Consider the following 57,671-nt stretch of genomic DNA (forward strand, 5'->3'; position numbering starts at 1 on the left):
TGTTTGGTGTTACCCGTCGACACGCCGGAGCCACGGCGCGACGAACTGCTTGCGTTGCTGCGCGAGCGCGCCCGTGGACTGTCTCTGGCGGGAGGCTGACGATCAGCCGTCGTGCCCTCAGGTTGAAGCCTCTTAAAGGCACATGGATTCCGCTCTTCCCCATGGGTTCCATTTAGGTTCCGGACCTTAGTCCCACAGTCGGTGGATAAGGTCCGAACCAGGGAACACGCAACCGGAAGCCACATTAGGAGAAGACCGTCGATCAAAGTCCCTTCATCGCCGGTTGAGGATCCCGCCGCTCTTACTGTCGAGAGCGCGGCGGGATCCTTACGCGCGGAGCGAGCACATGAGATTTGTCGAAATTTTCACAGATGTGCTTACTGCCCTGCTTCTCGCTTTATTCGTGTGCGGGATATTCGCTGTTTTCGGAGGCCATCTGGTTCCTCCACGCTACGCAAAGATGGTGTTGCTGCCGGACCTCGATAAGATGACGACTGCATCATCTACACCCAGCTTGCCTGATTCCATCGACTTGCAAGTTCAAAAGCGCCCAGAGGTGCAAAGGTCTGCCGGCGTGACACAGCGCGCAGTCGGTCTGGAGCCGCCAGTGCCATCCAGCAAGCGGTAAGAATCAGCGGAGGTTTTGTGGCTCCCCAGCTATCAGAGAGCGCCGGCGATTATTGACAGACCCGGCTCTTGAAATTGGCTGAAATCGCCGCTCCACATTTCCGCATCTGTTTGAATTGTGTTTATCAACTGGCGCGAACGCTATGGCGAAGCAGGTTGAGTTGGCGGCGTTCCTGGCTGATCCCCGCCAGTGCTTGATCGCGGCGTGGGATCCTTGTCGAGCTTGGGATTTCGGTCCACCGGTTCGCCATTCACATCATCGGCCTTGGAGTTTGCAGGGTCCGTTTGGCCAGGATTTGGGCTGTAAGTATCTGGCGATGGAACCCGGCTGTTTTGTTGTGTCGCCGGTGTCTTAGCCTGCTCGCCATAGATTTCAGCGATCCCCCAGGCAACGAGCGCCAAGACAAGGCCTGCCAAGAGCACGCCAAGGACCGGTCGCCCCAAGCCACCCTGCCTGGCCCGCTTTTCCGGAATGTTTCTGCTCATGATCGCAACCTTGGGCTAAGAGGAGTGGCCCGCGCTCCAGGAGCGAAGACGCGGGCAGTCAAGAGCTCCGGATGTTGGCCATGCGGCGAACAGGGAACTCGCACATACCGAACTCGCTGGCGCTGTTGATGTTCCCACGGAATACAAACAGCGCGCCGCCGCGATCCGGACGGGCAATTTGGTTTGGAGTGGCTGGAACGAGCCAGTTCAAGGTCAACCAGCGGCGGTGTGCGTAAGCGAGCATTGCGAGCCAGACTGGAACTTTGCCGAATTTGCCGCGTCGCCGACCATGGCCGGCTACAACGAGACCACCAATCCGGTGCTGACCGGTTGCAAGGCCCGCGTTGCCACCAGGGACATCTGTTTGAAGGCTATCTGAATTTGCTCCTCGTTGTCGGCGATTCCGCCCGATGGAACATCCTGATCCGCTCGCGGTTGGGGAAGCCCGGGCCAGCGGCAGGAGCATCATCATGAACGTCGAACGTAACCCGGCCGAAGACAGAGGCGATATCCAGTCTGGGGTGACAGAGGACAAGACGCCGGGATTCGACCCGGCGGCGGCGCCTATGGAAACCGATGCCGAAGCAGCAGACACCTGCGCCGTGCCGGTTCCCGCAGCGACGGGCACGCCGGCTTTCGCTAATCAAGCAAGCTTCGCCAATGCGATGCGGCGGCCGGACGACGAGCGAGCCCCGGCCCCGAGTAAAAACGGCCCGGTGCTGGCCATTGTCGCGCTTGTCGTCGTTGCCGCCGTCGTGTTCGTTGTCGCCGCGATGCTGGCGCGATAGCAGATCCTGCGCTTGCGCCAAACCTCTGCCCTGCGAAGCGATCAGGGATGCGGTCGTGGCAGCAGGCGATCAGCGGCTGGAAAAACAAGCTGCAGGTTGCAGCGGCGCATGGCACGCCGGCCGGCACCCTGGCCGAGCAGCATTGCGGCATGGCCGAACCCGGCTCGGCCGCCAAGGGTTGAGGCCGGATGCTCGTTGGAAGCGGGAACATTTCACATCAAGCCAAGTTCGGGCTCGCAGGGCTTGTCGTCAAGGAACAGCACATGAAGGCCCTCACATGGCACGGCAAAGGCGACATACGTTGCGAACAGGTGGCCGATCCGACGATCCAGGATGAACGCGACATCGCTGCAGAAAGTTCAGAACGGCGATATCGACCCGTCATTCCATCGCGCTGGCCTCAAGGCCGGGCCCGAACTTACAAAACCTTCCGCGACAAGGAGGACGGCTGCATCAAAGTCGTGATGCGCCCGCACGGCTGACCGTTCTGTCCAATGGCCCGACTTTGTTGTCCGGCCGTCTGCATGCTGAAAAGGCGAGAGTTGAAAATGGCCAAGGACAAACCCGTATCGACAAACCCGGCCGCGACACCTCCGGTCAGATCGCCTGAGGCCGCCGGTTTGCCACATCCCCGTCGCGATGCTGAAGACAGCGATTCCGGCGCCAAGCCGACGGCACCCAAGACCGCTGGCGCCCAGCAAGCGTCCAGATCGCCACTCGACAGCCGCATTGCAAATCGCAATGCCGGCCGTCCTCGTCAGGCAGGCACGACGCCTCGGCCGACCGACGAACCGCTGGAGTAAAATGAAACCTAAGCTGCGGCGCGGGTATCCGCACCGCGGTGTGTGTGCGCAGTCAGGGTCTTCCTGCCCTGCCGACAGGGCCATACAGGTCTTGATCTCTCGTGGATCGTCGGGATCGGCAATCAATACTTTAGCGGGAAATTCGATGGTACCGTTGGCTGGGATCGAACCAGCGACCTCCGGATCCACAATCCGGCGCTCTAACCATCTGAGCTACAACGGCACGTTCGCCTGAGCCAGATCGTGGTGAAAATTCATTCTCCGAGATCCGCTCTGTCGTTCGGCGATGCGTCCAATACGGTCTATCAGAGACTAATTCAAGGCCTTTGATAAGGCAAAGCCGGTTCTGCCAACAGGCGCCGGTTTTCTTCGGCAAAAGAAAAAGGCCGGCGGGAGGAGGTGCCGGCCTTTTCCTGTTACGAGCCAGCGGGAGGAGGTGCTGGCTGGTCACCCCGGAGAGCAGAGGGAGGAGGTTCCACTCGCCGGGTATTCATTTGGACAACTCTATCGCACACCTATTTGTCTGACGAAATGCGACGTTTTGATGCATCGCAGAGTTGTGCGCAATTATTAGGCGGCCTTGATGTCCTTCAGGGCCTTCTCGAAAGCGGTCTTGACCGGCTTGGAGACGTCTTCGGCAGCCTTCGAAGCAACAGCCTGGAAGTCCTTGGCCTGCTCGACGGTGGTCTCGACGCGCTTGCGCAGGAAGGCGGTCTGCAGTTCGACCACTTCCGACAGCGACTTGGCGCCGATGAGGGCCTCGAGATGCGAGAAGCCGGCTTCGGCATTGGCGCGCAGAGCGGCGATGGTCTTGAGCGACAGGTCGCTGGAAACGGTCTTGGCAGTCTCGAAGGTCGATTCCAGGACTTTCTGGGTCTCTTCGGCGCCGGTCTTCAGCTTGGAGTAGGCTTCCTTCGACTGCTCGACCCCCTTTTCGGCGAAAGCGCGGATCTGGTCGGTTGCCTTGGAAGCGTCGAAGCTCGGGAATTCGACGTTTTCGATGGTCTCAGCGGTCTTGGCCTTGGTCATTTTCCATCCTTTCGGGGTAGCGGCTTTGACAAAAAGCCGTCTCGTTCATGTATGATGGCAATATAGCGGTTTTTTTGTGCGATGCAATATCTTTGTTGCAGTGCACCATAAATTTCTTCCCATGCGTCACCCAAGAGGTTATCCAGGGACATTCCGAGAGCTGTTAACCAAGTGGCCAGAGATTCCACCTGCTTCCCGCCATGGCTTGTGGACCTTCGCCGCGCGGGCTTTTATTAACAAAGCGTTAACTGCAAATTGCCCGCCTTGTAGGTTCGCCAAGAGGGGTTCGCCAAGAGGTTTCACCGAAAGGGTCCGCCAAGCGCATGCCTTCCGAGAACTACTCTTTCCTCGATGTCGCCGTGCTTGATGCGGTTCGCCAGCGCTTCGCCGCCGGCGACGCGATCGCGATTCTGTCGGCCGACCTCGAACAGGTGATCTGGGCCAACGGCCCGGGCGCTGCGGTGTTCGGCTATCCCGATATCGAGGCCATCATCGGCGCCTCGGCTCAGCTGCCGCTGATCGCCAGGCGCCAGATCATGGCGACCGCGGGCTTCCCGCAGATCGGCAGCGACCGCGCCATTACGGTACGGCTGGCGACCGGCATCACCAGCCGCGCCGTCGGCTTCCTGGCCAGTGCGGTGACTATGCCGGACGGCGAAAGCGCCATCATGCTGGTGGTGCCGGCAGCGCAGGCCGGCTCGCGCAGTGCTGCCGACATTGGGACCCGCGCCATCAGCGGCTTTACCGAAGACGGCCATTTCATCGCCTTTGTCGACGCCGCCGGCACTGTCGAGGCGGCTTCGGATGGCTTTGGCGCGCTCGCCATCCGGCCTGAGACGCTGGCCGCGCTTGTCGCCGACGTGGCCAGCCAGGACGACCGCATCGTCAAGCGGCTGGTCCCCGGCGGCGCCACGTCCTATCCGGCCGGCTTCGCGCGCCTGACCGAGTCCAGGCATCTGCTGGTGGTCATCGACGAGGATCAGCTCGGTGAGGAAAATCCTGTCGGCGAGCTGGATGCCGAACCTGCTGCAGCGCAGGTCGACGATGGCCCGGCGCAAGCCGCCGCGGAGAACGCGGTAACGGTGGATGCGGTGGCTGACCACCCCACCGCAAGCGGGAATCAGGGCGCCCCACTCGCGGCCGCGCCTGATGTCGGGGAGACAGGTCCGGCTGCCACCGAGCATGATGCTTCGGCGTCAACCGATACAAAGGCGGACCATCGCGAGCAGACGACCGGCCGCGAGCAGGCGGCGAATGACAGCGCGCCGGCGCAACATGATCATTGGTACTTCCATGCCGGCGAAGAGCCGCAGGCGGGCGAGCCGGACAGCCCGGCGCAGGCCGAGCCGGACTCTGTTTCCCCGGCCGAGAGTGCGCAGTTGGACAGCAGTGCCGCTGCGCCCGCCCTGCCGTCCGACGCAGCCCCACCGGCTGCGCCTCCCGCCAAACGTGAGGTCGACCGCTCGGCGCCGCCGCTGCGCTTCGTTTGGCGCACCGACGCCGAGGGCAAGTTCAGCGCGCTGTCGCCGGAATTCGGCGACATTGTCGGCAAAGCCGCCGCCGACGTGATCGGCCGCCGCTTCAAGGACGTCGCGACAATTTTCGGCCTCGACGCCTCGGGCGAGATCGCGGGCCTGCTTGAACGGCGCGACACCTGGTCGGGCCGCTCGGTACTGTGGCCGGTTGCCGGCTCCGACCTGAAGATACCGGTCGATCTGGCAGCACTGCCTGTCTATGGCCGCAGCCGCGCCTTCGAAGGTTTTCGTGGTTTCGGCGTCGCCCGCGCCGGCGATGCGGTGGTCGATCCGGAAGCAATCGGCATGGCGCTGGTCCCCAATGGCGCGCCAGCGGCAGCAGCCGAGCCGGCCCCGGAACAGCCCGTGGCGGAAGCTCCCAAGGCGGCCGATCCGTTCGAGGGCGAAGTGCCGGCACTGACCATCGTGCCGAAGCAGGAACGTCGTTTTGCCGACAAGGTCATCCGGCTGGCCGAGCATCGGCAGCCCGCCAACGACAAGCAGCCGACAAGCGAGAGGGGCCTGTCGACGCTGGAGCGCAGCGCTTTCCGCGAAATCGGCGAGCGGCTGAAGAAGGACAATCCCCCGCCGGAGCAGCCGGAGACTGCCAAGCAGGCCGAACCGGCCAATCCGGATCAGGTAACGCCAGACCAGGCCAAGGCAGATGAGCCCAAGCCGGATCATGTCGAGGCGGACCAGCCTGAAACAGCCGCGCCAGCCCGACAACCCGCCGAGGTCTCGAGTCCGGACGAAGCCGGCCCGGCTGCCGTGGCTGAACCATCGGCAGCCGCACCCGAAAGCGAAACGGCTGAGGCCGAACCGCCGGAAAGCGATGCCGAGGACGAAAAGGACCTGACGCGGCTTGACGGCGAGCAGCCGGACGACGGCCTTGCGGACAGCGAAGCAGGCGAGGCGAAGGCGCCGACAGTGTCGCGCTCCCTGCTCGACTATGCCGATCCCGAACCAGGCTCCGTCACCGAAGACAGTACGGAAGCAACGTCGTCCAACGACGAACTTGCGCCGGCTTCCGAACCGGATGATACGCAAGCCCAAGAGATCGTCGAGGCCGCAGAGCCACAGCCGGTTGTTGCCGAGACGCCGGCCAATGCCGGTGAAGACGACAGCATGACGTCGGCCGACTTCCGCGATGCCGAGGACAATGAGGATTGGGCGCCGTCCGACGAGGCGACCGATTCCGCCGTGGAAGACGGGGACAAGGCCGGCGATGCGGACACAGTGCCGGCAGAACCACAGCGCCTGAAAGTGCCGCCGCTCAAGCTTGAGGGGTTCATGCCTTCGGCATTCTCGGCCGGAGATGAACACAAGGCCCCTGACACGTCGATCCTCGGCAAGCTGCCGGTGCCGCTGCTCATCCATTCGGGCGACGAGCTTCATTACGCCAATGAGGAATTCCTCGGCCTGACCGGCTATGACACGCTTGAGGACCTGAGCGACGCCGGCGGGCTCGACGCGCTGTTTGCCGATCCCTATTCAGAAATGGCCGGCGAAAGCGACCACACACTCAAACTGAAGACGCGCAAGGGCCAGGAATTTCCGATCGAAGCCATTTTGCGTTCGGTGCCGTGGCGCGCCGGCAAGGCGCTGATGCTGGTGGTGCGACGTACCGGCGATAACGAGCCGCCGATGGTTGCGCATCTCGCAGCCGAGGAGCAGACGCAGCCCGATGTCTCCGAACTCAAAGCGCGCATTGCCGAGATGCGCACCATCATCGACACCGCGACCGATGGTGTGGTGTTGATCGGCCGCGACGGCGACATCCGCTCGATCAGCCGGCCGGCCGAGGCGCTGTTCGGCTTCGACAGCGACGACGTCACCGGTAAACCGTTCGCCTCGCTGTTTGCCATCGAAAGCCAGCGCGCGGCGCGCGACTATCTGAACGGCCTGTCCGAGCCCGGCGTGGCGAGTGTGATGAACGATGGCCGCGAGGTGATCGGGCGCGAGGCGCAAGGGCGCTTCATCCCGCTGTTCATGACCATCGGCAGGCTGCCCAATGACAGCGGCTTCTGCGCCGTGGTGCGCGACATCACGCAGTGGAAGCGGGCCGAAGAGGATCTGACCCAGGCGCGCGCGGTGGCCGAGCGCGCCTCCTCGCAGAAGACCGATTTCCTCGCCCGCATCAGCCACGAGATCCGCACGCCGCTCAACGCCATTATCGGCTTTTCCGAGCTGATGGTGGACGAGAAGTTCGGCCCGGTAGCCAATGACCGCTACCGCGACTATCTCAGAGACATCAACCGCTCGGGCAACCATGTGCTCGATCTCGTCAATGACCTCCTCGACATTTCGAAGATCGAGGCCGGCCAGCAGGAAATGGACTACGAGGCGGTGTCGCTCAACGATACGCTGGCCGAGACGGTGGCGATGATGCAGCCGCAGGCCAACCGCGAGCGTGTCATCATCCGCTCCAGCTTCGCCTCGCGACTGCCGGAAGTCGTCGCCGACCTCAGAAGCGTGCGCCAGATCGCGCTCAACATCCTGTCCAATGCCATTCGCTATACGCAAGCCGGCGGACAGGTGATCGTGTCGACCGCCTATGAAACCTCCGGCGACGTTGTCATGCGGGTGCGCGATACCGGCATTGGCATGAGCCATGCCGAGATCGAGCAGGCGCTGAAGCCGTTCAAGCAGATCAATGCGCTGAAGCGCGGGCGTGGCGACGGCACCGGTCTCGGCCTGCCGCTGACCAAGGCGATGGTGGAAGCCAACCGCGCCCGCTTCACCATCACCTCGACGCCGGGCGAAGGGACGCTGGTCGAGGTCGCCTTCCCGTCGACGCGGGTGCTGGCCGAATAGGCCGGCGATTTCCGGGCGAGAATCCCGGACAAAGAAAAGGCGTCCAACAGGACGCCTTAAATGGGATTTGCTGTCACAACGGGGGCTTGAGCGAATCTGATCCTCAGGGGACGAGGAACGGGATTTCTCCCTCAAGTTACGTGCGACTATCGACGCCGGGCCTTAACAACTCCTTACCGGCCGTCCAAAAAATTTACGAATGTGTACCACTCATGAAATCTAGGTAAATTCGACCGACATATCTGGTTAACCATCCCGGCCGCGTCACTCAGCCAGCTGCGGCAGGTTCCTGAACAGCTCCAGCGCCTCTGGATTGGCCAACGCTTCCTTGTTCTTGATGGCGCGGCCATGCACCACGTCGCGCACTGCAAGCTCGGTGATCTTGCCCGATTTGGTGCGCGGAATGTCGCTGACGGCGACGATCCTTGCCGGCACGTGGCGCGGGCTGGCGCCGCTGCGGATCTTGGAACGAATGCGCTTTTCCAGATCCTCGTCCAGCGTCACGCCGGCGGCCAGCCGCACGAACAGCACGACGCGGACGTCATTGTCGAAATCCTGACCGATGCACAGCGCCTCAAGGATCTCCGGCATCTGTTCGACCTGATTGTAGATCTCCGCCGTGCCGATGCGCACACCGCCCGGATTGAGCGTCGCGTCGGAACGGCCGTGGATGATCATGCCGCCATGCGCGGTCCATTCGGCGAAGTCGCCGTGGCACCAGACATTGTCGAAGCGCTCGAAATAGGCGGCCTGGTATTTCTTGCCCTCAGGATCGTTCCAGAAGCCGATCGGCATCGACGGGAACGCTTTTGTGCAGACCAGCTCACCCTTTTGCTCGCGGATCGGCTTGCCGTCATCGTCCCATACATCGACGGCAAGGCCGAGGCCGGGACCCTGGATCTCGCCGGTCCAGACCGGTTGCGTCGGTACGCCGAGCACGAAACAGGAGACGATGTCGGTGCCGCCGGAAACCGAGGCGAGATGTACGTCCTTCTTGATGCCGTCATAGACGAAGCGGAAATCCTCCGGCGACAACGGTGAGCCGGTGGAGGAAATAGCCCGCACACTCGACAGATCATGGCTGCGGATCGGCTTGAGCCCGGCCTTGCGCACGGAATCGATGAATTTGGCTGAGGTGCCGAAAAAGGTCATCTTCTCGGCATCGGCGAAGCTGAACAGCACATTGCCGTCGGGGTGGAAGGGTGAGCCGTCATAGAGCAGCAGCGTGGCGCCCGAGGCCAGGCCCGACACCAGCCAGTTCCACATCATCCAGCCGCAGGTGGTGAAGTAGAAGAAGCGGTCGCCTTCGACGAGCCCGGCATGCAGCCGGTGTTCCTTGACGTGCTGGACCAGCGTGCCGCCGGCCGAATGGACGATGCATTTGGGAACGCCGGTGGTACCTGACGAAAACAGGATGTAGAGCGGATGCGCAAACGGCAGCCGCTCGAACGTGACCGCTTTGGCGGCAAAGGGTGACAGCGCCTCTTCGAGCGCCACGGCCTTATCGATGACCGCGGCGATGTCACGCGAGGTACCGAGATAGTCGACGATCAGGACCTTGGCTACTGTTTCGAGCTTCGCTGCAACGGCAGCGATCTTGTCGGCGACCTCGATTGCCTTGCCATTGTACCAATAGCCGTCCGGCGCAATGAATATGACCGGCTCGATCTGGCCGAAACGGTCGAGCACGCCCTGCTCGCCGAAATCGGGGGAACAGGACGACCAGACCGCGCCGATGGAGGCGGCCGCCAGCATGGCGGCGACGGTTTCCGGCATGTTGGGCATCATCGCCGCGATGCGGTCGCCCTTTTTCACCTTGAGCGACAGGAAAAGCTGCTGAAAGCGCGAGGTCAGCTGGTGCAGTTCGCTCCACGACAGCCGCCGCTCGATCTTGTCCTCGCCGCGAAAGACGATCGCGTCACCGGAACCGGTCTTCTTCAGCAGGTTCTCGGCGAAGTTCAGTGTCGCTTCGGGAAAGAACGATGCGCCGGGCATCTTGTCGCCATCGACGAGCACGGGCTCGCCCGCATCGGTCCCTTTGTCGCCGACAATGCCGCAAAAGTCCCACAGCAGGCTCCAGAAGCCCTCGCGATCCTCGACCGACCAGCGGTGCAGTTCGGCGTAGGAGGCGAAGGATGTGCCGCTTTTGGCCGCTGCTGCCTTCATGAACGCGGTCAGTGGTGCTGCGTCGATCTGGTCTTGCGTCGGGGTCCAGAGCGGTGCTTCGGCAGCCATTATCGATCCTCCTTGAAGCCCGTCGCGTCGCAAGATAGATATGCTTTTGTTTTGATGCACGTCGTTGTCCCGGAACCGCTGCACTCTCCGGGCGACATGCACTAGCCTCAGCTTTACAGGCGCGCTGTCCCAAAAACGCCGCGCCTCGTAGCAGGCTGAAGCTGCATCGCTTATGCCTACCACCGTGCGGCAGAGCAAGATTTTGTTCCGCTAAAACTCGGCCATATGTTCGCAATTGCCATCGCCGGGCCATAAAGACTTGAAATGCCTCAGCCCTAAGTCGTAGTGACGACTGGAAGGCGTGGTGACAACTGACGGTTACACCCGTCAGGCGATTTTTATCGGAATGAAAGCAACCGGGGCAATATGCCATCACCTTTGATCCGGCGCGGAATATGGGCGATCGGCGTTGCCGTGCTCGTCATCGCGCTGGTCGTCGCCGCTCTGCCGCTGTTTGCCTCGACCCGGATCGTGCGCGATCGCATCGCCTGGGAAATGAGCGCGTGGAGCGGTTTCAGGGTCACCATCGCCGGTTCGCCGCGCATCGAGGTGTGGCCGAAGTTCCGCGCCATATTGAGCGACGTCACGCTGTCGCAGTGGACCGAGACCGACGCGCCGCCGGTGATCGAGGCCGAACGGGTCGAGGTCGACCTTTCGGCCATGGCGGCGCTGCAGGGCGATGTGGTGTTTTCGACGGCGCGGCTGGTGCGGCCGACGATCCGGGTCCAGCGCGCCGCAAACGGCATATTCCTGCCCGCCATACCAACGGGCGGACGCATCACCCGCTCCATCGACACGGCGCGCGGCGTGGTCAACGCCGATCCGACGAAGCCGGATCTGAGCAAGCTGCCCGCCGATCCGTTCGGCACCGTGGAATTCAGGGACGGCCGCATGGTCGCCTCCGTCGGCGGCAAGGACGTCGAATTGCTGACCAGCCTGTCCGGCCAGGCGAGCTGGGCAGCGATGAACAGCAACGCGACCTTGTCGGCGACCGGAATCTGGCGCGGCGAGAGCGTCACCGTCGATGCCGCCTCGCCCAAGCCGCTGGTGCTGTTTGCCGGCGGCGCCGCACCGGTCACGTTTTCGTTCAAGGCAGCGCCGGCCAGCTTCTCGTTCGACGGCACGGCCAGCATGTCGCAAAACGCCTATTTCGATGGCCAGGCGAAATTCGCCGCGCCCTCGCTGCGGCGCGTGCTGGAATGGTCGCAGGCCGGCATTGCTCCTGGTACGGCGATCGGTTCGGTCTCGATTTCGAGCAAGATCACGGCGACCGCCGGCCGCGTCAAATTCGAAAACACCGCGGTGACGCTCGACAACAACCCGGGAATGGGGGCGCTGGATTTTTCGTTCGGCGACGCCTTGCCGGTGATATCAGGCACACTCGCCTTCGATACGCTCGACCTCAGGTCGCTGTTTTCGGCCTTCACGCCGCTGGCGCCGACCGGCGAGACCGGTCCCGGCGAAATCGACACCAGCTTCGCCGACCGGATCAATCTCGATCTGAGGCTGTCAGCGGCGCATGCCTCGGCCGGCGCAATCCAGCTTGCCGACGTCGCCGCCACGGCGCAGGTGAAGAACGGGCTTGCCGTCTTCGATATCTCCGATGCGTCGGCCTTTGGCGGCAACGTGCAAAGTAGCCTGCGTTTCGACCGCAAACCGGAGGGCTCGCAGGTCGAGATCCGGCTGCTCGCCTCCGACATTGACGGCGCCGCTTTCGGCACCGCGGCCGGAATGACGCGGCTGGTGCCGGCCAGCACCGGCACTGTCTCGGTCATTCTCAAAGGGCCGGGCAAATCCTGGGACTCGATCTTCGAGAACGCGGACGGCTCGGTCTCTGCGACGTTCGGGCCTGGCGCGCTGAGCGGGCTCAATTTGCCGGCATTTCTGAAGCACACGGAACAGGGCGGCTTCTTCGCGCTCGACGACGTCTCGGACGGGACACTGCCGATGGACGGCGCCGAGCTCAAGGCCACCATCTCGAAGGGTGTGGCAAGGCTGGACAAGGCCGAGGCCAATTCGGCGAAATACAAGGTCTGGCTGTCCGGCATCGCCTCTTACGGCGGACGCGGGCTGGCGCTTTCGGGGGGTGTCACCCAGGCCGACCCGGCAGCGGCACCGGTCAATGGCCAGCAGGGATCCAACCAGTCGTCATTCTTCGTCGGCGGCACCTGGAGCACGCCGTTCATCTCGCCGATCAGCCGCGGCGTCTCAGGCGAATAGGCGGTCCCTTACCGGAACCGCCCTATCCCTCGTTTGACGCAATCAACCGCGCTGCGCGGCCTGTTCGTCGAGCTGGCGCTGCACCTCACGCCGCTTGTTGGCGACCGAAGCGATGATGACGCCTACCGCCACGACGGCGATCAGGATGGTGCAGGCGGCGTTGATTTCCGGCGTCACGCCGAGCCGCACCTGGCTGTAGATCTTCATCGGCAGCGTGGTGGCGCCAGGCCCGGAGGTGAAGGAGGCGATGACCAGATCGTCAAGCGACAGGGTGAAGGCCAGCATCCAGCCGGAGACGATGGCCGGCATGATGACCGGCAGCGTGATCTGAAAGAAGGTCTTTACCGGCGTTGCGCCGAGGTCCAAGGCAGCTTCTTCCAGCGAACGATCGAACGACACCAGGCGCGACTGCACGACGACGGCCACGAAGCACATGGTCAAGGTGATGTGAGCAAGCGTCACGGTCAGGAAGCCACGGTCGAGACCGACGGCAACGAACAGCAGCAGCAGCGACAGGCCGGTGATGACTTCCGGCATGACCAGCGGCGCAAACACCATGCCGGAAAACAGGATGCGGCCGCGGAAGCGGGTGTAGCGGGTCAAGGTCAGTGCCGCCAGCGTGCCGAGCACGGTTGCCACAGTGGCGGAGATGACACCCACACGCGCGGTCACCCAGGTGGCGTCCATCAGCCCCTGATTGTGGAACAGCGAGGCATACCATTTGGTCGAGAAGCCGCCCCAGACGGTGACCAGCTTCGACTCGTTGAAGGAGAAGACGATGAGCAGCACGATCGGCAGATAGAGAAAGGCAAAGCCCAGCACGACCGAGGTGACGTTGAAGCGGCTCCAGGTGGCGTTCATTTGTCCTGCTCCTGGGCGCGTGCCTGGGCCTGCTGGAAGAGCATGATCGGCACGATCAGGAGCAGCAGCAGGATGACGGCGACGGCCGACGACACCGGCCAGTCACGGTTGGCGAAGAATTCATTCCACAAGGTCTTGCCGATCATCAGCGTCTGCGAGCCGCCGAGCAGATCGGGAATGACGAACTCGCCAACCGCTGGAATGAACACCAGCAGGCAGCCGGCGATGACCCCGGGCAGCGACAGCGGGAAGGTGATCTTCCAGAAGGCTGATGTCGGCGGGCAGCCGAGATCCTTTGCCGCCTCGATCAGCGAATAATCCATCTTTTCCAGCGAGGAATAGAGCGGCAGCACCATGAATGGCAGGTAGGAATAGACGATGCCGATGAAGATCGCCGTGTAAGTGTTGAGGATGATCAGTGGCTGATTGATGATGTGCAGCGACAACAGCAGCTGATTGAGCAGACCCTCGGGCTTGAGGATGCCGATCCAGGCATAGACGCGGATCAGGAACGACGTCCAGAACGGTAGGATCACCAGCATCAGCAAGGTCGGACGGATCGTCGCCGGCGCGCGGGCCATGCCGTAGGCGATCGGGAAGCCGACGAGCAAGGTCAGGATCGTCGAGACTGCAGCGATGATAACGCTGGTCACGTAGGCTTTGAAGTAGAGCGCGTCCTGCGTTAGCCAGACATAATTGTCGAAGCTGAGTTCGCGGAAGCGGACAAAGAACCCGGACATGCCGTCCCTGAAATCGAGCGCCGGCGTGTAGGGCGGCATGGCGATCGCCGACTGCGACAGCGAAATCTTGAAGACGATGATGAACGGGATGAAGAAGAAGAACAGCAGCCAGAGATAAGGCACGATGATGACGAGCCGGCTGACGAAGCCGGCGCCGAGCCGTGTCAGAAACGGTTTGGCCGCTGTCGATGGGCCGGTGCCGGTGATGGCGATGTTGGACATGGCCGCCCCCTACCGTGTCAGCACGACGCCGGCATCCGGCCGGAAGGAGACCCAGGCGCGGTCGTTCCAGGTCAGCGGGTCCTCGGTGACTCGCGCCGCGTTGAGCGCGCTTGCCCTGATGATCTGGCCGTCATCCAGCCGGATGTGGTAGACGGTCATGTCGCCGAGATAGGCAACGTCGTAGACCTCGCCCTCAAGCGCATTGACTGCGTCGGCCGGTTTCTTCGACGACACCTTGATCTTCTCCGGCCTGATGGCGAAGACGATGTCGGAACCGGCCTTTGTATCGGTGCTGTTTTCGACGACGATCTGGGCCCCTGTCGCGCCGGTAATGCGCGTGGTGTTTGCCGCACGCTCGGCGACCTTGCCTTCGAACATGTTCACATTGCCGACGAAGTGGGCAACGAAGCGTGAGCTCGGCGCCTCATAGACTTCCGCCGGCGTCGCCACCTGCATCACCTCGCCCTTGTCGATGATGGCGATGCGGTCGGCCATGGTCATCGCCTCTTCCTGGTCGTGGGTGACGACGACGAAGGTAAGGCCGAGATTTTGCTGCAGGTCCATCAGCTCGAACTGCGTTTCCTCGCGCAGCTTCTTGTCGAGCGCGCCGAGCGGCTCATCGAGCAGCAAGACTTTTGGCCGCTTGGCAACCGAGCGGGCGAGCGCGACGCGCTGGCGCTGGCCGCCCGACAATTGGTGCGGCTTGCGCTTGGCGAACTGCTCTAGCTTCACCAGCTTCAGCATCTCGGCGACGCGCTTTTCGATATCCGGTCCCGGCATGCCTTCCTGCTTGAGGCCGAAGGCAATGTTCTTTTCCACGCTCATATGCGGGAACAGCGCATAGGACTGGAACATCATGTTGACCGGGCGGCGGTAGGGCGGGATGCCGCGCAAGTCCTGGCCGTCGAGAAGGATACGGCCGGCGGTGGGCTCCTCGAAGCCGGCAAGCATCCGCAGCAACGTCGACTTTCCGCAGCCCGACGCGCCGAGCAGGGCGAAGAACTCGCGCTCGAAAATGGTCAGCGACAGATTGTTGACGGCGGTGAAGTCACCGAACTTCTTGGTGACGTTCTCGAATTGGATATATGGCTTGGCGTTCGGGTCGTTCCATGGCGCGAAATCCCTGCGGATGCTGCCAAGCGATTTCATGTCCCACTCCGTCCTATTTTTTTGCTTCTTGCCCCAGAGAAGAATGGTCCCGGCAGGTGGCTGCCGGGACCATGTCGCATTGCTTACTGGCCGGTGACGATCTTGGTCCAGCTGCGCGTGATCAGGCGCTGGGTCTTGGGATCGTAGGGCTGGACCGTATAGAGCTTTTTCAAGGTCTCGGCGTCCGGATAGACCGCCGGATCATCCAGCAGCGCCTTGTCGACGAACTGCTGCGAAGCCTTGTTGCCGTTGGCATACAGCACATAGTTGGACGACTTGGCGATCACTTCCGGCTTCATCATGTAGTTGAGAAATTCGAGTGCCTCGGCGGCATGCGGCGCATCGGCGGGAATCGCCATCTGGTCGAACCACATCTGGGCGCCTTCCTTGGGCACGGAATAGCCGATCTCGACGCCTTGCTTGGCCTCGACCCCGCGGTTGCGTGCCTGGAAGACGTCACCCGACCAGCCGACCGCCAGGCAGATGTCGCCGTTGGCGAGCGCGTTGATGTATTCGGACGAATGGAATTTGCGGATATACGGCCGCACCTTCAGCAACGTCTCCTCGGCCTTTGCGATGTCGTCAGGTGAGGTGCTGTTCGGATCGAGGCCGAGATATTTGAGCGCCGCTGGGATGATGTCGGCCGGCGAGTCCAGCACATAGACGCCGCAATCCTTCAGCTTGGCCAGGCTGTCGGGATTGAAGAAAATATCCCAGCTGTCGATCTTGTCGGTGCCGAGTGCAGCCTGCACCTTCTTGATGTTGTAGCCGATGCCGACCGTGCCCCACATGTAGTTGATCGAATATTCGTTGCCCGGATCGTATTTGGCGGTGCGCTCCGAAACCGTGTCCCACATGTTGGAAATGTTGGGCAGCTTCGACTTGTCGAGCTTCTGGAACACGCCGGCCTGGATCTGGCGGGCCAGGAAGTTGCCGCTGGGCACGACGACGTCATAGCCGCTGCCGCCGGCAAGCAGCTTGGTTTCGAGGATTTCATTGGAATCGAAGGTGTCGTAGACGACCTTGATGCCGGTCTCCTTAGTGAAGTCGTCGATGATCGAACTGTCGATGTAATCCGACCAGTTGAAGACGTTGACGACGCGATCCTCGGCATGGCCGCCAACGGCGAAAAGCGTCAGAAATGCCGAGGTTGCCGAAAGCCAGAGCGCTTTGCGGATCATGCTGTTCTCCTTTGATGAGTGTTCCTTCGCCAAGTCGTCGCTGTTCGAGCGCGATTGGGCATTTGCTTCAGAGTATTGAGCTTTCCGGGCAGCCACAAGCATGAACTGCCAGCGCCGTCCGGGCGGTTCGACGAGCGGCAGATGATGGCTCTGTGTGCCCGCATGGCGGGCGCGCTGACGCCGTCAGAGGCTTTCGCCGCGGCGCTGGCAGGGATACGACGCTGTGGTCCGGTCTTGGTCCGACCGGCGGGGACACTTGGCAAGATAAGCCTGTCTTGTTGTTGCCGTGCCCCAGCCTGCCCGTGCCGCAGCAAGGTTGTCAATGGCCCGCGCGGGGAAGCTCGGTCAATAGGGCGTGCGGCTTCGCTAATTGGGGAAAGACGGGCGTAATTAGGGAAGACGGGCTCAACCAAGGGAAAGGCGGGTCAATTAGGGGATGGCAGGCCAGTGGTCCCCGGCCGTGCAGGCCTCGCCTGGCGCTTGAATTCAAGCGCGATATGGACGAGCAGCGCGGCGACCACCACCGCGCCGCCGATGATGGTGCGCACCGAGGGCACCTCGCCATGAACGAGCCAGACCCAGATCGGTCCGAGGATCGGCTCGAACGTGCCGAGGAGTGCTGCGATCGCCGCCGGAACCAGCCTCGCGCCGGTGGCGAAGAAGGCAAGGCCCAGGCCGAGATTGATGACGCCGAAGGCAAACAGGAAAGCCATGTCGTGGGTCGACGTGGCAAACTGCGTGGCTTGCGATGCGGCGAAAGCCGCTGCCAGCATCGTGCCGAGGCACGTCGCCGGCGTCATGCGCACATGGGCGAAGCGCCGGGTGATGACGGTGGCGATCGAGAACATGACGGCGATCAGCAGCGACAGCCCGTCGCCGATGGGCGATACGGCGCCGTCGAGCGATTCCGACACCATGATGGCGACGCCGGCGATGACGGCGGCGATCGCCACCCAGGTCGCGACGGCGACGCGTTCGCGAAACAGCACCCAGGCAAGCAATGCCGCCAGCAGCGGCACACCGGCCTGCATCAACAGGATATTGGCAACGGTGGTGTAGGCGAGCGCGACAACGAAGCACGTCGACGCCGTGGCGAAACAGACGGCCACGGCAAGGCCGGGCAGGCCCATGTCGCGAAACAGCCGCAACATGCCGCGCCAGCCGTCGCGCCAGGCCATGAAGCAAATCAGGAACACAGCCGCCCACAGCGAGCGCCAGAACACCACCGTCCAACTGTCAGCGGTGTCGATGAAGCGGGCGATGGTGCCGCCAAAGCTCCACATCAGCGCCGACAGGAACACCAGCAGCAAGCCGACCCGCTCTTCGCGCGGCGAGACGATCGGCGGTGCGGCGATTGGAGAAGATGCGGTATCGGTCATGGGGTGCGACTGTCGGCTATCTCGGGGTGGCATGATGCACAATGGACGACAGAAACGTGCCGTATTCGCCTAGCGCATAGGCTACCGCCGGACGTGACCCAGCCCGGCATTCCCTTTGGCGCACCGCCAACCGGCAGCCATACGGGCAAACACCGCCGTTTCTAGGACATGCCCTTGTTGCCGCGGATAAAGCGCCAGAGACCGGCCAACGGTACCAGCAGCAGAATGCCGAACTTTTTCAGGGCGATGAGCGCGACTGCAATCAGGCCGGCCTTTGCCGCGAGTTTTCCGGCGATGAGGCCGCCAATGCCAACCGCGGCGACCGTGTCGGTGCCTGGCAGAAAATCGGTGTATTTCTTGCCGGTGTTGAAGTCCGCCACGCCCAGCACTTCGTCCAGGCTCTGCTTGATCTCCGGCAATTGTTCGACCGTAGCGATGTAGCTCATCACGAAGACGCCTTCCCGGCCGAGGAAACGGACGTCGTAATTGAGCGTGTGGACGGTATCGTCTCCGAACTGCAGTTCCTTGGCCCAGTGCAGCCGCTTGTGGACGAAATCATAGACCGGCGGCGAGGCCCAGCCGATCAGCTTGATCGGGGGAAAGCCGTCCTTCACCCGCTGATCGTTGGCCGACAATGTGTCCGCCTGCATGCTGCTCAGCAATTCGGTGTAGTCGATGGATGCGGCGTCGGCGTCATCGACATGGCCGATCTTTTCATAGCGCAATTCGATGCCCCAACCGTTGCCGGCGATGGGCTCGTACTTGGCCGGGAAGATCATGCCGATTGCTTCGGACGCGGTATCAGGCGGATTGCCCCAGGCCTCGGTCAGGACGGACGTCGCGTCCTTCTTGCCCAGAAAATAGAACTTGTCCTTGAGATCGAGATGGATGCCTTCGGGAAGGTCGACCGCGCCGGTCTTTGGATCGATTTTGTCCAGGAATGCCTTGCCGTCGTCACTATACTGTTGATAGTCCTTGAAGAATTCCGAGGATTTTTCTGCCAGAACAGGCCCCGCCAAAAGGGCAAGCGCCACGCCAAGCCACAAAGCTTTCCTGTTCATAAGCCGTCCCCCCTTGGCTGCCCTGCAGCTCACCTTCGATAGCGCAGCGCCGATGCTTAATCAATATTTGGTTCGGCGATGGTTCGGGCCGCGCTCTATTGCTTAGCGCAAACAGCTGCGGTCTTCCGCGACCTCCTGCCCGAGAAGCATCACTGGAAATCGAAGGCGCTCAGGCCCGTCGCCATCTCGTCCAGGCCCAGCGGACGGGTCACCGGCGGCTCGGCGCGGGCGAGGCAGCCGATGCGTTCGCACAGCCGGCAAGCGGGACCGACCGGCGTGGCGGCGCCCTGTCCGGCCTTTGCCAGCAGCCCGGCGCCATAGACGATCTCGTCGCGAAAGCCGATATCGCAGCCCAACAGCAGCGCGGTGCGGCGCGGACGCTCGGAGAACGAACCCTGCGGCCCTTCGAGCGTGCGTGCGATGCAGAGGAACTCGGCGCCGTCGGGCATTTCCACCGCCTCCACCAGGATTTGGCCAGGCGAAGCGAAAGCGGCATGGACCGGCAGTTTCGGGCAGCCGCCGCCAAAGCGGCTTTGCGGAAAGCCCTGGCCGCCGGCCTTGCGGAAGCGGTTGCCGGCATTGTCGACCTCGAGCATGAAGAACGGGACCCCGGACAAGCCAGGACGCTGCAGCATGGTCAGGCGGTTCGCCGCCTGTTCGAAGGAGACGCCGAAACGCGAGCGCAGCACATCGATATCGTAACGAGCCCGCACGGCGGCGGCATGAAAGGCCTGATAGGGCATCATCAAGGCATTGGCGGCGTAGCGGCCGAACTCGAAGCGGGCGAGCCGGCGGGCTTCGTCCGTACCGAGCTTCAGCGCCTGAATTTCGCCGGCGATCGCGACCGTCATGCGGATCAGGCAGGCCTCCATGGCGACTTCGCGCAACTGGTCGAACGGCGACAGCCGCTCCGATAGAAAAAGACGCTGCGAATGACGGTCATAACGGCGGCGCCAGTTCGGCATGGTGGCGACCGGCAGCACCTTGACGACGATGCCATACTCGCGCTTCAGCCACGCCTTCAGCGCGCCGAACAGATCGTCGCCGGGGTCGAGCACCGAGGTGAAGGCCTCGGCCTCTTCCTCCAGTGCTGCAAAATGGTTCGGCCGGCGCTCGAAAATCTCGTGCACTTCGTCGATCGGCAGCCGCGCACCGGACAGCGCCGTGGCGCGGCCCTCGCGCGCCAGAAGCTCGTTGAGATCGGACAGCCGCTCGGCCTGCTCGCGGTAAGCGCGAAACAGTTTTATCATCGCAGCCGATGCGTTGGGGGCTGCCTCGGCCAGTTCGATCAGTTCCTGGTCGCCCGGCAGCTCACCGGCAAGCAGCGGGTCGCCGAACACTTCCTTCAAGGCCGAGATCGACCCTCTCGCCTCACCCTGCAATTCATGCGGGTCGACCTTGTAGACAGAGGCCAGCTTCAGGATCAGTTGCACCGTCAGCGGCCGCTGGTTGCGCTCGATCAGGTTGAGATAGGACGGCGAGATGCCGAGCCCCTCGGCCATCGCCGTCTGGGTCAGGCCTCTGGCGATGCGGATGCGGCGGATGCGCGGCCCGGCGAATATCTTCTGGTCGGCCATCGGCTTTCCTTGACAGGAATTTACACGACTTGCGAGCGATGAACGGCGCACCATCTTTTACAATCATGACAGATTTACAGCGATAAGCAGTCAAACACAACACAGGTTTTCTCTTATTTTCTACCAGAAATAGCGGTTTCCCTCGCTCTCGTCGCGGCGCAATGTAAATGATGTCACACACAGACGACGCACACTATCCCAGGGCGCGGCGTTTCAAGACACTGGCATCGGATTGATCTGGAGTGACCAATGACTGATTTTTACAATCTTGTCCCATCCGCACCCGAAGGCCGCTTCGACAGCATCGAACGAGCCTATTCGCCGGACGATGTGAAGCGGCTGCGCGGGTCGGTCCAGATACGCCAGAGTCTTGCCGAAATGGGCGCCAACCGGCTGTGGAAGCTCATCCACGAGGAAGACTTCGTCAATGCACTCGGCGCCATGTCGGGCAACCAGGCGATGCAGCAGGTGCGTGCCGGGCTGAAGGCAATCTATCTCTCGGGCTGGCAAGTCGCCGCCGACGCCAACACCGCGTCGGCCATGTATCCGGACCAGTCGCTCTATCCCGCCAATGCGGCGCCCGAACTGGTCAAGCGCATCAACCGCACGCTGCAGCGCGCCGATCAGATCGAGACCTCGGAAGGCAACGGCCTGTCGGTCGACACCTGGTTCGCGCCGATCGTCGCCGATGCCGAGGCCGGCTTCGGCGGACCGCTCAACGCCTTCGAGATCATGAAGGCGTTCATCGAGGCCGGCGCTGCCGGCGTCCACTATGAGGACCAGCTGGCCTCTGAGAAGAAGTGCGGCCATCTCGGCGGCAAAGTGCTGATCCCGACCGCCGCGCATATCCGCAACCTCAACGCGGCGCGTCTGGCGGCCGACGTGATGGGCACGCCGACGCTAGTCGTGGCACGCACCGATGCGGAAGCGGCAAAGCTTCTGACCTCCGACATTGACGAGCGCGACCAGCCTTTCGTCGACTACGATGCCGGCCGCACGGTTGAAGGCTTCTACCAGGTCAGGAACGGCATCGAACCGTGCATCGCGCGCGCCATTGCCTATGCGCCGCATGCCGACCTGATCTGGTGCGAAACATCCAAGCCCGATCTGGCGCAGGCCAAGAAATTCGCCGAAGGCGTGCGCAGGCATCATCCGGGCAAGCTGCTCGCCTATAATTGCTCGCCGTCGTTCAACTGGAAGAAGAACCTCGACGACGCGACGATCGCCAAGTTCCAGCGCGAGCTCGGCGCCATGGGCTACAAGTTCCAGTTCATCACATTGGCCGGGTTCCACCAGCTCAATTTCGGCATGTTCGAGCTGGCCCGCGGCTACAAGGCGCGGCAGATGGCCGCCTATTCCGAGTTGCAGGAAGCCGAGTTCGCGGCCGAAGTCCACGGCTACACCGCGACCAAGCACCAGCGCGAGGTCGGCACCGGCTATTTCGACGCCGTGTCGATGGCAATCAGCGGCGGCCAGTCGTCGACCACCGCCATGCATGAATCGACCGAGCACGTCCAGTTCAAGCCGGCAGCGGAATGAACCGATCGACATAACCAACAGAGGAAACGCCCGAAGGGCAAGGGAGAAGAAAATGGCATCCATAAGCCGCGTCAAGGAACGTGCAGAAGAGCAGTCCACAACGATGAGTGTCGACCAACAGGCGACCATCCGCATGCTGGCCAACGACCTGCACAGGCTCAATCAATCGGTGATGAAGGCAGTCGAGGCCGGCGTCTCGGTGGAACTGGTGCGCTCGGCCCGGCATCATGGCGGCGACGGCAATTGGGGCGACCTGCTGATCCCGGTGATCGTCACGCAGAAGAGTCACGGCTGATCTTCCCTTACGGAAGCTTTGTGCTTGTGGAACCTATGGGCCCCGCCGCTCACTGGCCGATTTCAACGTCACCCGCGAGTTTTCAGCGCGGGTGACTTTCGCTTTTGAGCGTGAACTTAACTACAGTTCGAAAACAGAACTTGTCTCCGGGGTTTAATATTTCCGGCTATATTTCGCAGGTCCGTCATTTCAGCTTGACATGGCGGGCGATCTCACGCCAATTGGCTCTCGGATTTCAACCCTGCATTGAAGCAGCGCCGAGTGCCCGCCCCGCCCATGTGCCCTGTGAACCGCGAGACCGACACCGCCAAACATCTGAATTCGTCAAGCAGGGACGCGAACTCCGAGATATCAACGGATTTCTCCCACGTGCTGGTCGTTGGAAAATCGCCGATCAACCGGGTGGTGGTGTCGAAGATCGTCGAGAAGTCCGGACTGAAGCCGATCTCCGAGTCGCCCGAGATGGCGGCCAAGACATTGCGAACCCTCATTCCGGGCGCCGTCGTTCTCGATGGCGGCCCCGACAACGAGGACTGCCGCGCGCTGATGGCGGCCATCGACGCCTTGCGGCGGACATCTGGGCGGTCGCTCCCCAAGGTGATCCTGCTTTCAACCAAGACCGGCACGCCCGACAGCCTGGGTCTGTCGAGCGTGGTCGATGTGGTGGTAACCAAGCCGATCACCACCGAAAGGCTGCAGCCGGTGGTCGACCGGCTGATCAGTCTCGGGCGCGGCTGATCGCAATCCGCCCGAACGCGTGTGGGGCGGTCAGCCTTCCTTGCCGATGCTCTCGATCAAAGCCGGCAGTTCGCCAAGATCGACAAGCTGACGAAAACGCGGTGCCTCGACCGGCGGCTCGACGTGTTCGAGCACCCAGGTCAGCTCGTGCGGCACATACACACCCCAGCTGCCGGCCTCGATGGCCGGCACCACGTCCGACTTGAGCGAATTGCCGACCATCATGCTGGTCTGCGGGCTGCCGTGACGGCCAAAGATCCTGGCATAGGTGGCGGCGCTCTTGTCGCTGACGATCTCGACGGCATCGAACAGGTCGCCAAGGCCGGACGCCGCCAGCTTGCGCTCCTGGTCGAACAGATCGCCCTTGGTGATCAGCACCAGATGGTAGGCGCCGGCGAGCTTTTCGACTGTCTCGCGCGCATGCGGCAGCGCCTCGACAGGATGGCCGAGCATGTAGCGGCCGGCGGCAAGGATTTCGGCGATCGTCGAGGCCGGCACACGGCCATCGGTCACTTCTATCGCCGTTTCGATCATCGACAAGGTAAAGCCCTTGATGCCGAAGCCGTAGACGGCAAGGTTGCGCTTCTCGGCCTCCAGCAGCCGTGCCGAAATGTGCTCGGCCTCGCCATGGTCGGCGAGCAGGGTTGCAAAATGCTTCTCGGTCAGGCGGAAGAACTGTTCGTTCTGCCATAGGGTATCGTCGGCGTCGAAGCCGATAGTGGTCAATTTGCCTGGCATACGGTGTCTTCTGCTGCTCGATCTGCGGGAGGTTGACCCTAATCTGCGTGGCGCGATTTTCAACCAGGAAGGCGAAGACAGGCAGCTCCCCTTCCCTTCCATCACCGGCAACAGCTATACTGTGATAATTGCAACCCAAACTGGTGAATGATGCCGCCTGCGAAAAAGGAAGTCCGTCCGTCGACCCGCGGAGGACGCGTCCGAACGCCTGCCTTCGTGAAAAATCAACGCGGCGTGAAGAACTGGAAGGAAGTCAGCGCCTGGCTGGAATGGCGCGGCATCGAAGACATAGAATGCATCACGCCTGATCAGGCTGGCGTCGCGCGCGGCAAGATGATGCCGTCGAAGAAATTCACTTCCAACACCTCGCTGGCGCTGCCATCGGCAGTGTTCATGACGACGATTTCGGGCGGCTATCCCGAGGATGGCAACGGTTTCCACTATCCGGAGGATGATGGCGACCTAAAGCTGATGCCGGATCTGTCGACGTTGACCGTCGTGCCGTGGGAAGAAGACCCGACGGCCGCCGTCATCTGCGACCTCGTCCATCAGGATGGCCGTTCGGTCGAGTTCACGCCGCGCAACGTCCTGAAGCGCGTGGTAGCAGCCTATGACAAGCGCGGGCTGAAGCCGGTGGTGGCGCCCGAGATCGAATTCTACCTGGTGCGCAAGAACCCCGACCCGGATTACCCATTGACGCCACCAGTCGGGCGTTCCGGGCGGCCAATCGGCGGCGGAGCCGGCTATTCGATCGCCGGCGTCAACGAGTTCGACGAACTGATCGACGACATCTACCATTTCTCCGAAAGCCAGGGCCTGGAGATCGACACGCTGATCCACGAGGAAGGCGCCGGCCAGCTCGAGATCAATCTGCGTCACGGCGATCCGGTCGAGCTCGCCGATCAGGTGTTCATGTTCAAACGCACCATTCGCGAGGCAGCGCTGAAGCATGAGATCTATGCCACCTTCATGGCCAAGCCGATCCAGGGCCAGCCAGGTTCTGCCATGCACATCCACCAGTCGATCATCGACAAGAAGACCGGGCTGAATATCTTTTCGGCGAAGGACGGCTCGGAAACCGACGACTTCTTCCATTTCATCGGCGGCATGCAGAAGCATGTGCCGAACGCACTGGTGATGTTTGCTCCCTACGTCAATTCCTACCGCCGGCTGACGCAGTCGGCCTCGGCGCCGGTCAACAACAAATGGGGCTATGACAACCGCACCACGGCGTTCCGCGTGCCGCGCTCGGATCCGGCGGCGCGGCGTGTCGAAAACCGCATCCCGTCTTCCGACGCCAACCCCTATCTGGCGCTGGCGGCCTCACTTGCCTGCGGGCTGATCGGCATCACCAACAAGATCAAGGCCGAGCCTCCGGTGCTGACCACCGCAAACGCCGATGAGATCGACCTGCCACGCGGCCTGCTCGAAGCCGTCGACCTTTTCGAAGGCGACGAGGAACTATGCGCTCTTCTGGGCAAGTCCTTCGCCGCAACCTATGCAGCGATCAAGCGGGCGGAGTTCGAGACCTTCATGGAAGTGATCAGCCCGTGGGAGCGGGAGTATCTGTTGCTCAACGTGTGAGCGGCGACTTCGTCGTGTGAATGGTGAATAGTGAATGGTGAGTAGTTTCATATTGGATGGATGAGCGCAGACGTCGTGCGTCTCGCAGCCATTCACCATTCACCATTCACCATTCACCATTGGCTGGTGTCCCCATGCCTTACCAATCACCTATCTCCCCCGGTCGCTCCTGGTACGAAGACACAGCCGGACCACGCCCTGAGTACCCTGCCCTGGACGGCGACCGCAGCTGCGACGTCGTCGTCGTCGGCGGTGGCTTCACCGGGCTGTCGGCGGCCGCTCATTTGGCGAAGGCGGGAGCCGACGTCGTTCTGATCGAAGCGCATCGCTTCGGCGACGGCGCTTCAGGGCGCAATGGCGGCCAGCTAGGCACGGGCCAGCGCGCCTGGGCCGAAGAGATGGAGGCCGAATACGGCTTCTCCCGCGCCAAGGCGCTGTTCGACCTTGCCGAAGAGGCGAAAGCGCACCTGCTCGAATTCGCCGCCGTCAACCAGATCGACATCGACTATATGCCGGGCCAGTTGTCCGTGGCGCACAAGCCGCGTTATCTCGACGACTACAAGGCACATGCCGAGATCATGGCCGGCCGCTTCAATTATCCGCACATCGCCTTCATGGATGCCAGGGAAACGGCCGAACGGCTGGGCTCCACACGCTACTTCGGCGGCACCCGCGACACCGGCACCGGACACATCCACCCGATGAAGCTGGTGATCGGCACGGCAAAGGTGGCGGCAGCGGCCGGCGCGCACCTGTTCGAGCAGACACTATCGACCGGTGTTACCTCCAGCGGCGGCAAGGTCAGGGTGACGACTTCGAGAGGAACCATCACCGCCCAGAAATGCCTGATCGGTGTAAATGCCTATGGCGGCACGCTCGAGCCGGTGAGTGCCGCGCACATCATGCCCATCGGTTCCTTCATCGGCGCGACGGTGCCGCTGGGCGTCGATTCGAAAGTGCTGCCGGGCGGCGAGGCGGTCGACGATTCGCGTTTCGTCGTGCGTTATTTCCGCAAATCCAGGGATGGAAGGCTGCTGTTCGGCGGGCGCGAGGTCTATGGCGTCAACGATCCGAAGGACATCCATGTCCATATCCGCCGGCAGATAGCCGAGCTTTATCCGGAACTGAGCGATGTCGAGATCACCCATGGCTGGGGCGGCTATGTCGGCATCACCATGCCCAGGAAACCGTTCGTGCGCGAGGTGATGCCCAATGTGATCTCGGCCGGAGGCTATTCCGGCCACGGCGTGATGCTGTCGAACTTCTTCGGCAAGCTCTATGCCCAGGCCGTCGCCGGCAACCGCGACAGACTGAAGCTGATCGAGGACCTGAACATCCCGGCTTTTCCAGGTGGCCGGCGCTTTAGAACGCCATTATTGTTCCTCGCACTGAACTGGTTTGCCCTGAGGGACCGAATATAGGGAAAGTATCTCATATCAGCCGGGGCTGGTACTGAGCCGATTCTATTGAGCTGTTGGTTGCCGCAGCGAGACGTTGCAGAATCCTTAACAAGAGCGCACAATTCCCCTGAGGGCGCACTGATGCCACAATCAAGGGCAAAGGATGCCGGTTCTGGGCGATTGAACGGGGATTTCTGCGGGCCTGCCCGCTTTGTTGTTGGGACCGATGCCGATCGAATGCCGGGCTGCCGGCGCCGATCGAAAGAACACCGGCTCATCTTTTGGAGGTGGCAAGAGTGAACGAGCCCTTCAGTTTCGGCGCGCCGGAACGTCGGCGGTTCGCCATGCAATTCGGTTATGACATGCGGCCCTCCTTCTGGCAGGGGGTGCGCACGAATTCGCATCTGGTGATCGCCGCGGTCGGCACCGCAGCGCTGCTTGGCGTGGCGGGCATAGCGCTTTGGCTGGCGTTGCCGGCCAGCGACCGGCAAGCGATCGCCAGCACACAGCAGAACGTTCCGACTTTTCCGGTCAAGACGACCAAGATTGCCCCCGTCGCGGCCACGGCCGCCGCGGTAGCGGCGCCACAAGCCGCGCGCAAGGGCGACGCGGTTTCATCGACGGTCGCTGTGGGTGGGGCTGCGATGCCGCCGCTGTCGGCCAACGATCCGCGCTGGACTGCGGCGCAATCCAACAGCGACCCTGCCGCGACGCCATCCGATCAGGCGCCTACCGAGCAGGCTGCCGCCAAACCGTCCGATGCCGCGGCATTCGAAGAACCGGCGGCCCAGGGCGACGCCACGACGCAGTTGTCAAAGGTCGCTGCTCCCGCCAATGACGACGACGCGGAAACCGCCGCCATACCGACGCCAAAACCGCAACTTCCAGACGAGCAATCTTCCGCCGCAACGAACGATACCCAGGCCAAGGCCAAGCCACAGAAGGTGGCTGCTGCCGCCGGCACCGGACGCATCCTCAGGGCGGTGACAATGCGCAGCGGTCCGCAGAAAAACGCCGCCGCCATGGGGACCGTGCCCGCCAAGTCGTCGGTGCAGGTGATGAGTTGCAAGAAATGGTGCCAGATCGTCTACAACGGCAAGCGCGGCTGGATCTACAAGAGCTACATCAAGACCGGGGCTTGAGACGCAAGCCGCCAGATCTGGTCAGCCGCCGAGCAACCACCTGAAACGGTGTCTCCTGCGAGCAAGTTTGCGCTTCGCCAGGAAATCCCGGTGTTCCTCGAACGGCACCTCGTAGAGGCCGCACATTTGGCAGCTTTCCGACTTGCGGCATATCGGGACCCAGCATTTGACGTCGTGTGTCCAGGCGAGCGCGATCCTTTCCAGATGAAGGTTGGACGAACTTTTCAGCAGAATCAGTTCTCCTGGGACTGCCGTCCGTTTGATATGATCCGAAACTTCCTTGGCAGTGCGAAGCTCAATGAAACGGCCGCTGTCGCGGTCGGCCTGGCTGGCGCGCGAGCGATGCGCATTGTCGCCGGTATAAATGACCTCATCGGCGATTTCGCGCGCGATGTTGTAGGCGGCGCCGTATTTCCTCGACGAGCCGGCGTAGTCGGATATCTGCCCCAGCACAATGCGCTTGCGAGCACCCTTGGCCTTTGCAATCATCTCCAGGGCAATGTTGAGCGAATGCCAGGGCGCTTTGGCCGTATCGACCAGGAATTTCGGACCCGCGGATACCTCTTGCACCGTAGAGCGGTTGGGCAGTGGTGCAAACGATGCCGTTCTCGCTACGACTTGCTCTGGCGGGACGCCAAGTTCCAAGGCGGCGGCAACAGCCGCTGCAGTCGGCAGCCAGAATTGCTCGCCGGGAAAAGGCGCTTGAATATTCAGGCTGCCACCGCGCCAATGAAGGGTGAACCGCAGCAATTCCGGATACGCGGCATGCACGTCACTCACGCGGTAGTCTGCCTCGCCGGACTGGCCGAAGGTCGCAATCCGGCATTTCGCGCCAGACGCCATGCCGATCACCAGTGGGTCATCGCAATTGAGAACCGCAAGTCCATCAGGTTGGAGTGCCCCGACCAGCGCCCGCTTCTCTCCCGCCACAGCTTCCAGAGTCTTGAACTTGCCGAAATGCTCCAGACGGATCATCGTAACCACCGCCACACTCGGCTTCAGCATCTGCGCCATGGCGCTGATCGTGCCGAAGTCGGAAGCGCCGGCTTCGAAAACGACGTAATCGACTTTGCCGGCCTTCCTCAGGCGCTTGTAAAGCGTTCGGATGAGCGCAGGCATTGTATTGGCCTGGGCCTGTAGATGCACCTTGCCTTGGGCGGCCAGTATGTGTGCAAGCAGGCTGGTGGATGTGGATTTGCCGGAGCTGCCGGTAATGCCGATGAACGTCGCCTTGTTACGCGCCCGCACCCAGCGCGCCTGCAGCCGTCGCAGCGCCCAGCCCAAGTCCTTGCGAATTTTCAGCAATTCCAGTTTCACACCCCGCCAGCTTTTAGCCCAGCCTAATATGCGTCGTGCCAAGTTCCAGAGTCAAACGGGCGCTGGCGTGCTTCAGCCAAAGATTCTAGCGGCCGAGGAGCCGCAGCAGTCTGTGCTTGCGGCGCTTCGATTTTCTCTGCGCCACAAACTCACGGTGCTGCTCAAACGGCACTTCATAGAGGCCGCATTGCTCGCATCCCTCGGTCTTGCCGCATACCGAAACCCAGCACTGGACGTCGTGGGTCCAGGCAAGAGCGACACGCTCGAGGTGCAGATTGGACGAGCTCTTGAGCAGGATCAACTCGTCACGCTGCGCGGTTTGGGCGATGTAGTCCGACACTTCCCTGGCCGTGCGCAATTCGATGAAGCGGCCGCTGTCGCGATCTGCCTGGTTCGCCTTGGAGCGATGGGCATGATCGCCGGCATAAATCACCTGGTCTGCAATCTCGCGCGCGCTGCTGTAGGCTTGGGCATATCTGTTATTCGAGCCGGAAAAATCCGATAGCTGGCCAAGAACGATACGTTTTCGCCCGAATGTCGATCCGGCTACCATGTCGAAGGCAAGGCTCAGCGAATGCCAGGGCGCCTTTGCGGCATCCACGATGAAGTGGGGGCCGCCCGCGGGGACGAGCACCTGGCCGCGATTTTCCAGAGGCTGGAACGTCGCGGTTCTGTCCTTGACCATCTGCGCAGGCACGCCCAGTTCAAGAGCGGTTGCAACCGCCGCTGACGTCGGCAGCCAGAAATGCTGGCCGGGGAACGACGTCTCGATATCGAGCACACCGCCGCGCCAGTGGAGCGAGAACCGCAACGGCTTGGGATAGGCTGCCTCGATATCGCTGACGCGATAATCCGCCTGCTCCGATGTGCCGAATGTGACGGAACGGCAATAGCTCGCCGAGGCCATGCCCATCACAAGAGGATCATCGGCATTGAGCATCGCGAAGCCGCCCGGCTCCAGCGCCGCGACTAGGGCGCTCTTTTCTCGAGCGACGTTTTCCACAGTCTTGAAACTGGCCCGATGCTCCAGCCGGACCATTGTGACAACAGCCACGTCGGGGCGAAGCAACTCGGCCATGGGCTTCATTGTATCCGGGCCGAATGCAGCAGCCTCGAAGACGACGTAGTCGGTTTTGCCGCCCTTTCCCATTCGCCTGGATAGGGTCGAGACCAATAGTTTCATCGTGTTGGCCAGAACCTGTGTATGGACCGAACCATGACCGGCCAGGATGTGTCCAAGCAGGCTTCCCGCCGTGGTCTTGCCGGAGCTTCCGGTAATGCCGATGAAAATCGCCTTGCTTTGTGCCCGCGCACGCGTGGCCAGGTAAAGCCGCAGCCGCCATCCCAGATCGTAGCGACTTTTCTGCTGCCTGATCTTCATCACCCGCCAACACTATCCACGATCCGTTATGCCTTTCGGGGGATCGAGAAGTCAAACTGGGGTCCGGCGTGACGACGTCAACTGTTCGTTCCTCGGCCGGCCGGCGCACCGATGCGAACTCTTGCCGACATTGCTCTGTCTGCCATGCATTGCGAACAGCGAGGTACTTCCCGAATTGCTCAAATGCAGCGGCCGCCGTCGACCTCCAGCGCCACACCGGTGATGAAGGCGGCTTCGTCCGACGCAAGCCAAAGCGCAGCGTTGGCGATATCGAGCGGCGTCGACAGACGGCCGAGCGGTATCGAGGCACGGAATTTCTCGCGGATCTCCGGCGTGTCAGTGCCCATGAATTTCTCCAGCATGCCGGTCTCGCCGGCGACCGGGCAAAGGCAGTTCACGCGGATGTTCTTGGGCGCGAGTTCGACCGCCATCGACTTGGTCGCGGTGATCGCCCAGCCCTTCGAGGCATTGTACCAGGTGAGCCCCGGCCGCGGCCGCAGACCGGCGGTCGAAGCCGTGGTCAGGATGACGCCGCCGCCCTGCCGCTCCATGATCGGCACCACGGCAAGTGCGGCGTGGTAGATCGCCTTCATGTTGACTGAAGTGATCAGGTCGAAGGTCGCCTCGTCGACGTCGAGCATGTCTCCATTGCGATGGGTGTAGCCGGCATTGTTGACCATGATATCGATGCGGCCGAAGGCGCTTTTTGCGGCATAGACCATCTCGTCGAATTCGGAACGCTGCGAAACGTCGGTCTGGGTCCAGATCGCGGCCTGGCCGATCTCTGCTGCAACGCGCTCCGCGCCCTTGGCGTTGAGGTCGGCGACGACGACCTTGGCGCCCTCTTCGGCAAAGCGCCTGGCCATGCCTTCGCCGAAACCTGACGCAGCACCCGTGATGACGGCAACCTTGTTTTCCAGACGCATGCTTTTTCCGCTCATTGAAGACCCACCTCGCAAGCGCATTTTCCTTTTTGTTTGATGCGTGTCTGTCTCCCAGAGCCGCTTCGCACTTCTGGGCGACACGCATTAGCTTTCGTCACATTCCCGCTTTATGTTGCAGGCGCGAAAGCCCCGGACCATCGCTTGACGAAAAGCCTCCGGGTGGCAGCCAGTGTCAAGGCACATTTGGAGCGAATCAATATGCAGTGATTTGGCCTCGATGTGACACCATGGCACTGGATAGTTTAAATCGATTAGATTATATCCTGCCGCGTCACAGCGAGCGGCGTCAAAGCGGACAGACCATGACCAGCCAGATCATTCCCGTCGAGCCTTTCGACTTCATCATTTTCGGTGGCACCGGCGACCTGTCGGAACGCAAGCTGCTGCCCTCGCTCTACCACCGCCAGCGCGACCACCAGTTTTCCGAGCCGACCCGCATCATCGGCACCTCGCGCTCCAAGATGAGCGACGAGGAATTCCAGGCTTTCGCCAAGCAGGCGATTTCCCAGCATGTTAAGCCGGCCGACATCGACGCCGAGGAACTCAAGACATTTCTTGCCCGGCTGTCCTACGTATCGGCCGACGCGACGACTGGTGTCGGCTTCGACAAGCTGAAAAAGGCGATCGGCGAAAGCGACCGCATCCGCGCTTTCTATCTGGCGGTGGCGCCGGCGCTGTTCGGCGACATCTCGCACCAGCTGAAAGCCCACAATCTCATCACGCCGAATTCACGTATCGTGCTGGAGAAGCCGATCGGCCGCGACCTCGATTCGGCGCGCAAGCTCAACGACGTGGTTGGAGACGACTTCCACGAAAGCCAGATCTTCCGCATCGACCACTATCTCGGAAAGGAGACGGTGCAGAATCTGATGGCGCTGCGCTTTGCCAACGCGCTCTATGAGCCGCTTTGGAATTCTGCCCATATCGACCATGTGCAGATCACGGTGGCCGAGACCGTCGGTCTTGAAGACCGCGTCACCTACTACGACAAGGCCGGCGCGCTGCGCGACATGGTGCAGAACCACATGCTGCAGCTGCTCTGCCTGGTTGCCATGGAGGCGCCATCGTCGATGGATGCCGATGCCGTGCGCGACGAGAAGCTGAAGGTGCTGCGGGCGCTGAAGCGCATCAACGGCAATGAGGCACCCAAGCACACCGTGCGCGGGCAGTACCGCGCCGGCGCCTCTGCAGGCGGCGCGGTGAAAGGCTATGTCGAGGAACTCGGCAAAGACAGCTCCACCGAGACCTTCGTCGCCATCAAGGCCGAGATCGGCAATTGGCGCTGGGCCGGCGTGCCGTTCTATCTCCGGACCGGCAAAAGGCTGGCGACCCGCGTTTCGGAAATCGTCATCGAGTTCAAGCCGATCCCGCATTCGATCTTCGGCGACAGCGCCGGGCCGATCTCAGCCAACCAACTGGTGATCCGGCTGCAGCCCGACGAAGGCGTCAAGCAGTTCATCATGATCAAGGATCCAGGCCCGGGCGGCATGCGGCTGCGCCAGATTCCGCTCGACATGAGCTTTGCAACATCTTTCGACGGTCGCGCGCCGGACGCCTATGAACGGCTGATCATGGATGTTATCCGCGGCAACCAGACGCTGTTCATGCGCCGCGACGAAGTCGAGGCGGCATGGAAGTGGATCGACCCGATCCAGAACGCCTGGGAAAGCGCCAGGCAGGAGGCGCAAGGCTATACGGCCGGCACATGGGGTCCCTCGGCCTCGATTGCGCTGATCGAACGCGACGGGCGGACATGGCACGAAAGCAATTGAGCGAGCCCGTCTACAACTGGAACGGCTTTGCCGGGCGCCAGGATCTGGCGGCAGCCCTTGCCGGCAATGTCGCGGCGCGCCTGACCAAGGCCATCGACGGGCGCGGCACGGCCCTGCTTGCCGTTTCCGGCGGCACCACGCCGGCAAAGTTCTTTGCAGCACTTTCGGCCATTCCGATCGCCTGGAACAAGGTGACGGTGACGCTGGTCGACGAACGGTTCGTGCCGGCCTCCTCGCCGCGCTCGAATGCGGGGCTGGTCGCGGCCAACCTGCTGCAGAACAAGGCGGCTGCCGCGCACTTCGTGCCGCTCTACCATGAGGCGGCAAGCATCGAGACCGCCGCGGCGGCCGACGATGCGGCGCTGAAGGCTCTGCCCTGGCCCCTCGATGTCGTCGTGCTCGGCATGGGCGGCGACGGCCACACCGCCTCGTTCTTTCCCGACGCCGAGAATCTCGGCGATTTGCTCGACCCGGCCTCATCAAGGATCGTGCTGCCGGTTCACGCGGCAAGCGCCGGCGAACCCCGGTTGACGCTGCCGCTGGCGCGGATCGTCGACGCCGGCTTCATCGCGCTGCATATAGAAGGCGAGGACAAGCGCACCGCCTTCGACGGTGCGATGGGACCGGGTGCGAAAAAGCCCATCCGCAAAGTGCTCGAAGCGGCACCCATCCCGGTAGAGGTGTTCTGGGCACCCTGATTTCACGCAAAGCAGTCCCGGCAGACGGTGGAGGACGTTCTTCCGGGGCTCGAAAGGACCGACCATGACAGCCAGACGCGACATCGAAGCCATCACGGAACGCATCCGCCAACGCTCGAAAGCCGGCCGCGAGCGCTATCTCGGCCGCATCGCCGAGGCCTCCAGCCGCACCGCCAACCGGGGCGTCCTGTCTTGCGGCAACCTCGCGCATGGCTTTGCCGTCTGCAGCCCGTCTGAAAAGCTGGCGCTCGGCGCCGACAAGGTGCCGAACCTCGGCATCATCACCTCCTACAATGACATGCTGTCGGCGCATCAGCCGTTCGAGACGTTTCCGGCGCTGATCAAGGATGCCGCGCGCGAAGTCGGCGGCATCGCGCAGGTGGCCGGCGGCGTGCCGGCCATGTGCGATGGCGTGACCCAGGGACAGCCCGGCATGGAGCTCTCGCTGTTTTCGCGCGACGTGATCGCCATGTCCGCGGCGATCGGCCTGTCGCACAACATGTTCGACGCCGCCGTCTATCTCGGCGTCTGCGACAAGATCGTACCGGGGCTTGTGATCGCGGCTCTCACCTTCGGCCATCTGCCGGCGGTGTTCGTGCCGGCCGGGCCGATGACGACGGGCCTGCCCAATGACGAGAAGGCCAAGGTTCGCCAGCTCTATGCCGAGGGCAAGGCCGGACGCGCAGAACTGCTCGAAGCGGAGTCTAAATCCTATCACGGGCCGGGCACCTGCACCTTCTATGGCACCGCAAATTCCAACCAGATGCTGATGGAGATCATGGGCCTGCATACGCCCGGCGCGTCCTTCGTCAATCCAGGCACGCCGCTGCGCGACGCGCTGACGCGCGAGGCGACTAGGCGAGCCCTGGAGATCACCGCGCTCGGCAACGCCTACACGCCGGTCGGCCGCATGATCGACGAGCGCTCTTTCGTCAATGGCGTCGTCGGCCTGCACGCCACCGGCGGCTCTACCAACCACACCATCCACCTCATCGCCATGGCGGCGGCCGCCGGCATCACGCTTACCTGGCAGGACATTTCCGACCTGTCGGAAGCGGTGCCTCTTCTCGCGCGCGTCTATCCGAACGGGCTTGCCGACGTGAACCATTTCCATGCCGCCGGCGGGCTCGGCTTCCTGATCCGCGAATTGCTCGACGAAGGCATCCTGCATGAGGATGTGCAGACGGTATGGGGCGAAGGCCTGAGGCCCTATGCGGTCGAGGCCCGGCTCGGCGAAGATGGCGGCGTCCTGCGTGAAGCCTCGCCGCTGCAGAGCGGCGACGAGAAGGTGCTGGCGCCGTTCAAGAAGGCCTTCCAGCCGACCGGCGGCCTGAAAGTGCTCGCCGGCAATCTCGGCCACGCCGTCATCAAGACGTCCGCCGTGAAGCCGGAACGCCGCGTCATCGAGGCGCCGGCCAAGGTGTTCGACAGCCAGCAGGGACTGAACGAAGCCTTCAAGGCCGGCACGCTGACCGGCGACTTCATCGCCGTCATCCGCTTCCAGGGCCCGAAGGCAAACGGCATGCCGGAACTGCACAAGCTGACCACCGTGCTCGGCATCCTGCAGGATCGTGGCCAGCGCGTCGCGCTGGTCACGGACGGGCGCATGTCTGGCGCTTCCGGCAAGGTGCCGGCGGCGATCCATGTAACGCCGGAAGCGGTCGAGGAAGGGCCGATCGCCAGGATCCATGACGGCGACATCATCCGGCTCGACGCCGATGCCGGCACGCTGGAAGTGCTGGTGCCGGGGCCCGAGCTCGCGCTGCGCCGCACGGCCGACATCGATCTCATCGGCAACGAGTTCGGTTTCGGCCGCGAGCTGTTCGCCGGTTTCCGCCAGCTGGTCGGCCGCGCCGACCACGGCGCCAGTGCTTTCGGCACGGCCTGAGGCATCATTGCCTATTTTGTAAAAAAGGCGGCTCGAGCTCGGTTTGAGGCCGCCCTTTGGTGAGGGATGGATGGCGATTACGGCTGAACCGTAATCTCGCTCCGTTCGCCGGCCTTGACCGTCACCGGCATTTCCTTGTCATGGCCCTGATCGGACATGTGGCGGAGGACGACATAGTCGCCGGCCGGGATAGTCTGCTGCCAGGTGTCGCCATAGCTCAGGCCGAGCGCCTTGCGGTTGCCCTGGATATCCTTCTTCGACGACAGCACCTCGATCGAATAGGCGCCCGGCGCCGACATCACCAGCACGCCGGCATCGAGCGTCACCTTGACGTCCTTGACGTCGCCAACCTTGACGCTGAAAGGCTGCTCGACGGTTGCGAGCTCAAGCGAGGTGACCGCGACATAGTCGTCCGGCGCCAGCCAGAATTTGCTGTCGGGCCCATAGGAGTGGGCGACATCGTCACGCGAGCCGTCGATCTTCTTCTTGGCCTTGACGATCTGGACGCCGATGCCCGAGGAGTCAGCCTTGTCGCCGCCTGCGGTGTAGTAGGCGTTGACGGCGGCATGGCCGACGCCGACGACTATGTCCTTTTCCACAGTCTGCCCGGCGGCGAGCTGGATGGTCTCGGTCACCGAGCCGCTGCCGATCGCAACCGTCACCTTCTGCTCACCAGCCGGCACGATGATCTTGGTGTCGCCATAGTGGGTGGTGCTGCCGCCCGGGAAGGCGAAGTCGACATGGGCTTCGTCACTGATCTCGGCGCCCTGGCTTGGCTTCGGATGGATGAGCATGGTCCCGGCGTTCAAGGTGAAGAGCGGCTTGTAGACCTGGCCCGCCTCGATCTTGACCTTCTGTTCCGCCCAAGCTTCGTCGGCGCGCGCGACGACGACATAGTCGCCCGGCTCGAGATTGGCCTCGTAGTTGTTGTACTGGGTGGTGACGGCCTCGCCGCGCGTGCCATCGGCCTTGGCCTTGTAGACCTCCCAGGCATTGCCGTCGGTGATCGGATCGCCGCCTTCCGCCATGACCACGCTCGGGATGAAATTGAATTCGGGCTTTGCCGGGGCAGGCGCCGGAGCGGGTTCGGGTGCCGGCGCCGGAGCCGGCGCGGCGACGGTTTCGACCAGTGCTTCCTGCAGCGCCTTCTCGTCCGAGGCCTGGATATATTTGCCGCCGGTGTTGTCGGCAAGGCAGGCGATCTGCTTGCCCTCGTCAGCGGTCAGGCCGAAGCCGACGACGTCGACGGTGAAATCGACGCCTGAGGCCTCCAGTTCCTTGCCCAGCGCGCACGGGTCACCTTCGCAGGTTTCAAGCCCATCGGTGATGAGAACCACGGTCGCCTTGTCCTCGGTGTATTTCAGAGCTTCGGCCGCCTGCTTGACGGCTGCGGTCAGCGGCGTCTTGCCGAGGAATTTCAGGCTGTCGGCAGCGGCCGAAATGGCGCTAGCCGAGCCGGCTTGCGGCGGCACGATCAGTTCGATGTCGTCGCAGCTGCCCTTTTCGCGGTGGCCATAGGCCATGAAGCCGATCTCGTCGTCGCCCGGGACCGACTGCAGTACGGTCCTCAGCGATTCGCGCGCGATCTCGAGCTTCGGCTTGCCGTCAATCTGGGCCCACATCGAGCCCGAAGCGTCAAGAATGATGATGACCTTGTTGGCGGCAAAGCCGAGCGAAGTCATCGACAAAAGGAGCAGCGCCGCAGCGACGCTCCGCAAAAGTCCCGCCATGGAAATCTCCTTGAGACCGCCCTCTGATCCGCGCCGGAAGCTATTTGACGGCGCGTCCGGGCACAAGCCCCGGAGCGGGTCACGAACGGTTGCCGTGTAACAGGATCGGCGCCGGCCGAGGCCTGTTCCGAGGCCGGCTCAGCACCGCGTCAGTACGTGGTGCGCCGCTCTTCGGAAGGCGGACGGCCGAACTGCAGCCGATAGCTCTGCGCGAAATAGGAGTGCGAGGTAAAGCCGGTGGCAATGGCCACGTCGAGGATCGGCATGTTGGTCTGGCGCAGCAGTTCGCGCGCCCGCTCAAGTCTGAGCCGCATGTAGTAACGACCGGGCGTGACGCTCAAATGGCGCAGGAACAAGCGCTCGACCTGGCGCACCGACAGGCCCGCCGATTTGGCAAGCTGCACGGCTGATAGCGGCTCGTCGAGATGGTCGGCCATCAGTTCGACGATGCGCCTTAGCTTCTCCGACTTGCCGGTCAGGTCGCGCTCCGGCCCGACGCGCTGGCGGTCGCCGGCGGAGCGGATGCGCTCATGCTGGAACTGGTTGGCAACGCCGTTGGCGAGGTTCGAGCCGAAGTCGCCACGCACGATCTCCAGCATCAGGTCGATCGAGGTGGTGCCGCCGGCGCAGGTGTAGCGCTTGCGGTCGATCTCGAAGACGTTGCCGGTGCAATTGATGTCGGGAAAGCGCTCGACGAAGCCGGCGCGGTTTTCCCAATGGATGGTGCAGCGATAACCTTCGAGCTGACCGGCTTCGGCCAGGAGGTAAGAGCCGACCGACAGCGCGCCGAGCGCATTGCCGCGCCGGCCCCAGCTGCGCAGCGCCGCCAGCACCTTGCTCTTGCCGGGGAACTCGACCGACAGGCCCACCGACACGAACAGGATATCGACGGGCGGCAAATCGGCGACGGCATAGTCGATCTTGAGCGGCAGGCCGTTGGAGGCCATGACGGGATCGCCGTCGGCCGAGACCGTCGTCCAGCCATAGAAATCGCGGCCGAGCAGGCGGTTGGCCGAGCGGAAGGTATCGATCGCCGCTGCCAGCGAAAACATCGAAAACTTGTCGACCAGCAGGAACGCGAATTGCCGGCCCCCTTGAACGGGATCATCCACGACCGGCCGTTCAGAGGGTACAGTAAGGTTCGGCAAAGAAGCTGCTTTCTGGGTCAGAAGGAAGGCCGCTTCAAGCCGGCCGCAAGGTAGGCTGAGGCTAACGTATTGGCCATCAGCATGGCAATGGTCATCGGTCCGACACCGCCGGGCACGGGGGTGATGGCGCCGGCGGCCTTGGCCGCTTCGGCATAGGCTACATCGCCCACGAGGCGGGTTTTGCCTTCGCCCTTCTCGGGTGCGGCAATGCGGTTGATCCCGACATCGATCACGGTGGCGCCCGGCTTGACCCAGTCGCCCTTGATCATTTCGGGCCGGCCGACGGCGGCAATCAGAATGTCGGCTGTGCGGGCCAGCGCCGGCAGATCCTTGGTGCGGCTGTGGGCGATGGTGACGGTGCAGTTGGCGGCAAGCAACAGATTTGCCATCGGCTTGCCGACGATGTTGGAGCGGCCGACGACGACCGCGTTGAGGCCGGAAAGATCCTTGCCGCGCACGCGTTCGATCAAAAGCATGGAGCCGGCCGGCGTGCAGGGCACGAAGGCTGTTTCGAGTTCGCCGGTGCCGAGCTTGCCGACATTGATGAAATGAAAGCCGTCGACATCCTTTTGCGGTGCGATGGCCTGGATGATCTTGCCGGCATCGATATGGGCGGGAAGCGGCAGCTGCACCAGAATGCCGTTGATGGCCGGATCGGCGTTGAGTTCGCCGATGATCTTCAGCAGTGCCGCTTCGGACGTGTCGGCCGGCAGTGTGTGCTGCAGCGAATGAAAGCCGCATTCCTTGGCGGTGCGCGACTTCGACGCGACATAGACCTGGCTTGCCGGATCCTCGCCGACGATGACCACCGCTAAGCCGGGCTGGGCCTTTCCCTTGGCGACCAGGTCCTCGGTCAAGGCCTTGACCTTCTGAACCACGTCTGCGGCGACGATCTTTCCGTCAATCACTTCGGCCATGAACCATCCTCGACATCATTCCAGCCAAGGCGCGGCGCGCGCCTTGAACGTTGCTTCGTGCATGTCGTTGTTCCAAACGTTCCGCCCATTCGGGTAAAGCCCGACGGCAGCGTTTTTTGGGCGCCATGCTGCGCGGCATTGTCACGAAATTTGGCCTAAGCAATCCCGTCAAAGCGCCGTCACATGCCGTAAACTCGAAACCGGCAGCTTTTATTCTGTGCTGACGGGCTCAGAGCGACTCATCCTTTCACGGAAAGGCTGAACCGCTCTATTTCTTGTTTTGACGCAATTCCCAAGGGAAAGCGCGCTACGCGCTTTTCCCGGGAAAACCGTTTCACACTTTTCCTGGAATTGCTCAGAAATAGCGGCGGTGCGAACGGCTTTCGGTGAGTTCGCGCACCGCTTCGCGAAATTCGCGCAGGCTGGCGCGGATATCGTCGATTTGCGCCTGCTGGTCTTCCGGCGCCGCCCCAGCGGGCTGCGGAGAAGACCACGGCCCGGACGCCGCGGGCATCGGCTGAGCCTGCGAATAGGCATAGTCAGCCGGCTGACGAGGCTGCGCGTAGCCAGGCTGCTGCGCAGGGGAATTGGCGTGCGGAACCTCGTTCCGGAAGTCCGGCTGGCGATAGCCCACAGGCTCCTGCACCGGCCTTGTATATTCGGCGGCTGGTTGGGCGCGGTAGGTCTCGACGGGTTCGCCTGACGTCCCGCTACCCGGCGCGGCTTTGCGCATCGCCGAGAACAGTCCGTCGAACAGACCTGGGCTCCGGGCGGGAGCGGCCGCGGTCGGCAACACCGGAGGTGCTGCCGGTGGCGGCGCCACAGGCAGCGGCGCGCGATAGACCTTGTCCTCGACCGGAGGGGGGCGCTCGTCCATTCTGCCGCGCGAACGCGAATTGGCAGCGCCGCGCAGGCTGGCAAAGGCGCCGCGCATGGCGCCGACACCGATGCCCGAAGCAAGCCCGAGCAGCAGGCCGGCCATCGCTATTACAGCCCGCGACGGTCCGTTGGGTTCGAGCGGCGGTTGCGCGGGGGTCATCAGATTGATGTTGGTGGTGTTGATGTTTTGCTGTTCGCCGGTCTCCTTGGCGCGCAGAAGGTACTGTTCGTAGACGGAGCGTTTGGCCGTGGCGTCACGCTCCAGTTCGCGCAGGCTGACCAGATCGCTGTTGACGTCGCCGCTCTGGACCTTTGCCTGAGCCAGGCGGGAAGCGAGATCCTGCTCAAGCTGAACCGAGCGCTTCAAATCGACCTGCAGCGACGAGGCGATGCGGCGCAGTTCGCCTGCGATGCGCTCGCGCGAGCCGTCGAGCTGGGCGTTGAGCGCCTGGTATTCGGGATGACGCGGTCCCAGACGCACGGCGGCGCGGTCGGCCTCCTGCTTCAAAACTGCATATTGCGCGCGCAGTTCGCTCATCGTGTTGGAATTGATTTCTTCCGGCAAGGTGCCGTTGATGACCGAATTGACGTCCAGCGAACGCGCCGACGCGGCCCGGGCATTGAGTTCCAGCGTACGGGCCCGGGTGACTGAGAGCTGCTCGTTGAGCTTCAGCATCTGGTCGTCGCTGATCAGATGGCCCTGCGCGTCGACGAGATCATGCGTGGCCCTGAAATCCTCGACCTTGCGCTCCGCTGTCTCGACATTCTTGCGCAGGTCATCGAGCTTGGCCGTCAGCTGGTCCGTCGCGCGCCCGGCCATCCCGAACTGGTATTGGGCCGCCTCCTGCTGGAAAACGTCCCTGGTCGTATTGGCTATCTTCGCCGATTTGTCGGCGCTTTGAGTGGTGGCGCTGATGGAAACGACAAAGCTCTTGCCGCTGCGCTCAACCGACAGGCTCTTGGCCAGATTGCCGACCGCCAGCGCCTGGCGGCGCACTTCACCGCCGCCGCCAGGGCCATCCTGGCGCGACAGTATCGAGCGAATGAGCGACAGGACGCCAAGGCCGCCAGAGCCCTGTCCGTTGAATTCCGGATCGTCGACGAGATTGAGATCGGCCACGACCTTGTCGAGGACCTTGCCGGATGTCACCATCTTGATGCGGGTTTCGACAACAGCCAGCGCCGCATCGGGCTGCCCGACCGGTTGGGTGAGATCGTTGTCGGAAAGCTTCAGGTCGCCTGGCTCGATGACCATCTGTGTGGTGGCTTCGTATTTCTTCGGTGTCGAAACGGCGACGGCGACGCCGAGCACCGTGCCCAATATCGTCGTCGAGACGATCAGCAACTTGGAACGACTAATGCCGCGGACGACCTGGAGCGGATCGATCAGCGGCTTCCATTCCTGCCCGTCATCGTCGTCGCGGTCCGGTCGCTGCTCGTGGAAAGAGCGGAGCTCATAGGCGGCGTGCTGCTGACGCCGGCCGGAAACAGGCTCCTCACGCGCGCTGGCGGCCGAAACGGGTTCGCCGTCGGCCTGGAACTGCGGCGGCTCGGGCGGTGACGTTGGCGCCGGATTCGACCGCGCCTCGCGTTGCGAGCGGGCTATGCGGTGACGCGTGGCGGCGTCCTCGCGCCATGACGGATCCACCCGGTCACCGATCGAGACCGCCGACGCATCCGCCGCCTCATCGCCGCGCACGGCTTTGCCGAGCGCCAGGAGGGAGCGCTCGCGCCTCCAGTCTTCACGGTTTTCCCTGTCGACCATTGTCTCGAAACTTTACCTTCGACGGCGCAGGAGCGGCGGTCGGCCAATCGTTAAGTCACGCTAAACAGGCATGGGAAACAAAAGGTTAATTTCCGAAGTCTGCAAGTGAAAGTTTCTCGCTTCGCCACGCATTGCCGGGATCTGTAAAATGGCGTCAGAACCGCACGTTAAGCTTTGCGGCTTACGGCTTTCCTCGATATGACGCAGGCCAGCGACATACCGCAAAGGCGGACACTCGCCCGCATCGGCACCTTCCTCGCCGAAAGACGGGGGCTGGTTCGCGACTATCTTTCAGCCATCAGCGGCGCCGGCGGGCGGCTGGTGTTCTCGCTTGCCTATTTCATCGCACTTGCCAACACGCTGTCGATTGCCGAGTTCGGCATGTTCGCCACCGCCTCGGCGGCCGGCGTCATGCTGTCGCGCATCCTCGCTTTCGGCTTCATCTCGGCGCTTTACCGCACAGCCACCATCCGCCCCAATCTGATCGGCACCTTCACCGCCGGCTTCCTTTTGCTTGGCGCCGTGTCCTTACCACTGCTGGCGGCGGCCTCCTGGGGCGTCTACCTGATCTTCTTCGCCAGCACCGTTCCGCTGGCCGTCTTTGCCGCAATCGTCTTTGCAGAGGCGCTTTTGTGGCGGCCGGTCGAGGTGGTGCTGATCGTCAACAACGGGCTCGGCAAATTCGGCCGCGCCGCCGTGCTGTCGATCGTGGCCACGGCGTTCCGCGCGCTGGGCGCCGTGCTGTTCATGCTATCGGGCCAGCACAGCGTCTGGATCTGGTCGTTGTTCTACATCGGCGCCAACGCCGCCTCGCTGCTGCTGGCCTTCGGCTTCTATTATCCACGCCAGCGGCTGAGGCTGCGCACCGAGCTCTATCTCAGGCGGCTTGCCGATTCGATCTATGTTGCAGGAGCCGAAGTGCTGTTCTACCTGCAGTCGGAATTCGACAAGCTGCTCGTGCTGGCGATCGGCGGGCCGCATCTGGCCGGCATCTATGCCATCATCATGCGGCTGGTCGACCTGACGGCAATCCCGATCCGCACCTTCTCGATGATGCTGGTGCAGAGGATGATGCGGGCGCCGGAGCTGTTGTCGCGACTGCGGGTCAAGAGCGGTATCGAAGCCGGCGTGTTCCTGGTGTCGACATTGGCACTGGCCGCACTCGGCATCGTGCTGCATTTCTTCCCCAATGCACTTGGCCGGAATGTCGCCGAGGCGGCGCCCTTGGTGGCGTTGGCAATCGGCGTGCCGGGACTGCGCAACCTGGTCGAATACCAGGCCGAGCTGCTGTTCGCGCGCGGCCAGACCGCGCTCAGGGCGCTCAACCTCGGCCTGCTGGCGGGGCTGAAGGCGGTGCTGTTGACCTATGTGCTGACCACGATTGCCGACACGCCCAGGCTTGTCGTATCGCTCAATGTCGTCTTCCTGCTGCTCTATCTCGCCTCGGCGCTGCTAACCTATTCGGCGCTGCGCAAGCCCGCCAAGGCAATCTAAGCCAATCCGATCAGGCGGCGGATGCGGCCGATATCGGTGCCGATGAAGGATTGCATGCCGATCGCCACCTGCCCCGGTGCCATAGCGGCGACGAAGCTGCGGAATTCGTCATCCGACAGCGCCTCCCCGGTCCAGTGCACGCGGCAGAATTCCTCCGAGCCGTGGAAATGGCCGGCGCCCCCCAGCACATCGTCGACATAGCGGCCATAGATCATGCATTCGGAGAACCGGCGCACTGAAGCGATGACCTCGACCCAGCCGCGCGCGTGCACCTTCTCGATCTCGGCGCACATCGCCGTCACGGTCTGACGGCGCCAGGCGATCAGCGTCGAAATATAGTCGTGGTTCGAAACCTCGGATGCATCGATACCAATCGCCGAGGCCGCATTGCGCGACCAGATGCGATGCTCGTCGTGACCGTCGCTCGACAGCACGCCGTCGCGCCGGAACAGCCGCACCTTGCCGTCGCGCCAGAAGGCGCTCAGATCGAATGGCTTGAGGAAGGCGACGTCGGAATCGCAGAAGACCAGCACGTCTTCTCCAGCATGCGCAGCGATGGCGATGCGGCGCAGCTGCTGCACATGCCAGCCGCGCAGCGGCTGGGTCTTGAGACTGAGCCAGATGCGACGGCGAAAGAGGCTCATCGGATCGTCGAACACACGCAGCCAGCGCGGCAGCAGGTCGCGCTCGTCGACAACGCTGCGGCGGTCGTTTTCCAACTGGCGAAACAGCGCCACGTCGCGGTGCTCGACCAGAATGTAATGATGCGCCAAGCCGGAGACATGGCGGTCGAGGGTCTCGCACAACAGGCGGCAGCGTTCGAAATCCGGCGCATAGCTGGCGGTCACCACCGCCGCCGTCGGCGTTTGCGGCAGGGCACCGGTCTCGGCTGCAGGGCTCGGCACGACGCGGCTGTTCACCGCAACTCTCCGGCGGGCTCGGGCCGACGCGAGAATTTCTGCCTGACGACACGCAGCAGGAACACCGGATTGCCGACGACGTAGCGGCGCCACAGCCGGCCGGGCTCGATGCACAGACGGAACAACCATTCGAGCCTCAGCTGGCGCATCCACAGAGGCGCCCGCGGCACCGTGCCGGAGAGAAAATCGAGCAGCGCGCCGACGGCGATCGGCAGCGTGCAGTGGCGGGCATCGATATGACGGGCGATCCACAATTCCTGGCGCGGCACGCCCATGGCCACAAGCAGCACGTCGGGCCGCAATGCCTCGATGCGATCGACGATCGCCTGCTCTTCGGCGGGGGAGAAATAGCCGTCATGGATGACGACGAATTCGTGCTGCACCGCCAGAGCGGCTAGCCTGACCGACGCCGCCTCGGCGTTGGCGCGGGTGGCGCCAAGCAACCCGACGGTCAGCGGCCTCGCCGATGCCTGCAGAAAGGCCGGAATGAGATCAGTGCCGTTGAGATTGTCCGGGAACGGCGCGCCGTAGAGCAGCTTTGCCGCCAGATCGACGCCAACGCCGTCAGGCAGGATGAGGAAATCGTCGAGCGCCTCGGCAAAGACCGGATCGGTAGAGGCGATGTTGGCGTTGTGAGCGTTGAGAAAACTGACCTTGGTGAAGCGCCGCTCGGCAATCAGACGAGCGAGCAGCGCGATCGCGTCATCCCAGCCGATGGCAAGGACCGAAATGCCAAGGATCGTCTTCAGCGTATCGAGCCCGAAGGCGGCGCGGGCGGTGTGCATGTTCATGCAAACACCTCCTCCCCCACCGACCCGAGCTTTTCCAGGCCGAGCCTGATGGCGGCATCCAGTGCCTTGATCTGCCGGCGGTGAAAGGCGCTGCCATCGACATCCTTGACATCGGCCGCCGCTGCCTCCAGCGCGCCGGCGAAGGCGGCCGGATCGTCGGTGACGAAGCAATTTGCCGGGCGATGATCGATGCCGCGCAGCGAACGGCTGGTGGCGACCGACGGCAGGCCGAGCTCGAAGGTTTCGATGGTCTTGAGCTGAACGCCGCTGCCCGCGGTGCTGATCAGTGGAATGACGGCGGCGCCGCGCACGAAATTCTGGGCGTCGGACACGCGGCCGACAAATTCGACACCGGGATGGGCAGAGGTGATATCCGACGGCATGTTGCCGGCGACCCTGATGCGAAAGCTCCGGCGAAGATGCGGCACGACTTTTTCCAGGAACCAGTCGAGGCCGATGCGGTTCGGCTGCCAGGTCCAAGTGCCGATCAGCGCCGCGTCGCAATCGATGCGGCGCGGCTTGACCGGCTTTGGGGCCGTGGCAGTGGTCACCAGCGGCAGCACCGCCGAGCGGTCGTCGCTGGCAACGCCGAGTGCGGCGCGGTCTTCCTCGGCCAGCGTGAAGACGAAGCGAGCCCGGCGGCAGAGCCGCTCCTCCATGGTCTTGAGCAGCCTGGCCTCGCGGGCAAACAGCAGGCGCTGGAAGCGACTGTTTGCTGCTGCCGCATTCTCTTTGGCCGAACCATGTTCGACATTGTGGGCGACGAAAATCGAGGGACGGTCGGCGAACAGTTTTTCAAAGGCGCCGGCGAACTGCACCGAATTCAGGACATAGCCGTCGAAGGGACCGGCGCGCTCGATCGCGGCACGGACTTCGCTGTCGGAAACCGCGCGCAGCTTCACGGAAGCGAAGGTGAGCCCTGACAGCACCGCCTTGCCAAGCCAGGCGAGCTTCTGCCGCGCCGAGGCGCTTTCCGTGCGCACGTCGACGGCGCCGAGCACGATGGTGTTTTCGGGGTCGCTGGGCGCCTTGCCCGGCCAGATGAAGCCGATGACGGTGACGCGCACGCCGGCGCGCCGCAAGGCGGCGATGATCGCAGCGTTGGCGATCTCATAGCCCGAAGCGAGAGCGCCGTCGGGCACGATCGATGTGGCGAACAGCAGATGCATCTCACCTATCCAGGCGTCAGCCACTAGCAAAGCTGGGTGAACCCTTGATTAAATCATGCGACGCAACGGCTGAAAGGCGCGGACCAGCAGGCGCCGCTGCGAAAGGTGATTAACGAAACGTTATCGTCGCGGTGTTATCAAAAAGTCAGATTCAAAACATGCGGCTGGAGCGGATGATCCCTTTGCCATCGGACGGTTCGGTATCGATTGCGGGACGCTCTCCGGGGCTCGCCGCAGAGACGATCGCTGCCGTCGTCACGCTGCCGACCTTCAAGCGGCCGCAACTGCTGCTGGAAACGCTGGCGTCGCTGAAGGCACAGCAAACCAGCCGGCGCTTCGCCGTCATCGTCATCGAAAACGAAGCCAAGGCGCGTGAGGGCGCCAAGGCGGCCGTGCCGCTGTTCGAACGCGACGATATGAAAGGCATGGTCATCATCGCGCATGAGCGGGGCAATTGCAGTGCCTACAATGCCGGCTGGCAGACGGCGATCCTGCATTTTCCGGATTTCCGCCACCTGCTGGTCATCGACGATGACGAGATCGCCGACGCGGACTGGCTGGAGCGCATGTGCAAGACGGCGGAGACGCTTGGCGCCGACATTGTCGGTGGCCCGCAAGTGCCGGTGTTTACCGATCCTGCTCACGCCAAATGGGCCGAGCACCCGGTGTTTGCGCCGCCCTATCGCCAGACCGGGCGCGTGGCCGCACTCTATTCCTCGGGCAACCTTCTGGTCGGACGCAATGTGCTCACCATCATGGGGCCGCCCTTCCTCGACCTGCGGTTCAACTTCATGGGCGGCGGCGATTCCGACTTCCTCAGCCGCTCGGCGCAGAAAGGTTTCGTGCTTGGCTGGTGCGCCGAGGCAAAGGTGCGCGAAGGCGTTCCAGCCCGGCGCATCGAGGCTGACTGGATCCGCGCCCGATCCTTACGCAACGGTGTAATCTCGACGCTGGTCGAAAAGAAGAAGCGCGCCGGCACGCCATTCGCCGGCGCCAAGGTGTTTGCAAAAAGCCTGGCGCTGCTGATAGCCTCGCCCGTGCGCGGCGCAATCAAATTGGCGCGGACAGGATCGCTGTCGACGGCGCTTTACCCCGTCTATGTCTCGCTCGGCCGCGTGCTTGCCGAATTCGGATACGCCAATGAGCAATACAGGCAGCCTGAGAAGAACTGACGAGCTGCTGCTGGGCGGCATCGTCACCCGCAACAGTGTGGCGACGGCGATTGCCGCGCTGTTATTTGCCGTCGTCATCGTGTCGTTCCGGCCGTTTCAGCCGGCAGGCGCGGAACTGACCGGCGACGGCGGCGACATCGTCAACCAGCTCGGCTTCAGTTCGCTCGGCGCCATTTCGATCTTCTCACTGCTGACGTTCGCCGACCCCAAGGTGGTGCGCTCGCTGCTCAGCCCGTCCTGGATTCTGATGCTCGGCTTTTTCATGCTTTCGGTCATCAACGCGACCGACCCGTCCTCGGCCATGCGCGCGGCCTTCTTCACGCTGCTTGGCGTTCTGACGATAGCGACGGTCCTGGTGCTGCCGCGCAATGCCGACAGCTTTTCGAAAGTCATCATATTCTGCGCGATCGTCGTTATCGGCCTGTCCTATATCGGCCTCATCGTCTTTCCGCATGAGGCCCTGCATACGGCCGATTCGCAGGAGCCCGAACATGCCGGCCTGTGGCGTGGTGTATTCGCCCACAAGAACATTGCCGGACCAATCATGGCCTGCTTCAGCTTCGCCGGCCTCTATCTCTTCCGGCGCGGCCAGAAATTCTGGGGCGTGGCGATCTTCGGCGCGGCGATGATCTTCATGCTGCACACCGGATCCAAGACGACGGCCGGCCTGGTGCCGTTCTCGATCCTGATCGTCGTGCTGCCGGGCCTGATCGGCATGCGGTTCGGCACGCCGATCCTGTTTGCGCTGGCGATCATTGCGACGGCCATCGGTACCTTAGGCATCGTCTTCATCCCGCCGGTGAAAGAGCTGGCGGCCACCTATTTCCCCGACCTCACCTATACCGGGCGCACGACGCTGTGGGAGTTCTCCGGCGAGATGCTGGCGAAGAAGCCTTGGACCGGCTACGGCTATGAAAGCTTCTGGGGCACGCCGCTGCTGCTGAGCCAGGACCAGCCTTTCGACCGGGCCTGGGACATCCGGACCATCGTGCATGGCCATGACGGCTATCTCGACATTGCGGTGCTGATGGGCATCCCGGCGCTGTGCGTTGCCGTCTACACTTTCCTGATCGCGCCGCTGCGCGACTACATGCGCATCCCGCCGCGCAAGGAGAACATCTATCTCGGTGACTTCTTCATGATGGTGGTGCTGTTCACGGCGCTGAACGCTTTCCTCGAAAGCTTCTTCTTCCACCGCGGCGACCCGGTCTGGCTGTTCTTCGTGCTCGGCGCGCTTGGCCTGCGGCAAGTGTCGCTGCGGCCGATCGCGGTGCGCCGGCGACCTTGACCGGCTGGCCTGATCCAGCACCCCTTGAGGGGCTTTCCCGTCTGCCCGCTAGCGTCTAAGGAGAACCCTTGTCTCGGAGGGCTCTCAATGACGATCAGGCTTGTTCTCGCCGGTTGCGGCAATATGGGTTACGCCATGCTTGCGGGCTGGCTGAAATCCGGCAAGCTTGCCCCGCAAGCCGTGTTCGTGGTCGAGCCCACTGCCGAATTGCGCAAGCGCGCCGAGCACCTCGGTTGCAGTGTCGCCGCGGACGCGAACGGGATCCCCGCCGACGCAGAGCCCGACCTCGTCGTCATCGCCGTCAAGCCGCAGGTGATCCGCGACGTCACCGCCGCCTACAAGCGCTTCGGCGACGGCAGGACCACCTTCGTCAGCATCGCCGCGGGCACGCCGGTCGCCACCTTCGAGCACATACTCGGCCATCTCGCGCCTGTTATCCGCTGCATGCCCAACACGCCGGCCGCGATCGGCAAGGGCATGATGGTGGTCTATTCCAACCCGCTGGTGACCGACGACATCAGGCGTTTCGTTGCCGAGCTGCTGTCGGCGAGCGGTGTGGTGACGACGATCGACGACGAAGGCCTGATGGACGCGGTGACGGCGGTTTCGGGGTCCGGTCCGGCCTACATCTTCCATTTCATCGAGGCGCTGACGGTTGCAGCCGAGAAGGCCGGGCTGCCGACCGAGACCGCCAGGCTGCTTGCCATGCAGACCGTCTATGGCGCTGCTGCACTCGCTGCCGAAAGCGGCGAGGAGCCCGGCGTCCTGCGCCAGCAGGTGACCAGCCCCAACGGAACCACGGCAGCCGCCCTTGCCGTGCTGATGGGCGAAGACCGGCTGACGAAGCTGCTGACCGAGGCGGTGGAAGCCGCGCGGCTGCGGTCGGTGGAATTGGGGAAGTAGCCCAGACGCTCGCGGGGCCGTATCAGCCCCACTTCATCTCACCCTTGGCGACCTTTGCGCCCAGTTCCAGGGACGAGACGTCCAGAAGATCGGGATAGCGCCGCTTCATCGCTGCAATCAGCTCGACGCTGGATTTCGCTTTTTCGGCTTCCTTATTGAAAGCTTCGAGGTAGGCGCGGGTGAATTCCACGGCCGCCAGACCGTCCGGTGCACCGGCTACCTGATGGGACGGCACCACGATGTTTGGTTTGCGGGACGCGATTTCGTTGAGCGCGGCAATCCATTTCTTGCGGTCGTCTACGGTTGGCTCGTCGGCAACCCAGACATGCACGCCCGACGAGATCAGCACGCCGCCGAACACCGCTTCAAGGCTGGGCACCCAGAGATACCGCCGGTCTTTCAGATCGGCGACGGTGACGATCTCGATCTTGTTTCCTTCGACTTCAAGTGAGGTGATATCGGATGCCTCGGGAATGACGACATCCGCCAGGACCTTCGGTCCATTGTCCTTGAGCTGCGGGCCCCAGACATCCAGCTTGGCTTGCACATTGGCTTTGATGGCCGCCACCGTCGCAGCGGCCGCGATGATCTTGGCGCCGGGGAAAGCATCCGCGACGGGACGCAGGCCAAAATAATAGTCAGGGTCGCTGCAACTGACATAGATCGTCGTCAGGGTCTTGCCCGTCGCCTTGATCGCATCCGCGACCGCACGGCCATCGGACAGGGTAAATCCGCCGTCGAGGAGGATGGCTTCTTTTTCCCCGGTCAGCAGCACCGGCGTGCGGCGGAAACCATTCTCGTCAGCCTGAAAATAGGTCCATTCCAGCTTGGCGGCCGCCCTGGCTGCAAAAGCCAGAGGCTGAAGCATGGCAACCATGCCCGTTGCCAGAAGGGTTTTCATCGTCTCGCGTCTTGTCCAAATGGTTTGCAAGATTTCAATCCTCAATGGGGGTTCAACTGATCGTTCGGAGATTGGCATCTCGGCATCGTTTGAAAAACCCGGATCAAAGAGACAGACTGTATGAATGGATCATACAATGGCAGCCGATGGGTCTGCGCCGTCAGCACGAGCGCAATGACCAGGCGTGTTGCGCGAGCAGGTCAAAAGCCCCATGGCGCGACCGCGGCAGCATTTGGCCTGCTGGGCGGGAGCGGCTGACGAAGCTGCTGACCGAACCGTGGAACTGGGGGAGTAGGATCAGGCCAGATCGGTGTGGGAAAAGTCTTTCCCTTTGTAGAGCAAGGGCATCCCACGGCTTTTTGCCGAGGCATATGACAGGCAGTCAGCGAGATTGAGCTGAGCCGGGTGGCCGCGACCTTTGCCATAGTTCGAAAAAGCCTGGATCGCGAGCTTGGCATCACCCATTTCGATCGGAACCACCTCGATCGCGGCCTCACGCAGGAAGTCCTCTATCGCCTTTTCGGCGAAGAGCGGCTCCACCACCAACTTCGATGAAAGCCGCATCGCCGCTTCGAGCACGACCAGCGGAGATGTGATCCGTATCGAGGCCTGCCCGATCCGGCGGCTCCAATCGGCGGCGTCTTCCTCTCCGGCGAGGACAGCGATCACCACCAGGTGTCGATGAACATCAGGAATGTCCCCACATCTCGTCGATCTCATCCTTAGTCAAATCCCTGCCGCCGCTTCCCGCCTTGGCCTTCAGATCGTTCGATATGGCGGCCAGCCGCTCAGCCAGCGGAACCTGTTCACGTTCGCGCTGAAGCTCGGATTCGAGCGCTTCGATCACCGCTTCGGTCAAGGAAATCTTTCGCTTTTCGGCAAGCTGCCGGGCGAGGTCACGGGCGCGCGGGTCTCTGATCTGGAGATTCATTCTGGAAGCCTCCGTTCGCTGTCACTACAATATAGTGATCTTGTCATGACAAAGCCAGAGAGCTGGCCTGTTCATGCCATCTCAGCCCCGTAGAGCATATCATCCTGCAGCTTCCGCAAAGCGAACAGCCTCGTCGTGCGGTCGGGCGTAGCATTGTCGGCGGTGAGCAGTTCGCCCTTCCTCACCGGTTTCAGCACCTTGCCGCCTTCGAGCAGGCCGACCGGCACTGCGCGATTGGCGCGCGCCTCTTCGACGGTCATGGTCCATGAGCGGTAGCAAGTCTCGCCGATGGCATCGAAGGTCTCGCCCATGGCGAGATCGCGCTTGGCCACCGCGCAGACCTCGGCGACCGGCCTCGGCAGCGGCACCATGTCTGGCCGGCCATAGAGCATGATGCGCGCCGCGGTCAGCGGCACTTCCAGCGAGGTCAGGTGATACGGCCGGAAGAAGCTGTAGTAGGGGCCGTGGCCTATGTGCAGGTCGTCCATGCGCTCGACGATGCGCGGATGCGTCGCCTCGACGATGACGAACACGCCGGGCGCCACGCCCTTGCCGATGGTGTAGTCGACAACGCCCTTCTTCGACAGGATGCCGCCATCCGCCTTCGGGATGAGCACATTGGCCAGCTGATCGCGGTCGGCCTTTGGGCCGTGCATGCCCGGCACATCGGGCACCAGCCCGGTGGCGTTGGCGATGGCGCACATCTCGACCATGGTTTTCGAGCCGTCTACGAACTCGACCAGCATGCGCGGGTTCATGTTGCGGCGAAGGGCTTCCTCGCGATAGTCATCCGGAACGGCATCGTGGTTGAGCGGGTTGTTCTTGCCCTTGCCAGCCGAGACGATGGTGTAGCCGAGCGCGGAGGCAAACTCGATCAGCTCCATGCAGCTCGACGGCTCGTCGCCGGCGCCGACCGAATAGACGACGCCGAGCCGGTCTGCCTGCTGCTTGAGGTAGCAGCCGATCGTGACGTCGGCCTCGACATTCATCATCACCAGGTGCTTGCCGTGCTCCATCGCCTTCAAGTCGAAATCGGCGGCGACACCAGGCTTGCCGGTGGCGTCTATCACGACGTCGATCAGCGGATTGGTGACCAGCATCTCGTTCGTGGTAATGGCGATTTTGCCCGCCTCGATCGCCGCGGTGACTTTCGAGCCCCTGTCCGCCTCGACCGCCATCGCCTCATCGCCATAGGCGATGCGGATGGCGTCACGGGCGGTGTGCGGGCGGCGTGTCGAGATGGCCGCGACCGAGATGCCGGGCATCAGCATGCCTTGCGTGACCAGGTCGGTGCCCATTTCGCCGGAGCCGATGACGCCGATGCGCACCGGGCGGCCCTCGGCGGCGCGCCTGGCGAGATCGCGGGCCAGTCCGGTCAGGGCGACATTGGTCATGCAAGCGTGTCCACGGCTTCTTGATTGCAGGCGGGAATAGCAGGGAACGGCCCCGCTTTGCCAACGAAACCAGCGGACGGCGGCAATTTCTCCGACAACAGGCCCGGCAGGTGAGGCCAACCCCGGTAGAGGCTGATTGACCCGCCTCGGCGTCAAACCACCCTGATATAGCTCGTCATGCCGGTTTTCTGATGTTCGATGATGTGGCAGTGCAGCAGCCAGTCGCCGGGATTGTCCGCGACGAAACCAAGCTGAACCTTCTCGTTGGGCTGCATGAGATAGGTGTCGGAGATGACCGGCTGAACCTGGCGCGTCGAAGACGACAGCACCTTGAAGCTCATGCCGTGCAGATGCATGGGATGCGATTGCGGCGTCAGGTTTTCCAGGTCGATGACATAGCTTTGGCCGAGCTTCAGCTCGGCCAAAGGCGCGGTCGGGTCCGGCGTGTCGCCGGGCCACGGCACCTTGTTGATGGCCCAGAAGGAGTAGCCGAGCGTGCCACATATGCTGTCGCTCGGCACGTTTTCCGCGGTGGCGCTGAGCGAGAGCGCGATGTGTTTCGCGCTGGCGAGATCCACCTCCGGCACCGGGTTCGCTTCCAGCGGTGCGAGGTCGCGCAGGTCGCGCTTAAGCGAGCTTCCGGTAGCGCGCAAGGTGGCGAGGACCTTGGGTTTGGTGCCCCTGATGTCGCCCAGGCTGACGATCGCGCCCTCCTGGTCAGGCATGCGGATGGCGAGCTCCATGCGCTGCCCCGGTCCGAGCAGCAAGGCATCGGGCGCAAAACGCTGCGGCACCGGATTGCCGTCCAGCGCGATGACCGCGGCCTCCCCACCCTCGACGCGAAAGGCGTAGATGCGGGTGACATCGGTGATGGCGACCCGCAGCCGCACCAACCCGCCGGCCGGCGCGTCGAATTGCGGCTGGTCGAGCCAGTTGGCGGTGCGCACCGTGCCATAGGTTCCGGTTTTTGCGGCATCGCGCGGCCGGAATTGCTGGATGAACTGCGCGTCGTCGCCGAGGCGCCAGTCGCGCAGGTTGACGACGGCTTCGGCGTCGAATTTTGGATCGTTGGGGTTCTCGACCACGATCACGCCGGTGAGGCCATGGCCCATCTGCTCCAGCGTGTTGCAATGCGGGTGATACCAGAACGTGCCGGCGTCGGGCGGGGTGAAGGCGTAGTCGAATCGATCGCCGGTATAGACGTAAGGCTGAACCAGGAAGGGAACACCGTCCATCTTGTTTGGAACGCGAATGCCGTGCCAATGGATGGTCGTCGGGTCGTCGATGGCGTTGACGAGACGCGCGGCAAAGGGCTCGCCTTTTTTCATCCGCAGTACAGGCGGCATGCCTGATTCACCATACGTCAGGACATCCCGGGTCTCGCCCGCATCCATGAACCTGGCCTGGATCTTTGCCGTCTTGAGCACCACCGGCTCAGGTGTGACAGCTGCCCAACCGCTGAGCCTGGTCATTGCTGCCAGCCCGACGCCGCCACCGCCGGCAACCGCAGCCGTTTTCAGAAGCCCGCGGCGGGTGAATAGGGTCATCTGGCGCTCCAACGGAATATGATTACCTGTCGTCCTGAATGACGGGTGGCGACCGGCGCACAAGCCGATACTGCCACATCGCATCTCTGTCATGCCATGGCGAGCCGGTGACATCTGCTTGCGCAACAGCGTGAACGCTGGCGTGCCCACCATTCGCCCGCATCCGGGAGCGCGGGCTCGGATTAATGCAACTCGGCCAGCAACGCCTGTGCCTCGGCGAGGTTCTTTTCGGAACCGGCGGCGAGATCGTCCATCTTCTTGTCACGGAAGATGACGAGCGCGTCCTGGCATGCGGCGATCGCTTCCTGTGCCATCGCCTTGTCCTTGTGGGCGGCGCCCAGATCGACCAGCACGTCGCACAGGCTGTCCTGCGTGAAGGCGACAGCCGGCACCGAATAGATCTTCTTTTGCACCACGATCGCCTCGCGCAGGACCAACACCGCCTCCTCGAAATGCGCGACATTGTTTTCGGCGCGGCCAGCCATGGTCAAGGCATAGCCCATCTCGTTGCGCGCATTGGCCCAACGTTCGGGATCGCGGTCGCGACCGAGCTGCTCGGCAAGCGCCCGGTTGACGACAATCGCCTCCTCGTACAATTCAGCCGAAGGCTCGCGGGCCGCGATCATGCTCAGCGTCTGCGCGAGACTGGTCTGGTTGGTGATCCAGAGATCGGGATCGCGGGCGATCGTTCGCACCGTGGCGAGGTCGCGGTAGATCTGAGCGGCTCGTTTCAGCTTGCCGACATCGTTCGCCCAGTAACCAAGACTCGACAGCCCGCCGGCGAGATTGTTCTGATTGTTCTCCCAGACAGCCAGCGCATTCTCGCGCGTTACCACGCTGAGCGCTGCGTCATAGGCGGCAATCGCGCGGGTGAGCAACTCGACGTCCTTGCCGTCCGCGGCCATCAGCAAGGCATTGCCGATATCGCCCTTGGTGCGCGCCCATTGCATGCGGTTGGGAAAACCGTCGTAGATCCGCGCTGCCGTCTCGAAGCTCTGCACGGCCTTGGCGTAGAACGTGGCGTCGCCACCAATCCGGCCCTGGCTGTAGACGGCAAAGCCGAGGTCGTAATTGATATTGGCCCACTCCTCCGGGTCGGCGTCCTTGGAGTAGGCGGGGAGCGCGGCTTCCAGCATGTCGGCTGCTTGCGCCAGCAAGTCCAGGTTGGATGTATTGTCGCCCAGGATCGACAGGGTCTGGCCGAGCACGCGCCGCGTTTGGCCGATCTCCGTGACATCACCGCCTTTCGTCTGCCCGTCGAGCGCCGCCCGCAGCGCGTCGACCGATTGCTGCAGCAGTTGATCGTCAGAGGCCAGCTTGCCTGACATCATCAACGCGCAGCCGAGGCGGAATTCCGTCTTGGCCCAATTGACTGGGTCCTTGTCGCGGGTGCGAACCCTGAGCACCTGACCGTAGACATCGATCGCCTGCCGCAGGGTCGAGATGTCCCCCGCGCGTTCGCCCCAGTTCGATAGCGTGCCTGCAAGGCTGTAGCCGATCGAAGCGAACTCGCCCGGCGCGGCGGTTGCGGTATAGACCTCCCATGCCTGACGATACGCGGTCACCGCCTGAATGTAGTAATCGGTTCCCGTATCGAGATCGCCGAGCGTGTCGTTGACCGATCCCAGATTCTGCTGCAGCGAAGCCCAGTCAAGCGGCAGTTTCTCACGCGGATATTCGGACAGAGCGGCCTGGTACGCGGTGGCTGCCTGCAGCAGCAGTTCCTTGTTCTTCTGCTTGGCGCCGAGGCGCTGCAAGGCGTTGCCGAGCGTCAGCTGGCCGTTGGCCCAGCTCGCCGCGGCGTGCTCGCGCGTCCAAACCGTAAGCGATGCCAGGGCGGCGTCGCGCGCCTGCTCAAGCGTGGCGACATCGCCGTTAATGGTTCCGATCGATTCCAGCGCCGTGCTCAGATTATTCTGGATTGTCGCCCATTGCGCCGGCGCGCGTTCCCTGGTCATTTCGCCGGTCGCCGCCTGATAGGCAGCAACCGCCTGCTGCATGGTCGCGATATCCTTTTCGCGCTCACCGAGGCGGTAGAGCGCAGCACCCAGATTGACCTGGCTCAGCGCCCAGTCGAGCGGCACGCGCTCTCTGTTGTATTCCGTCAATGCCGCACGATGCGCTTCGATTGCGGCGCGAAAACTGTCCGATGTGGTCTGGCGTTCGCCGATCTCGGACAGCACGATGCCGAGATTGTTCTGCGTCGCCGCCCATTCAAGCGGCAGTTTTTTCGACGACTGTACCTCGAGCGCCGAGCGGAAGGCCGCGACTGCCCGCTCAAGCAGTGCCGTCCCGTTCTCGCGCTGGCCGAGCCGCCAGTAGACCGTGCCCAGATTGCCATAGGTCGATGCCCAGTCGTCAGGGTAGGCGTCATGCGTATAGACGGTCAGCGCCTGCTCATAGGCGGCAGCTGCCTTGTCGAGGTTGTCGCGGCCGGCTTCCCGTTCGCCCAAAGTAGCAAGCGTGGCGCCCATATTGTTCTGGGTGGCCGCCCAAAGCAGCGGCAACTTTTCGCGGGTGACATAGGTCAATGCCTGTTCATAGGCTGTCAGGGCCTGGGCGAGATACGCATTGTCGCCGGAGAAGTCCCCTTGTTCCGA

The 57,671-nt window shown here is 62.9% G+C and carries 44 protein-coding genes, 1 tRNA gene and 3 pseudogenes (2 of these 48 running past the window's edge); 21 read left to right on the plus strand and 27 right to left on the minus strand.

Annotated features, from left to right (window positions below; translation table 11 throughout):
* The 6 genes and pseudogenes from NKJ64_RS20645 to NKJ64_RS30525 all read left to right on the plus strand — a co-directional run.
* Positions 1 to 99: the end of an IclR family transcriptional regulator gene (locus NKJ64_RS20645; RefSeq protein WP_023753895.1), read on the plus strand. Its footprint begins 702 nt before the window's first position; the window shows 99 of its 801 coding nt (coding positions 703-801); its start codon lies off the left edge, out of view; the stop codon is at positions 97 to 99.
* Between the two features lie 247 nt (positions 100 to 346).
* Positions 347 to 628: a hypothetical protein gene (locus NKJ64_RS20650; RefSeq protein ID WP_023686798.1), complete on the plus strand. Its 282-nt coding sequence runs from the start codon at positions 347 to 349 to the stop codon at positions 626 to 628.
* 895 nt (positions 629 to 1,523) lie between these two features.
* On the plus strand, positions 1,524 to 1,901 hold the full coding sequence (locus tag NKJ64_RS20655) for a hypothetical protein (protein ID WP_502882127.1): 378 nt from the start codon (positions 1,524 to 1,526) through the stop codon (positions 1,899 to 1,901).
* A gap of 68 nt (positions 1,902 to 1,969) precedes the next feature.
* Positions 1,970 to 2,083, plus strand: a pseudogene (locus tag NKJ64_RS20660) (SDR family NAD(P)-dependent oxidoreductase); the annotation flags it as partial.
* Between the two features lie 81 nt (positions 2,084 to 2,164).
* Positions 2,165 to 2,245 (plus strand): annotated as a pseudogene (locus NKJ64_RS20665) (alcohol dehydrogenase catalytic domain-containing protein); the annotation flags it as partial.
* Positions 2,246 to 2,249: 4 nt separating this feature from the next.
* A pseudogene (locus NKJ64_RS30525) lies at positions 2,250 to 2,383 on the plus strand (glutathione-dependent formaldehyde dehydrogenase); the annotation flags it as partial.
* Between the two features lie 467 nt (positions 2,384 to 2,850).
* Here NKJ64_RS30525 and NKJ64_RS20670 read toward each other — a convergent pair.
* Together NKJ64_RS20670 and NKJ64_RS20675 are read right to left on the minus strand one after the other, a co-directional pair.
* Positions 2,851 to 2,927, minus strand: a tRNA-His gene (locus NKJ64_RS20670).
* A gap of 347 nt (positions 2,928 to 3,274) precedes the next feature.
* The gene (locus tag NKJ64_RS20675; protein WP_023669330.1) at positions 3,275 to 3,733 is read right to left on the minus strand and encodes a phasin; all 459 of its coding nucleotides are present in this window, start codon (positions 3,731 to 3,733) and stop codon (positions 3,275 to 3,277) included.
* A 323-nt stretch (positions 3,734 to 4,056) separates the two neighbouring features.
* Between NKJ64_RS20675 and NKJ64_RS20680 the strand changes: the two genes are divergently transcribed.
* Positions 4,057 to 8,061: a PAS domain S-box protein gene (locus tag NKJ64_RS20680; protein ID WP_352463241.1), complete on the plus strand. Its 4,005-nt coding sequence runs from the start codon at positions 4,057 to 4,059 to the stop codon at positions 8,059 to 8,061.
* Positions 8,062 to 8,325: 264 nt separating this feature from the next.
* Here the strand turns inward: NKJ64_RS20680 and NKJ64_RS20685 are convergent, their stop codons facing one another.
* Complete coding sequence (locus NKJ64_RS20685) at positions 8,326 to 10,296, minus strand: acetoacetate--CoA ligase (protein ID WP_023701804.1); 1,971 nt, start codon at positions 10,294 to 10,296, stop codon at positions 8,326 to 8,328.
* Positions 10,297 to 10,662: 366 nt separating this feature from the next.
* Between NKJ64_RS20685 and NKJ64_RS20690 the strand changes: the two genes are divergently transcribed.
* Positions 10,663 to 12,516, plus strand: a complete 1,854-nt coding sequence (locus NKJ64_RS20690) for an AsmA family protein (RefSeq protein ID WP_023753890.1) — start codon at positions 10,663 to 10,665, stop codon at positions 12,514 to 12,516.
* A 42-nt stretch (positions 12,517 to 12,558) separates the two neighbouring features.
* Here NKJ64_RS20690 and NKJ64_RS20695 read toward each other — a convergent pair whose 3' ends face one another.
* From NKJ64_RS20695 to NKJ64_RS20725, 7 genes are all read right to left on the minus strand, one after another.
* Entirely contained in the window at positions 12,559 to 13,377 is an 819-nt protein-coding gene (locus tag NKJ64_RS20695; RefSeq protein ID WP_023669326.1) for an ABC transporter permease, read from the minus strand.
* Positions 13,374 to 14,339 carry an ABC transporter permease subunit gene (locus NKJ64_RS20700; RefSeq protein ID WP_031196135.1) on the minus strand — a complete coding sequence of 322 codons (966 nt, stop codon included), beginning with the start codon at positions 14,337 to 14,339 and terminating at the stop codon, positions 13,374 to 13,376. The genes NKJ64_RS20695 and NKJ64_RS20700 overlap by 4 nt, the downstream gene beginning before the upstream one ends.
* A 9-nt stretch (positions 14,340 to 14,348) precedes the next feature.
* On the minus strand, positions 14,349 to 15,488 hold the full coding sequence (locus NKJ64_RS20705; RefSeq protein WP_023697298.1) for an ABC transporter ATP-binding protein: 1,140 nt from the start codon (positions 15,486 to 15,488) through the stop codon (positions 14,349 to 14,351).
* An 83-nt stretch (positions 15,489 to 15,571) separates the two neighbouring features.
* Positions 15,572 to 16,669, minus strand: a complete 1,098-nt coding sequence (locus NKJ64_RS20710) for a polyamine ABC transporter substrate-binding protein (RefSeq protein ID WP_023753889.1) — start codon at positions 16,667 to 16,669, stop codon at positions 15,572 to 15,574.
* Between the two features lie 425 nt (positions 16,670 to 17,094).
* On the minus strand, positions 17,095 to 18,048 hold the full coding sequence (locus NKJ64_RS20715) for a DMT family transporter (protein ID WP_023729069.1): 954 nt from the start codon (positions 18,046 to 18,048) through the stop codon (positions 17,095 to 17,097).
* Between the two features lie 161 nt (positions 18,049 to 18,209).
* On the minus strand, positions 18,210 to 19,109 hold the full coding sequence (locus NKJ64_RS20720) for a DUF2167 domain-containing protein (RefSeq protein ID WP_031244436.1): 900 nt from the start codon (positions 19,107 to 19,109) through the stop codon (positions 18,210 to 18,212).
* Positions 19,110 to 19,258: 149 nt separating this feature from the next.
* Positions 19,259 to 20,686: a helix-turn-helix domain-containing protein gene (locus NKJ64_RS20725; protein WP_023753888.1), complete on the minus strand. Its 1,428-nt coding sequence runs from the start codon at positions 20,684 to 20,686 to the stop codon at positions 19,259 to 19,261.
* A gap of 249 nt (positions 20,687 to 20,935) precedes the next feature.
* On the opposite strand from NKJ64_RS20725, the gene aceA reads away from it, so the two are divergent.
* The 3 genes from aceA (at position 20,936) to NKJ64_RS20740 (ending at position 23,258) form a co-directional block, all read left to right on the plus strand.
* The gene (gene aceA, locus NKJ64_RS20730; RefSeq protein ID WP_023753887.1) at positions 20,936 to 22,225 is read left to right on the plus strand and encodes an isocitrate lyase; all 1,290 of its coding nucleotides are present in this window, start codon (positions 20,936 to 20,938) and stop codon (positions 22,223 to 22,225) included.
* A 52-nt stretch (positions 22,226 to 22,277) separates the two neighbouring features.
* Positions 22,278 to 22,520 (plus strand): SMc00767 family acetate metabolism repressor, encoded by a 243-nt coding sequence (locus NKJ64_RS20735; protein WP_023669318.1) that lies wholly within the window; start codon positions 22,278 to 22,280, stop codon positions 22,518 to 22,520.
* A 276-nt stretch (positions 22,521 to 22,796) separates the two neighbouring features.
* A complete protein-coding gene (locus NKJ64_RS20740; protein ID WP_023669317.1) occupies positions 22,797 to 23,258 on the plus strand; it encodes a response regulator in 462 nt (153 codons plus the stop codon).
* A 30-nt stretch (positions 23,259 to 23,288) separates the two neighbouring features.
* Here NKJ64_RS20740 and NKJ64_RS20745 read toward each other — a convergent pair whose 3' ends face one another.
* Positions 23,289 to 23,996, minus strand: a complete 708-nt coding sequence (locus tag NKJ64_RS20745) for an HAD family hydrolase (protein WP_023753886.1) — start codon at positions 23,994 to 23,996, stop codon at positions 23,289 to 23,291.
* Positions 23,997 to 24,143: 147 nt separating this feature from the next.
* Between NKJ64_RS20745 and NKJ64_RS20750 the strand changes: the two genes are divergently transcribed.
* The 3 genes from NKJ64_RS20750 (at position 24,144) to NKJ64_RS20760 (ending at position 28,122) form a co-directional block, all read left to right on the plus strand.
* Complete coding sequence (locus tag NKJ64_RS20750; protein WP_023681878.1) at positions 24,144 to 25,580, plus strand: glutamine synthetase family protein; 1,437 nt, start codon at positions 24,144 to 24,146, stop codon at positions 25,578 to 25,580.
* A 134-nt stretch (positions 25,581 to 25,714) separates the two neighbouring features.
* Complete coding sequence (locus tag NKJ64_RS20755) at positions 25,715 to 27,001, plus strand: NAD(P)/FAD-dependent oxidoreductase (protein WP_352463242.1); 1,287 nt, start codon at positions 25,715 to 25,717, stop codon at positions 26,999 to 27,001.
* A 275-nt stretch (positions 27,002 to 27,276) separates the two neighbouring features.
* The gene (locus tag NKJ64_RS20760; protein ID WP_023753884.1) at positions 27,277 to 28,122 is read left to right on the plus strand and encodes an SH3 domain-containing protein; all 846 of its coding nucleotides are present in this window, start codon (positions 27,277 to 27,279) and stop codon (positions 28,120 to 28,122) included.
* A 21-nt stretch (positions 28,123 to 28,143) separates the two neighbouring features.
* Here the strand turns inward: NKJ64_RS20760 and NKJ64_RS20765 are convergent, their stop codons facing one another.
* The 3 genes from NKJ64_RS20765 to NKJ64_RS20775 all read right to left on the minus strand — a co-directional run bounded on the left by NKJ64_RS20765 (position 28,144) and on the right by NKJ64_RS20775 (position 31,746).
* The gene (locus NKJ64_RS20765; RefSeq protein WP_023753883.1) at positions 28,144 to 29,439 is read right to left on the minus strand and encodes a Mur ligase family protein; all 1,296 of its coding nucleotides are present in this window, start codon (positions 29,437 to 29,439) and stop codon (positions 28,144 to 28,146) included.
* Between the two features lie 85 nt (positions 29,440 to 29,524).
* Positions 29,525 to 30,820: a Mur ligase family protein gene (locus tag NKJ64_RS20770; protein ID WP_352463254.1), complete on the minus strand. Its 1,296-nt coding sequence runs from the start codon at positions 30,818 to 30,820 to the stop codon at positions 29,525 to 29,527.
* A 179-nt stretch (positions 30,821 to 30,999) separates the two neighbouring features.
* Complete coding sequence (locus NKJ64_RS20775; protein WP_027049416.1) at positions 31,000 to 31,746, minus strand: SDR family oxidoreductase; 747 nt, start codon at positions 31,744 to 31,746, stop codon at positions 31,000 to 31,002.
* 320 nt (positions 31,747 to 32,066) lie between these two features.
* On the opposite strand from NKJ64_RS20775, the gene zwf reads away from it, so the two are divergent.
* From zwf to edd, 3 genes are all read left to right on the plus strand, one after another.
* Positions 32,067 to 33,536, plus strand: a complete 1,470-nt coding sequence (gene zwf / locus NKJ64_RS20780) for a glucose-6-phosphate dehydrogenase (RefSeq protein WP_023753881.1) — start codon at positions 32,067 to 32,069, stop codon at positions 33,534 to 33,536.
* Positions 33,518 to 34,234 carry a 6-phosphogluconolactonase gene (gene pgl, locus NKJ64_RS20785; protein ID WP_023753880.1) on the plus strand — a complete coding sequence of 239 codons (717 nt, stop codon included), beginning with the start codon at positions 33,518 to 33,520 and terminating at the stop codon, positions 34,232 to 34,234. The genes zwf and pgl overlap by 19 nt, the downstream gene beginning before the upstream one ends.
* 64 nt (positions 34,235 to 34,298) lie before the next feature.
* Positions 34,299 to 36,122 carry a phosphogluconate dehydratase gene (gene edd / locus NKJ64_RS20790; RefSeq protein ID WP_023753879.1) on the plus strand — a complete coding sequence of 608 codons (1,824 nt, stop codon included), beginning with the start codon at positions 34,299 to 34,301 and terminating at the stop codon, positions 36,120 to 36,122.
* A 77-nt stretch (positions 36,123 to 36,199) separates the two neighbouring features.
* On the opposite strand, the gene NKJ64_RS20795 is transcribed toward edd, so the two are convergent.
* The 4 genes from NKJ64_RS20795 to NKJ64_RS20810 all read right to left on the minus strand — a co-directional run bounded on the left by NKJ64_RS20795 (position 36,200) and on the right by NKJ64_RS20810 (position 42,561).
* On the minus strand, positions 36,200 to 37,852 hold the full coding sequence (locus NKJ64_RS20795; RefSeq protein ID WP_352463244.1) for a vWA domain-containing protein: 1,653 nt from the start codon (positions 37,850 to 37,852) through the stop codon (positions 36,200 to 36,202).
* 149 nt (positions 37,853 to 38,001) lie between these two features.
* Positions 38,002 to 39,000 carry a GlxA family transcriptional regulator gene (locus tag NKJ64_RS20800; RefSeq protein WP_032891834.1) on the minus strand — a complete coding sequence of 333 codons (999 nt, stop codon included), beginning with the start codon at positions 38,998 to 39,000 and terminating at the stop codon, positions 38,002 to 38,004.
* Between the two features lie 17 nt (positions 39,001 to 39,017).
* Entirely contained in the window at positions 39,018 to 39,917 is a 900-nt protein-coding gene (gene folD / locus NKJ64_RS20805) for a bifunctional methylenetetrahydrofolate dehydrogenase/methenyltetrahydrofolate cyclohydrolase FolD (protein ID WP_023681888.1), read from the minus strand.
* 355 nt (positions 39,918 to 40,272) lie between these two features.
* Entirely contained in the window at positions 40,273 to 42,561 is a 2,289-nt protein-coding gene (locus tag NKJ64_RS20810; RefSeq protein ID WP_023692390.1) for a GumC family protein, read from the minus strand.
* A 198-nt stretch (positions 42,562 to 42,759) separates the two neighbouring features.
* Between NKJ64_RS20810 and NKJ64_RS20815 the strand changes: the two genes are divergently transcribed.
* A complete protein-coding gene (locus NKJ64_RS20815) occupies positions 42,760 to 44,055 on the plus strand; it encodes a lipopolysaccharide biosynthesis protein (RefSeq protein ID WP_023669300.1) in 1,296 nt (431 codons plus the stop codon).
* Here NKJ64_RS20815 and NKJ64_RS20820 read toward each other — a convergent pair.
* The 3 genes from NKJ64_RS20820 to NKJ64_RS20830 are packed head-to-tail and all read right to left on the minus strand — an operon-like array spanning position 44,052 to position 46,935.
* Positions 44,052 to 44,975 carry a DUF6492 family protein gene (locus tag NKJ64_RS20820; protein WP_023669299.1) on the minus strand — a complete coding sequence of 308 codons (924 nt, stop codon included), beginning with the start codon at positions 44,973 to 44,975 and terminating at the stop codon, positions 44,052 to 44,054. The two genes, NKJ64_RS20815 and NKJ64_RS20820, sit on opposite strands and share 4 nt — an antisense overlap.
* Positions 44,972 to 45,766 carry a WecB/TagA/CpsF family glycosyltransferase gene (locus tag NKJ64_RS20825; protein WP_023669298.1) on the minus strand — a complete coding sequence of 265 codons (795 nt, stop codon included), beginning with the start codon at positions 45,764 to 45,766 and terminating at the stop codon, positions 44,972 to 44,974. Before NKJ64_RS20825 ends, NKJ64_RS20820 begins: the two co-directional genes overlap by 4 nt.
* Complete coding sequence (locus NKJ64_RS20830; RefSeq protein ID WP_023669297.1) at positions 45,763 to 46,935, minus strand: glycosyltransferase; 1,173 nt, start codon at positions 46,933 to 46,935, stop codon at positions 45,763 to 45,765. Before NKJ64_RS20830 ends, NKJ64_RS20825 begins: the two co-directional genes overlap by 4 nt.
* 173 nt (positions 46,936 to 47,108) lie before the next feature.
* Between NKJ64_RS20830 and NKJ64_RS20835 the strand changes: the two genes are divergently transcribed.
* The 3 genes from NKJ64_RS20835 (at position 47,109) to proC (ending at position 50,298) form a co-directional block, all read left to right on the plus strand.
* Positions 47,109 to 48,107 carry a glycosyltransferase family 2 protein gene (locus tag NKJ64_RS20835; RefSeq protein WP_023669296.1) on the plus strand — a complete coding sequence of 333 codons (999 nt, stop codon included), beginning with the start codon at positions 47,109 to 47,111 and terminating at the stop codon, positions 48,105 to 48,107.
* A complete protein-coding gene (locus NKJ64_RS20840) occupies positions 48,076 to 49,395 on the plus strand; it encodes an O-antigen ligase family protein (RefSeq protein ID WP_352463245.1) in 1,320 nt (439 codons plus the stop codon). Before NKJ64_RS20835 ends, NKJ64_RS20840 begins: the two co-directional genes overlap by 32 nt.
* A gap of 87 nt (positions 49,396 to 49,482) precedes the next feature.
* Positions 49,483 to 50,298 (plus strand): pyrroline-5-carboxylate reductase, encoded by an 816-nt coding sequence (proC, locus tag NKJ64_RS20845; protein ID WP_352463246.1) that lies wholly within the window; start codon positions 49,483 to 49,485, stop codon positions 50,296 to 50,298.
* 22 nt (positions 50,299 to 50,320) lie between these two features.
* On the opposite strand, the gene NKJ64_RS20850 is transcribed toward proC, so the two are convergent.
* The 6 genes from NKJ64_RS20850 to NKJ64_RS20875 all read right to left on the minus strand — a co-directional run.
* A complete protein-coding gene (locus tag NKJ64_RS20850; protein ID WP_023727778.1) occupies positions 50,321 to 51,220 on the minus strand; it encodes an MBL fold metallo-hydrolase in 900 nt (299 codons plus the stop codon).
* 276 nt (positions 51,221 to 51,496) lie between these two features.
* On the minus strand, positions 51,497 to 51,871 hold the full coding sequence (locus tag NKJ64_RS20855) for a type II toxin-antitoxin system VapC family toxin (RefSeq protein WP_352463247.1): 375 nt from the start codon (positions 51,869 to 51,871) through the stop codon (positions 51,497 to 51,499).
* 16 nt (positions 51,872 to 51,887) lie between these two features.
* Positions 51,888 to 52,130 carry a type II toxin-antitoxin system VapB family antitoxin gene (locus tag NKJ64_RS20860; RefSeq protein WP_023704520.1) on the minus strand — a complete coding sequence of 81 codons (243 nt, stop codon included), beginning with the start codon at positions 52,128 to 52,130 and terminating at the stop codon, positions 51,888 to 51,890.
* Positions 52,131 to 52,201: 71 nt separating this feature from the next.
* Positions 52,202 to 53,524, minus strand: coding sequence for an NAD(P)H-dependent oxidoreductase (locus NKJ64_RS20865; RefSeq protein ID WP_352463248.1), 1,323 nt, complete (start codon positions 53,522 to 53,524; stop codon positions 52,202 to 52,204).
* Positions 53,525 to 53,676: 152 nt separating this feature from the next.
* On the minus strand, positions 53,677 to 55,071 hold the full coding sequence (locus tag NKJ64_RS20870; RefSeq protein ID WP_352463249.1) for a multicopper oxidase family protein: 1,395 nt from the start codon (positions 55,069 to 55,071) through the stop codon (positions 53,677 to 53,679).
* Between the two features lie 182 nt (positions 55,072 to 55,253).
* Positions 55,254 to 57,671 carry the 3' portion of a caspase family protein gene (locus tag NKJ64_RS20875; RefSeq protein WP_352463251.1) on the minus strand. Its footprint extends 1,419 nt past the window's final position, so 2,418 of the gene's 3,837 nt are visible here — the last part of the coding sequence; its start codon lies off the right edge, out of view — the gene reads right to left on this strand; it ends in the stop codon at positions 55,254 to 55,256.

Source organism: Mesorhizobium sp. M0062, assembly GCF_040323125.1.
Taxonomy (GTDB): domain Bacteria; phylum Pseudomonadota; class Alphaproteobacteria; order Rhizobiales; family Rhizobiaceae; genus Mesorhizobium.

Bases quoted from the DNA above. Each gene is read 5' to 3' on its own strand.
- NKJ64_RS20720 (WP_031244436.1), bottom strand. From the start codon at position 19,109: ATGAACAGGAAAGCTTTGTGGCTTGGCGTGGCGCTTGCCCTTTTGGCG.
- NKJ64_RS20865 (WP_352463248.1), bottom strand. From the start codon at position 53,524: ATGACCAATGTCGCCCTGACCGGACTGGCCCGCGATCTCGCCAGGCGC.
- folD (WP_023681888.1), bottom strand. From the start codon at position 39,917: ATGGCCGAAGTGATTGACGGAAAGATCGTCGCCGCAGACGTGGTTCAG.
- NKJ64_RS20825 (WP_023669298.1), bottom strand. From the start codon at position 45,766: ATGAACATGCACACCGCCCGCGCCGCCTTCGGGCTCGATACGCTGAAG.
- aceA (WP_023753887.1), top strand. From the start codon at position 20,936: ATGACTGATTTTTACAATCTTGTCCCATCCGCACCCGAAGGCCGCTTC.
- NKJ64_RS20735 (WP_023669318.1), top strand. From the start codon at position 22,278: ATGGCATCCATAAGCCGCGTCAAGGAACGTGCAGAAGAGCAGTCCACA.
- NKJ64_RS20650 (WP_023686798.1), top strand. From the start codon at position 347: ATGAGATTTGTCGAAATTTTCACAGATGTGCTTACTGCCCTGCTTCTC.
- edd (WP_023753879.1), top strand. From the start codon at position 34,299: ATGACAGCCAGACGCGACATCGAAGCCATCACGGAACGCATCCGCCAA.
- NKJ64_RS20740 (WP_023669317.1), top strand. From the start codon at position 22,797: ATGTGCCCTGTGAACCGCGAGACCGACACCGCCAAACATCTGAATTCG.
- NKJ64_RS20680 (WP_352463241.1), top strand. From the start codon at position 4,057: ATGCCTTCCGAGAACTACTCTTTCCTCGATGTCGCCGTGCTTGATGCG.
- NKJ64_RS20710 (WP_023753889.1), bottom strand. From the start codon at position 16,669: ATGATCCGCAAAGCGCTCTGGCTTTCGGCAACCTCGGCATTTCTGACG.
- NKJ64_RS20675 (WP_023669330.1), bottom strand. From the start codon at position 3,733: ATGACCAAGGCCAAGACCGCTGAGACCATCGAAAACGTCGAATTCCCG.
- NKJ64_RS20725 (WP_023753888.1), bottom strand. From the start codon at position 20,686: ATGGCCGACCAGAAGATATTCGCCGGGCCGCGCATCCGCCGCATCCGC.
- proC (WP_352463246.1), top strand. From the start codon at position 49,483: ATGACGATCAGGCTTGTTCTCGCCGGTTGCGGCAATATGGGTTACGCC.
- NKJ64_RS20795 (WP_352463244.1), bottom strand. From the start codon at position 37,852: ATGGCGGGACTTTTGCGGAGCGTCGCTGCGGCGCTGCTCCTTTTGTCG.
- NKJ64_RS20745 (WP_023753886.1), bottom strand. From the start codon at position 23,996: ATGCCAGGCAAATTGACCACTATCGGCTTCGACGCCGACGATACCCTA.
- NKJ64_RS20860 (WP_023704520.1), bottom strand. From the start codon at position 52,130: ATGAATCTCCAGATCAGAGACCCGCGCGCCCGTGACCTCGCCCGGCAG.
- NKJ64_RS20755 (WP_352463242.1), top strand. From the start codon at position 25,715: ATGCCTTACCAATCACCTATCTCCCCCGGTCGCTCCTGGTACGAAGAC.
- NKJ64_RS20695 (WP_023669326.1), bottom strand. From the start codon at position 13,377: ATGAACGCCACCTGGAGCCGCTTCAACGTCACCTCGGTCGTGCTGGGC.
- pgl (WP_023753880.1), top strand. From the start codon at position 33,518: ATGGCACGAAAGCAATTGAGCGAGCCCGTCTACAACTGGAACGGCTTT.
- NKJ64_RS20840 (WP_352463245.1), top strand. From the start codon at position 48,076: ATGAGCAATACAGGCAGCCTGAGAAGAACTGACGAGCTGCTGCTGGGC.
- NKJ64_RS20750 (WP_023681878.1), top strand. From the start codon at position 24,144: ATGATGCCGCCTGCGAAAAAGGAAGTCCGTCCGTCGACCCGCGGAGGA.
- NKJ64_RS20835 (WP_023669296.1), top strand. From the start codon at position 47,109: ATGATCCCTTTGCCATCGGACGGTTCGGTATCGATTGCGGGACGCTCT.
- NKJ64_RS20655 (WP_502882127.1), top strand. From the start codon at position 1,524: ATGGAACATCCTGATCCGCTCGCGGTTGGGGAAGCCCGGGCCAGCGGC.
- NKJ64_RS20770 (WP_352463254.1), bottom strand. From the start codon at position 30,820: ATGAAGATCAGGCAGCAGAAAAGTCGCTACGATCTGGGATGGCGGCTG.
- NKJ64_RS20810 (WP_023692390.1), bottom strand. From the start codon at position 42,561: ATGGTCGACAGGGAAAACCGTGAAGACTGGAGGCGCGAGCGCTCCCTC.
- NKJ64_RS20685 (WP_023701804.1), bottom strand. From the start codon at position 10,296: ATGGCTGCCGAAGCACCGCTCTGGACCCCGACGCAAGACCAGATCGAC.
- zwf (WP_023753881.1), top strand. From the start codon at position 32,067: ATGACCAGCCAGATCATTCCCGTCGAGCCTTTCGACTTCATCATTTTC.
- NKJ64_RS20775 (WP_027049416.1), bottom strand. From the start codon at position 31,746: ATGCGTCTGGAAAACAAGGTTGCCGTCATCACGGGTGCTGCGTCAGGT.
- NKJ64_RS20815 (WP_023669300.1), top strand. From the start codon at position 42,760: ATGACGCAGGCCAGCGACATACCGCAAAGGCGGACACTCGCCCGCATC.
- NKJ64_RS20715 (WP_023729069.1), bottom strand. From the start codon at position 18,048: ATGACCGATACCGCATCTTCTCCAATCGCCGCACCGCCGATCGTCTCG.
- NKJ64_RS20705 (WP_023697298.1), bottom strand. From the start codon at position 15,488: ATGAAATCGCTTGGCAGCATCCGCAGGGATTTCGCGCCATGGAACGAC.
- NKJ64_RS20690 (WP_023753890.1), top strand. From the start codon at position 10,663: ATGCCATCACCTTTGATCCGGCGCGGAATATGGGCGATCGGCGTTGCC.
- NKJ64_RS20700 (WP_031196135.1), bottom strand. From the start codon at position 14,339: ATGTCCAACATCGCCATCACCGGCACCGGCCCATCGACAGCGGCCAAA.
- NKJ64_RS20830 (WP_023669297.1), bottom strand. From the start codon at position 46,935: ATGCATCTGCTGTTCGCCACATCGATCGTGCCCGACGGCGCTCTCGCT.
- NKJ64_RS20870 (WP_352463249.1), bottom strand. From the start codon at position 55,071: ATGACCCTATTCACCCGCCGCGGGCTTCTGAAAACGGCTGCGGTTGCC.